The 44826-nt window shown below is 35.0% G+C and carries 23 protein-coding genes and 1 pseudogene; 17 read left to right on the top strand and 7 right to left on the bottom strand.

Annotated features, from left to right (window positions below; genetic code table 11):
• The 3 genes from IC221_RS25005 to IC221_RS24995 all read right to left on the bottom strand — a co-directional run.
• Nucleotides 1-3710 (bottom strand): fibronectin type III domain-containing protein (locus IC221_RS25005; RefSeq protein ID WP_188171569.1); only part of this gene is annotated, 3710 nt, incomplete at its 3' end.
• A gap of 656 nt (nucleotides 3711-4366) precedes the next feature.
• Nucleotides 4367-5449 carry an ankyrin repeat domain-containing protein gene (locus tag IC221_RS25000; protein WP_188171568.1) on the bottom strand — a complete coding sequence of 361 codons (1083 nt, stop codon included), beginning with the start codon at nucleotides 5447-5449 and terminating at the stop codon, nucleotides 4367-4369.
• Nucleotides 5450-5959: 510 nt separating this feature from the next.
• Nucleotides 5960-8293 carry a TonB-dependent receptor gene (locus tag IC221_RS24995; RefSeq protein ID WP_188171567.1) on the bottom strand — a complete coding sequence of 778 codons (2334 nt, stop codon included), beginning with the start codon at nucleotides 8291-8293 and terminating at the stop codon, nucleotides 5960-5962.
• 140 nt (nucleotides 8294-8433) lie between these two features.
• Between IC221_RS24995 and IC221_RS24990 the strand changes: the two genes are divergently transcribed.
• From IC221_RS24990 to IC221_RS24965, 6 genes and pseudogenes are all read left to right on the top strand, one after another.
• Nucleotides 8434-9126: a LuxR C-terminal-related transcriptional regulator gene (locus IC221_RS24990; RefSeq protein ID WP_188171566.1), complete on the top strand. Its 693-nt coding sequence runs from the start codon at nucleotides 8434-8436 to the stop codon at nucleotides 9124-9126.
• 274 nt (nucleotides 9127-9400) lie between these two features.
• Nucleotides 9401-9622 carry a hypothetical protein gene (locus tag IC221_RS24985; protein ID WP_188171565.1) on the top strand — a complete coding sequence of 74 codons (222 nt, stop codon included), beginning with the start codon at nucleotides 9401-9403 and terminating at the stop codon, nucleotides 9620-9622.
• A gap of 139 nt (nucleotides 9623-9761) precedes the next feature.
• Nucleotides 9762-10337: pseudogene (locus tag IC221_RS24980) on the top strand (glycosyl hydrolase 53 family protein); the annotation flags it as partial.
• Entirely contained in the window at nucleotides 10292-10708 is a 417-nt protein-coding gene (locus tag IC221_RS24975) for a hypothetical protein (RefSeq protein ID WP_188171564.1), read from the top strand. The pseudogene IC221_RS24980 and the gene IC221_RS24975, both read left to right, overlap by 46 nt.
• A gap of 20 nt (nucleotides 10709-10728) precedes the next feature.
• Nucleotides 10729-11166, top strand: coding sequence for a hypothetical protein (locus IC221_RS24970; RefSeq protein WP_188171563.1), 438 nt, complete (start codon nucleotides 10729-10731; stop codon nucleotides 11164-11166).
• A gap of 12 nt (nucleotides 11167-11178) precedes the next feature.
• Nucleotides 11179-11643: an alpha-L-rhamnosidase N-terminal domain-containing protein gene (locus IC221_RS24965; protein WP_188171562.1), complete on the top strand. Its 465-nt coding sequence runs from the start codon at nucleotides 11179-11181 to the stop codon at nucleotides 11641-11643.
• A gap of 306 nt (nucleotides 11644-11949) precedes the next feature.
• On the opposite strand, the gene IC221_RS29950 is transcribed toward IC221_RS24965, so the two are convergent.
• Both IC221_RS29950 and IC221_RS24955 read right to left on the bottom strand, forming a co-directional pair.
• On the bottom strand, nucleotides 11950-12690 hold the full coding sequence (locus IC221_RS29950) for a helix-turn-helix domain-containing protein (protein WP_367397786.1): 741 nt from the start codon (nucleotides 12688-12690) through the stop codon (nucleotides 11950-11952).
• Between the two features lie 45 nt (nucleotides 12691-12735).
• Nucleotides 12736-15852: a two-component regulator propeller domain-containing protein gene (locus IC221_RS24955; RefSeq protein WP_188171560.1), complete on the bottom strand. Its 3117-nt coding sequence runs from the start codon at nucleotides 15850-15852 to the stop codon at nucleotides 12736-12738.
• Nucleotides 15853-16204: 352 nt separating this feature from the next.
• Between IC221_RS24955 and IC221_RS24950 the strand changes: the two genes are divergently transcribed.
• From IC221_RS24950 to IC221_RS24930, 5 genes are all read left to right on the top strand, one after another.
• The gene (locus tag IC221_RS24950) at nucleotides 16205-17689 is read left to right on the top strand and encodes a SusF/SusE family outer membrane protein (protein WP_188171559.1); all 1485 of its coding nucleotides are present in this window, start codon (nucleotides 16205-16207) and stop codon (nucleotides 17687-17689) included.
• Between the two features lie 74 nt (nucleotides 17690-17763).
• On the top strand, nucleotides 17764-20769 hold the full coding sequence (locus IC221_RS24945) for a TonB-dependent receptor (protein ID WP_188171558.1): 3006 nt from the start codon (nucleotides 17764-17766) through the stop codon (nucleotides 20767-20769).
• A gap of 24 nt (nucleotides 20770-20793) precedes the next feature.
• Nucleotides 20794-22374 carry a RagB/SusD family nutrient uptake outer membrane protein gene (locus IC221_RS24940; protein WP_188171557.1) on the top strand — a complete coding sequence of 527 codons (1581 nt, stop codon included), beginning with the start codon at nucleotides 20794-20796 and terminating at the stop codon, nucleotides 22372-22374.
• Between the two features lie 169 nt (nucleotides 22375-22543).
• Nucleotides 22544-25696, top strand: a complete 3153-nt coding sequence (locus IC221_RS24935; RefSeq protein WP_188171556.1) for a glycoside hydrolase family 2 TIM barrel-domain containing protein — start codon at nucleotides 22544-22546, stop codon at nucleotides 25694-25696.
• Nucleotides 25697-25774: 78 nt separating this feature from the next.
• Nucleotides 25775-27349: a glycoside hydrolase gene (locus tag IC221_RS24930; protein ID WP_188171555.1), complete on the top strand. Its 1575-nt coding sequence runs from the start codon at nucleotides 25775-25777 to the stop codon at nucleotides 27347-27349.
• Nucleotides 27350-27369: 20 nt separating this feature from the next.
• On the opposite strand, the gene IC221_RS24925 is transcribed toward IC221_RS24930, so the two are convergent.
• Both IC221_RS24925 and IC221_RS24920 read right to left on the bottom strand, forming a co-directional pair.
• A complete protein-coding gene (locus IC221_RS24925) occupies nucleotides 27370-27630 on the bottom strand; it encodes an AraC family transcriptional regulator (RefSeq protein WP_188171554.1) in 261 nt (86 codons plus the stop codon).
• A 24-nt stretch (nucleotides 27631-27654) separates the two neighbouring features.
• Nucleotides 27655-27873 (bottom strand): hypothetical protein, encoded by a 219-nt coding sequence (locus IC221_RS24920; protein ID WP_188171553.1) that lies wholly within the window; start codon nucleotides 27871-27873, stop codon nucleotides 27655-27657.
• A gap of 247 nt (nucleotides 27874-28120) precedes the next feature.
• Here IC221_RS24920 and IC221_RS24915 point away from each other — a divergent pair, with 247 nt between their 5' ends.
• The 6 genes from IC221_RS24915 to IC221_RS24890 all read left to right on the top strand — a co-directional run bounded on the left by IC221_RS24915 (nucleotide 28121) and on the right by IC221_RS24890 (nucleotide 44390).
• Complete coding sequence (locus IC221_RS24915) at nucleotides 28121-28387, top strand: sulfatase/phosphatase domain-containing protein (protein WP_188171552.1); 267 nt, start codon at nucleotides 28121-28123, stop codon at nucleotides 28385-28387.
• 388 nt (nucleotides 28388-28775) lie between these two features.
• Nucleotides 28776-31946 carry a TonB-dependent receptor gene (locus IC221_RS24910; protein ID WP_188171551.1) on the top strand — a complete coding sequence of 1057 codons (3171 nt, stop codon included), beginning with the start codon at nucleotides 28776-28778 and terminating at the stop codon, nucleotides 31944-31946.
• A gap of 34 nt (nucleotides 31947-31980) precedes the next feature.
• Nucleotides 31981-33651, top strand: coding sequence for a RagB/SusD family nutrient uptake outer membrane protein (locus tag IC221_RS24905; RefSeq protein WP_223241484.1), 1671 nt, complete (start codon nucleotides 31981-31983; stop codon nucleotides 33649-33651).
• A gap of 494 nt (nucleotides 33652-34145) precedes the next feature.
• A complete protein-coding gene (locus IC221_RS24900; RefSeq protein ID WP_188171549.1) occupies nucleotides 34146-37505 on the top strand; it encodes an FG-GAP-like repeat-containing protein in 3360 nt (1119 codons plus the stop codon).
• A 61-nt stretch (nucleotides 37506-37566) separates the two neighbouring features.
• Nucleotides 37567-41568 (top strand): two-component regulator propeller domain-containing protein, encoded by a 4002-nt coding sequence (locus tag IC221_RS24895; RefSeq protein WP_188171548.1) that lies wholly within the window; start codon nucleotides 37567-37569, stop codon nucleotides 41566-41568.
• Between the two features lie 413 nt (nucleotides 41569-41981).
• Entirely contained in the window at nucleotides 41982-44390 is a 2409-nt protein-coding gene (locus tag IC221_RS24890; RefSeq protein ID WP_188171547.1) for a glycoside hydrolase family 2 TIM barrel-domain containing protein, read from the top strand.
• Nucleotides 44391-44826: the final 436 nt, after the last annotated feature.

Genomic DNA, 44826 nt, shown 5'->3' with positions numbered 1-44826 from the left:
TCACGATCTGTACTTAAGGCATACTCATAACTAGTTGCGTCTTGTACTTTCTCCCAAGTAAAAGTCAATTGTGTAGTAGTTGGATTCGAAACGACTAAGTTGGCAGGTATATCCAATGTTGGAATAGCCGTTGTTGTGCCTTCAACGATATCCGAAAAAGCACTTTCGGTAGTGGCGTTTTTTGCTTTTACTCTGAAGAAATAAGTAGAGGCAGGTGATAAGTTATCGAATTGAATAGTTTCTCCGCTTGAAATAGATCCATTAGTAAGAATGTTGTTATTAAAGTCATTACGATCTGTACTTAATTCATACTCATAACTAGTTGCGTCTTGTACTTTCTCCCAAGTGAATGTCAGTTGTGATGTAGTTGTATTGGAAACGACTATATTCAAAGGAACTTCTAGAGTAGTATTTGTTGCTGTTGTACCTTCAATAATGTTGGTGAATTCACTTTCCAAAAGTTTATTTACTGCTTTTACTCTAAAGTAATATTTAGTGGAAGGACTCAGTTTACTTATCTGAACAGTTTCTGCATTCATCACCATTCCTCTGTTGCTGATATTCGCCTCAAAGTGATCACGGTCTGTACTTAGTTCATACTCATAGCTTGTTGCATTTTGCACTTTATCCCAATTGAATGTCAATTGAGTAGTGGAAGTATTGGAAAGAACCAAATTTGTTGGTGGATTGATCTTTTCCATAATTCGAACATTATCAAAGCTAAAACCTTCTGCTGTATTTAAGTGATCAAAGGAGTTGAATGAAAATCTGAATACTACTTTTTTAAAATGATTTGTGGTTGAGAGATTTGAAACTGATCTGACAAAATCATTGGAATTACTTTCATCCAATGAAGAACCTGACCAATAAGAGACCGTACCAAAGAAAAATGGCCCGTGCGAATGATATACTTTATTATGCCAGTTTTCACTCTCCTCATTAGGGTGAAAATCTACCCAAGTGACACCTTGATCTATACTGTATTGAAAGACAACATTATCATTTCTGGCATTAATATAATCTCTTTCAAAAGTGATATTCCACCAAGAATCAAATGAAATGTCGATGTTACTAAGGTCGGATATATCAAAGAATGGACTGACGATGTATGATTTTTCTTCTTGATTATAATGGCCATCTAAGTTGGTGGCCCAGACGTTGCCCTGTTTTTGATCTGTTGCTACACCCCATTCCCATGAATTGTTTGTACCATAAGCAAACCAATCACCATTGTCATTTTCAAAATCTTCATTATATGGGAATTGAGAAACAATAGGCAATACCTGAATATCTTTTGAAAAAGTGTTATTGCTTTTGTCAAAGTCTTTATCGAGCACAATTTCAACGTCAACTGTATGTTCACCTACTGTCAGTGCTTCAACATCATCAAGAGTAATGATGCTTGATCTGTTAGGGGTAATTGAAGTTGTAATATTCTTTTCTACTACTTCACCACCATCAATTTGATAAGCAATTTTGAAGTTGTCTTGTGTTTTTCCACCTTCGTTTTTTACTTCAACTTTCAATTCAAAATTCCCATTAGCAGGAGCAAAGTCAGTGAGAATATTAGTCAATGCTAGGTTGTGGTTGGCAGATAAAATAGTGACATTATCAAAAGAAAATCCTTCATGATCTCTTGAAAATTGATTGCTGTCTTGCGCTTCTACACGGTATCTAAATACCACATGTTGTTGGTTCCCAATTTGATCATTTTCAACAGTATGTCTTTGGAATCCATTCGAATTTCCCGCCCACCAGTGATCTCGATGCAGTATAGGTCTGTATTGATTTAAATCATAACGGTGGTGATTGTACCAACCTAACCCTAACAAATGCCATGTTTTTCCTAAGTCTGTGCTGTATTCCATCAGTGCGCCACCACGACCATTTTGGATGTTATATTCAATGTCCATTGACAGTCGCATTTTAGCAATGTCTGTAAAATCAAATACAGGACTGACGATATAAGAAACTTCTTTTCTATTGAGATAATGGGATTCAATATCTGACTTCCAGACTTTTCCACCGTTGCCATTTACATATTCCCAAGAGCTTCTAAAACCCCCAGCTACCCAAGAACCGTCGTTGTTTTCTAGATTTTCATTGTAAGGAAGACCGCTAAGAATAGGAGAAATAGTAAAATCTTCAGTGATACTATTGTTCGAATTATCACCATCATTTGAAAGTCTCAATTCAAGTGGGAAAGTCCCATTTTCTTCTCCCACTATACCCGTTACCATTACTGTAGCGGTAGCCCCTGCAAGTACTCCTTGATCAAAATTAACGGAACCTCTAGGTTGCTCACCCAATTGATAGGAAATAGAAAATGCTCCCAATGCATTACTGCCAATATTTTCAACTTCAACTTCAAAAGGAACACTTTCAGCAATAACGATGGGCTTTTCGATCGAATTGATTTTTAAATCTGTCGCACTTTGAGGCAAGATTTCTAAGTTGAATTCATCATTGATGGTAAATACATCATTGGCTTGATCGACAAAGAATTGAATGGCTTGTTGACCACCTCTGTCAAAAACTAAATTATCAATAGTAATTGTTGTTTCAGCATTTGGCGCTAGCATAGTGTTGGAAGCTGTAATTGTAATTTCTCCAGCACCATTATATTGATGGGAGACATTAAAATTATTCAGTGCTTTTGTTCCATAATTTTTCACTGTCACTTCTGCAGAAAACGGAACACCGACTTGTACATTGTTATGTACAACGTTTACAGTTTCAATACCCAAGTCATAATCTACTTCTTGGAGAGAGAAATTATCAAACGCAAAACCTTCTGTTGGATTGTGACTAATTGAATGTAGGAAAAAGCGAAACATCACTTGTGATTCACCTCCTAGTTTTTCAGATTCCAAAAAGGCAGGGAAATAATCTTCATTTCCTTCTTCATACGCCCATCCAGCTCCATTAAAACTAGGAATATTACCTTCATTGTACCAGTTTTGGCTTCTACCTTCATTAGTGAGTGAATGCCAAGATTCACCCAAATCAGTACTGTATTCTAGTCTGACACCATCGCGAGGATCAACAAAGATAGATTCCGTTAATTCCCACCAAAGGTCAAATGAAATCTTTACTTTTTCGACAGCCGACAGATCAAAAAGAGGACTGATAAGGTAAGATTGTTCTTGCGGATTATAGTTGCCATCAAGATTTGTTTTCCAAGCCTTATCACTTCCGTTGGCTGCTTTATTAATGATCGTACTGTTAGGTGTGCCCCATTCCCATGAGCTGTTGTTGCCCATAGAGAACCATTGACCATTATTTCTTTCAAAGCCTTCTTGATACATTAACCGATCAATCGTACTGTTGATAAAAACTGTAAATGAAGCGGTAATGCTATTATTGACATTAATTCTGATCTGTGTGGCACCCACTTTATCATTTTGTGGCGTTAAAATCAGCTGATTGCCTTGTATTGTTGCAGTGACAAGGTCTTCATCATCACTTGTGATCATCACCGTATGATACTCATCATTAAGTGCTGTAATATCAATTTCATGTGTGTTGGTACCTAATTCAATAAAGACGTTGTTCTTGAATTGATTGAGGGTACTTTCATTAGAAGTTACTACTTGTGGAGAGAGCGCAAAGCTATGCTCTGCAATAAAAATGGAGGAAAAAATAGATAAAAAGGTGATTAGCTTCCAACCAGCTAATGTGGACAGTTTGTAATTATAAAGTTGAAACATTTACTATAATTTAGATTGAATGTATGTTGAGTTATATCATGAGCGGTCTCCTAAATAGTTGTCTATATTGACCTAAAAAAATGATCAATTCTATTACGCAGTAGAGAGAGTTTACTACTTATTCTAAAATGATTTAATAAAAAAGGATGATGATAAACTCAACGGATTAGTTCATTTTTATGGTTCTTAGTCTTGAAATTAAAGACGAAGAGTAAAGCAGGATATACCAAAGAACTGTCGGTTTTTTCTATAGGTATACCCGCTATTTATTTTGATTAATTAAGGGGTGACAATAAATTGTATACGATCAATGTTGCTGCAAGCTTTTGATGTTCTACTTCCAATCTTCCTTCTTCTTCATTTTTGTCTTGAAACAAAAACGAAGCAAAAAATTCAAGGCTTAGAAGTCAAAAGCTAAATTCCATTCCTTTCGCCTGAATGATTTTAAACTCGCTTTGCTCAAACAAAAAATCATTTTAACCGGCTCACTTCATGAAATTCTTAACGCTTTTCCCTTCAAGGCCAGGTTTTTTACTGCTAAACAGATTGAGTAGAATGCTCACTGGCGCGAATGTTAAGCGATAGCGTCATTCGTGTCTTTTGATCTTTAGAAATCTCCTGATTTCTTACACTAAGTTTTAAGTGTATATTATGTTTTATTGTTTATTTTCGATATACTTTACGATGTCGTTGTAATTATACCTTTTAGCAAGGTCAAGAGGAGTATCCCCTTCATAGGTCTTAAGGTCCAATCGGGCACCGGCATCAATTAAAACTTTAGCCGCTTCAGTATTACCATGCCATATTGCATCATGCAATGGCGTATAACCATTATTTAAACCTTGATCATTGATGTATTTGTCGGCATCACTATGTTGTACCAACATTTTCATAATCTCAGTATTGCCCATATAACCTGCTTTATGAAAAGCAATTGCATTCATCAAATAACCTCTCTGACCAATGTCAGCGCCTGCTTCCAGAAGTATTTTTGTAGTGAGAGGATAATTATTTCTTGTAGCCACCAATAGGGGAGAGTGACGGTCATTTCCATCACCAGTGACAAAAGATTCTGTATTTACACTCTGATTTTCATCAATCAATGATTGAACAAGGTCGGCTTTCTCTTCATCAGAAAGCGTGTTATCATTTACTGTTTGATAGATTTTTTGAGCCTCAACTTTTTCCTCTAATTGTTTTTCATAAGCATTGAAAATAGCAATTAAAGCAGCATTTCTCTTTTGTTCATCTTCAGTTTGATGCTGATCAAATCCGCCAATAAAGTCCTTAGCTATTCGTCCTCCAAAAGGCGATTTAGCATAAATATTAATATCAGTTGCTGTCAATAACGCCTTGATATTTTCAGGTTTGCTGTACCAAGTAGCCACCATCAATGGAGTGTGACCAGCATGAGGTGTATGCAAATTGACAAAAGCACCGGCTTCAATCAGATGTAAAATGAGATTGGGATTGTCTCCTTGTGATGCAATGTGTAAAGGAGTATTACCCATTTTAGAATCTAACTGATTAACATCTGCACCTGCTTTGATGAGTTCTAAAACTCTTTTTTCATCATTATCAATGATAGCTTGATGCAGTGTTGGTAATCCCGTTGCTGTTTCTTTATATTCTTGTTCAACGACTACACTTTCTTTTGGTTGATCTTTAGGTTGTTGGCAGCTTTGTGCCAAAATGAAAAGTGATAACAAAAGGGATAATCCGGTTGTTGTTCTCATCATGATTTAGTTAGGAATTAATAATAATTAGAATGATCAGACAATGATTAAACTTGTACTTCTACAAGTAAATAGAGAGTTGTTCTTTCTTCATTTAAATATTTACGACCACAAGCTAATAAAATTGATTGTACATACAATTATCTCAAATGAATATTTAAAAATATTCACATAACGTGAAATATACAATTATATATGTCATATTATACGAAAAAGGGAGTTTAATATTTGGTAAACAAAGTATAAGTGCAATTATTGTTGGGTTGGTTCTGTTTTTAATGAAATACTGTTTGAGCATTGTTAAATACATTGTAAACTTAATAATTCGAATATTTTTAATACTTAGAAACTCCACTGGCGCGAATGTTAAGCGATAGCGTCATTCGTGTCCTAAAGATCAGCAGAAATCTCCTGATTTCTAAATACTTTAAATATTCGAAAACTTAGAAATCGGTAGTTCTGCTGATGATGGTTCGTGAACCACATCACGAACCATCATAAAAAACACTTAATCTAAAACATCACCTTATAAGCAATATTAGGAAGAACCAGTACATCAGTATCATCTGTAATAGTTCCTGTTTTTTGATTATAACTATACCCATAATATTCAGGAGCCCCCAAAGCATTGATGATTTGAATCGTCCATTGAGAAGTATACTTCGGTTTCATGATTTTGTAAAGCATACTCACACTCAGAATTTTGCTGGAAGGGAATTGCTCCGAATAAGCTCTTTCATAATCATAAATTACTTCGCCTTGCTCTATTGATTCTTGTTCTTTCAGCGGGTGTCTTCGGTCTCCTCCCATTATGGTAAATTTGCCATTAACGGATAAGGTCTTGTTTTTCTCTCGCCCGACAGTCCATTCTTTACCTCCTAAAATATTGACAACATACCTTTTATTGAATTGGGAATTTCTCTCCACACCATCTCCGCCCACATATTGAGAATCAAAAATCGAAGAGGTAATTGTATAATAATAACCTTTCTTCAGAAACTGCTCAAAAGTAAGATCTAGACCAACATTTCTACCTGTTCCCTTATTGACTAAAGGAGCATCGACAAACCATTGATGTGTAAGGTTCAGCATTGAAAAATAGCTGCCTTCTATCACTGGAATATTGAAAAGATCTTGATAGAAAACTTCTGATTTAAACCTCAAATTATTATTGATATTCCAATTATAGCCTAATACATAATGATGAGCTTTGGAGAAGTCCAATGATTGGTTCGGGTATGTTTCCACTCCCTCAACTGTTTGAGGCATTAAATAATAATGCAACGCTTCCATTTGACTATGTAATCCATAACTGAAAGAAACCGAATGCCATGGATTGATTTGATATTTTACAGCCGCCCTTGGTTCAATGGACAAGGCATTGGTTCCCTCAAAATACTGGCCATAAACGCCCACATTCATAGACCATTTTTGAGAAAGTTGAAATTTGGATTGAGTGTAGGCTTGAACAAACATACTACTTCCATTGCCTACAGCAAAAGTCTCTAAAGGGTCACCAATTTGCTCTGCTTGTTGCATATTAATGTCATAATGTTTTTGAGTGATGGTTAAACCCGTTCGGTTGGTGTGTTTTTTTCCAAATTTATAATGTAAATACGTTTTGTAGGAGAAATCATATTGCACATTATTAAAATCATCCAAAGTGTGATCAACCATTTGATTGTCTAATTCAGAGGAAGACCAATACGTGGAATTTCCCGTAAAGCCGATAATATTTTTCCAATACCCTTTTTTATTGACCGGCATTTGATAAGAAACTCCAGTACCACCAAAAAGTATATTGGTAGAGAAGGTTTGGTTGGCATCATCAAATGTCCATTCTGTTGAATCTCTTGATGCATCTCTATATTGTCTATCGGCACCTCCAACAGCCCAAACATTCCATTCACCACCATTTTTAGTTGGGATATTAATTTTAAATGATAAATCTTGATACCCCAAGAACCCCATTTCCTCTGGTAGGATAGGTGCCAACAAAGCAAAAGTAGAATAACGGTAATTAAATAAGTACGTTGCATCACTTCCTTTCTTGAAAGGGCCTTCTGCCCCAAAATCAATACCATTTACTCCTAGTTGAGCTTGGTAAGATCTCTTTTCTGAATTACCCGTTCTTAATGACAAATCAAAAACACCCGCCATTGCATTACCATAATCTGACGTAAATGCACCAGTATAAAAATCTGAATTATCCATCACATACGTACTTAATGCCGTGACACTTCCTCCACCAAAAGCAACAATGTTAGACAAGTGACTAGGGTCAGGAATGGGTAAGTCCTCCACTTGCCATAACACTCCTTTTGGAGCATTACCACGGATGACCATTCCATTGGAACCCGTAGATCCAGCTACTCCAGCAAAGGCTGTCGCTAATCTCGCCGGATCATCAAAACCACCAGCATAACGGCTACTTTCTTCCACGGTAAACTGTCTACCTGAAGCTATGGCCATTGTATTTTGAGGTTCATCTTTGGAGGATTTATAGACTACTTCTACTTCATTTAGCACGGTTTCATCTTCTTGAAGTGAAACACTGATGTTGTTTCCATAAGCATTGGGGACTGCCACTTCCTCTTGAACAAAAGACTGATACCCCAACATTTGAAACTGAAGATTATACCTACCCATTGGTAATTTTAATTCAAATTGACCATCAATATTGGTGGTGTTGGAGAGAGTTTGATCGTTATAATGTGTGAAAACTAATACACCAATAAGGGGTTGTTGGGTGTCTTTATCAATGACTTTTCCGGAAACCGTGTGCATTAAATTTTGAGCTTGTATATTAGTAACGCAAAAGAATAGTAGCAAAAGGATATTTTTCATGTTTTGATCTCTTTTTAAAATGATGATGATTGTATTTTTCCTTTTACAAAGAGAGTGCATTTTAACTACTGATTCAATACTGAAAAATAATGATTTTTTGAATACTCATCAATTAACTTCAACTATTAAATAACATACTTATGGAACAGCAAGAGGCACTAAATCAACATCTTAATACAGTAAAACAAATTGAAAAATTAGGGAGTTGTGTCACTATTTTTGATTATGAAAATAAGTATCACCCTTACATCTCCAGAAACTATGAAAAGATCTTTGGATGGGATTTCAAGAATGATGAAGACCTTCAGAAAGGCTTTATGGATAAAGAAGTACACCCCGAAGATATCCAACATCTCAACTATATGAGTGGGTATTTTTTGAATTTTATGGGAGAAGGCGATATTGATTTATTTAATCTACAGTATGTTACCGAATACAGAATCAGAAGTGCAAAAGGGGACTATGTATGGGTGATCGAGAAACATTTGGTACTCGAAATGACCGAAGATCAACAAAACCTAAAATACACATTAGGAATCTTAGACCAATCCATGCAGCCCAACCTACCGAAAGTTTGTACCGCCCAACTTATCAATACCGAGACTGGAGATGTGAAGGTTTTCCCAAGAGAACAAAAAAACTACGATCTATCAAAACGAGAAATCCAAGTGCTCAAGGAGATTGGTGGTGGTTTATTAAGCAAGCAAATTTCAGATAAATTAAATATCTCCGTCAATACTGTAAATACCCATCGTCAGAATATCATCTCAAAAATGGATGTGGGCAATACAACAGAGGCGGTGCAGGTAGCATTATCGATGCAGTTGATTTGATTTAGTTCTAGACTATAAAATGTAATATAAAGTCTTAAGGCTTAGTTTACGATATATTGAACTGATAAGACTTTATAAGTGATAGAACTACTTTGAATATAGATATATGTATTGCAAATATTAACTACTAGTCAAGAGATTAGGGTTAGGTTGAGTTTACTTTTGGACATTAAATAAAATGGAAAGAATATTGAAGTAAGTAAATTATGCTTGTTTTGACAGATTTTTTGCAAGTTATATCAGTTAGTACTTATCGCTATTAAAACAATAACTCATGAAGACATTAAAATTTTTTGGGAAAATATTTTTAATCTTTTTAGGATGTATCGGAGGGTATATAATAGGGTATGAGATTGGAGAATTACAAGGGAACACAGGTTCTGCATCGTTAGGGGCATTTATTATTGGTTTACTTGGGATACCGATTGGAGGACTCATAGTTTATTTTATTATTCGTTTAGTCTCAAAGACAAAACAACAAAGTGATGTGCAATAAACATTAAATACTTGAATAATACTCAAGATCTCTATTTCTCATTAAGCTTATCTTCAAATATTTTAATTTCAATATTTTTAAAGTCAATAGGATAGCCTTCATATTGTAATAGAATTTTACCTTTTGTAACAAGTGGGACTTTTACTTAAAATCAGTAACGCAATTTTTAATAAAAACTTATGGAGAGGAGAAAATTAAAGATATTCAGTTTGGAATAGGAAGAGAGATTGGTACAGTGGGGCATTGGAAAGGTACAAAAGAACTATTCTTTGAATTCTATAAAGTATCAACAGAAGCTATTCTTGAAGTATTACCTGATGCCAAAGTGGGAACTCATTTTCTATGGGCGACCTCCAAAAAGTCATGGGCAGTTGATCTTGTGAAATGGAGTCATATCAATGGGGTTCATTACGATTTTTTGGGGGTTTCTTATTATCCATATTACAATAGAACCAACTTCGAAGAAGTGTATCAAAACGATTTTGGGGCGATTAAAGATATTCCAGAATGGAACTCTAAAGAGGTATTTGAAATTCATGAATTTGCACTTATCAAAACCATGAATAAAAAAGGGAACGGATACGAAAGTACCGAAGCAAAATATCAAAATTCTTTTTTGGTTGGGATTATGAAAATGTTTTATGAAAACGACATTACGAATTTATTCCAATGGGAAAGGGGAATCAATACCAACCTGCCAACCAAGAGGTTCTGAAATTGAAAGGACACACGTACTATTCAAATACAAAGAATGGAGAATCACAATATACTAAGAACTATGTGGATGCAATTTTCTCAAAGGAGAAATCACTGAACAGGTATTCCATCATAGCGTATAATTACAGTTCTAATCCTGCTTCGATAAATAGTAAGAGAGTGGTATACAAATCAATACTTAATGTTCAATCAGGTACGAAAGTTCAATATTGTTCGGCGATTTACAATGAATCAACAAATGACATGCAATGGTCTGATTGGAAATGGACTACTTCAGCAGGCAATAAGAAGGATCAATCCGTAATTCCCTTTGAAGATGAATTACCTGCATTTTCTTTTATGATATATGAATTTAAAATCAAGGAATAAAGATGCTAACTAACAATACAATGAAGGATACAATAAGCAAACTACTTTTACTCTTCCTGTTCATAATGGTTGTTTTTGCGACCAATGCATATACTCAGGTGAAGGTAAACGAATTAAGGTGCGAGTACAGAGAAAACCCTTTGGGAATCTATAATATTCATCCTCGATTGAGTTGGAAATTAATCGATCAAAAAGGAATTAGAGGACAAATACAAACTGCTTGTCAGGTTTTAGTGGCAAGTACTTTAAAGCACCTCAATAAAAATATAGGAGATGTTTGGGATTCTGAAAAAGTGATATCTAATCAGGCTGTCAATACAATCTACAGTGGAAAAGCATTGACTTCTAATCAAAACTGTTATTGGAAAGTGAGAGTTTGGGATGTAAACGGAAAAGTATCAAAGTGGAGTGTGTCGGATCTGTTTACAAGGGGGGTATTGCAGTCTTCTGATTGGTAAGGGAAATGGATCATGAAGGAAGATCAGGCAAAAACAGATCATAATTGGTACCGTAAAAATCTGACATTAAAGAATAAGGCAGAGTCTGCTATGGTGTATGTGGGGTCTTTTGGTTACCATGAACTTTATGTCAATGGTCAAAAAGTGACGGATCAAGTGATGAATCCTGTTACTTCTTATATGAAAAAAAGAATTCCTTATTTGACGTATGACATTAAGGATTATCTAAGAAAGGGAGAGAATGTAATAGCAGTTTGGCATGCAGCAGGTTGGGCACGATGGAGGCGTATCAGAGAGTATAGAAATATTCCTTTTGTTTTAACACAAGTAGAAATTACAACAGCTGAAGGTGCATTAAGTATTGGGACAGATGAAACTTGGAAGTGTAAGAAGATTCATAGTGCCTACTATGGGGATTGGGATATTCTACGTTTTGGAGGTGAAATTGTAGACGACAGCAAGAAAGAAGACAGTTAGAATCAGGCTCATTATAATGATAGTAATTGGGCAAATGCGGTGGCTTACAATAAGGATATTTTAAATGCGAAATTACCTGAAGGTGATAATATTAGCATTGCCATTAATAGCAGAAAAAATAAAACTTCAACGATTACTTCAGATCAAAATCTGATGTAGAATAGAAACCCAGACATCACGGGTTTAAAGACATCAGTGCAATGTATTGTAGTGAACACTATGCTTTCAACATCAATAAATCAACAACTAAAATACACATTTTAAAATGCTACTAAGAAAACACTTTTATAATATATTCATTGACACCTAACTCATTTTTCGATATTGGGAAGGAGTGGTACCAAACTTATTTTTGAATACGGTTCTAAAGTATTTTACATCTAAAAATCCTACTTTTAGCATTACTTCAGCAACAGGAAGTGAACTTTTCTTTAAAAGCTGTGCTGCATATTTTAGACGTATATCCCTTAAAAATTCAGTCGATGATTTACCCGTTTGTTGTTTGATTTTTTTGTAAAGCGACGATTGGCTCATTCCAATTTCTTTTTGAATGCTTTGAACATTAAATTCAGGATCTGAGATGCTTTCTTCAATTAATGTTGTTATTTTCTTGATTAATAATTCATCTTCATTCAGTGGGATTACTTTTTTGGTTTCAGTGAGAATTTCATTTCTGTACATATTTTTGAAATACAGTCTACTACTGATTAGGTTTTGTACATGTGTTTTTAAAATTGAGATGTGAAAAGGTTTTGAGATACAAAGGTCAGCACCCGCTTGAAGACCGTTGACTTTTATTTTTTCAGTGAGGTTTGAAGCGACAAGAATACTAGGAATGATCGCTAATTTTGCATCTTTTTTTAATTTCTTGATCACTTCAATTCCACTTGTTTCATCAAGTGTTTGATCTATAATAAGCAAGTCAATATGGTTTTTATTGAGATACCTAAACAGTTCTTTTGGATGACGAAAGGTATGAAGATGATATTCCCTCAATATAGTAGAAAGAAAAGCAATCGCATCTTTATTATCATCTAGTAGAGCAATATGTTGATCAACTTTAGAAGTGTTTTCTATTTGATAATCATGGAGTTATGTATTGATGAAATGAATTCTACTTTCTTCCATGTCCATTTTAATTTCTGAAGTCTCATAGCTTTCTTTATCTATTGGAAACTGTAATTGGATATAATCTTGTTCTTGATAAGGTAAAGAAAGTAGGCCTTTATGTTTTTCTAAATAGACCTTACTCATAGGAATTCCAATCAGAGTAGTTTTTCTTTTCTGTAGATTAATTTTTTTACTCTTTGAACCTTGATCAAGAAGGTGTATATCAATTTGACAAACCTTTTTTACATCTCTGTTAAAAGCATGAAGAATAATCATTATACTATCTCCTTCCGCATCATTTTGAATGACGGAGAGGAATAAAAAGTGCATTACAGTTTCAATTTTTTCGATATCAAACCAACCAGAGATATTTTCTTCTGGTACTTTTAGCTCAAATTTTATATTTCGTTGTTGTATTTGAAGTTGGAAAGATTCCTGAAAGTTCTGCAAAAAAGTACAGAGGTTGTATTGGTATACTTCAAGACTTAGATCTTTCTCTTCTTGAGTCTTATTCGAGAGTATAAATCGAAGTATATTGTGTATTTTGGAAGCATTAAAATAAAGCATTTGCAGTTGCCTCTTCAATTTGATGCTTGTATTACTTTTATCATGAATCATGTTTTCTAAAGGCATTAATAATTGATTGATGGGGGTGTTTAATTCATGAATTATATCTTGATAAACCTCTATGTTTTCTTGGTGCATTTTGGCTTTTTGTACTTGAAGAGAGAGTTCTGATTTGCTTTTTGCTCTGTTGTCGATAAATCGTTTCCATATGAAAAAAGCAAAGCACAAAATGGAAATATAAATCAATTTTGCCCACCATGTATTCCATATTGGAGGTGAAATAGTGATGGAAATGACATGTGGAGTACTCCATGGACCTCCAGTTACTTTTGTTGATATCAATAAATTATATTCTCCCGGAGCGAGATTACTGAAACTGGCAACATTATTTTTTCCTACATTATTCCACTCTTTATCCCACCCATTGAGGTAATATTTGTACATTAAAGCTTCAGGGTGTTTATAATCTACGCCTTGATACTTGATTGAAAATTGGTTTTGATTGAACTTTAAAACAAGCTCATCTGTTTCTGAAATGCTCTCTACCAATACCCCATGTTTATCATTTGGGACTACCCTTTCATTAAGTATATTAAGTTCTGTAATTATAATGTTAGGAGAGTAGGTTTGAGGTGTTATATCCGAGGGTGAAAAGAAATTCAAACCACTTGCTCCTCCAAAAAAGATAGTACCATCTTTACTTATTGCCTTAGATCTATCCATATAATCCGAAGGCTGAATACCCTCTTCTATTGAATGTTGATTTACAATATTATGCTGGTGATCAAAAGCAATAATTCCATGATTAGAAGTAAGCCATAATTTACCGCTTAAGTCTTGCTGAATAGCATGAATAATATTAGAATGTAGATCTTTATGCTGTTTAAACTCTTCTAGTCTTTGTTCTTTGAAGTGATATGCAAGAAGTCCTTTATCGTAAGTTCCTATCCATAAAATGTCTTCTTTTTGATCAAAAACGAGGTCAAATATTATTTCAATATTAATTGGTAAAGTGAACTTTTCGAGTTGACGATGAATAACATCATAGGTGTAAATTCCCCCATCATCAAAAGTACCTAACCAAAGAAGATTATTCCTAGAGGCAATACTTCTAATATCCATGGTCTTTGTTGCATCGATGGATATCATTGCTTCTTGATTTTCATCAAAATAATGTAAACCTCCTCTGTTGGTGCCTACCCATATTGTACCATTTTTATCTTCATGAAAACAGCGTACATCGTTTACAATTAACCCTCTATTTTGATCCATTCGAAAAAATGAATCCGTGTCTTTCTGATAAAGATTAACCCCTCCATCATAAGTGCCAAACCAATAACGCCCTTTACTATCTTTCAATGCAGAGAGTATGCTATTATCAGAAAGAGAAGTTGGATCTGAGGGTTGATGCTGATATTGTTTAGTGGTTTTGTTATCTAAATTATAAACCGTGATTCCTGCTCCATCCGTTCCAGCCCATACTTTTTGACCATCAATAAGAATTCCCCAGACAATATCACTTTTTAATTGTTCTTTGTTGAGAAGTTGGAATGTATGATATTGACTTTTCAATAAGAATAGACCATTTCTCTGACTTCCAATCCATATATTTTGTTGATGATCTTCATAAATGGCTCGTACTGATATATTTCTATCGGAAATATGGACTGGTTCTAAAACAGTATTTTTTCCTTCCTTCATCTTCCACAGACCATTTAATTCTGTACCAATCCAGAGGTTATCTTCTTGGTCAACATGCACAGAAAGAATTGATGTATTTGAAATTACATCTAGGTCGATTCTACTAATAGTTTTCTGCTTGAAATCATATTTACAAAGTCCCTTTTTCGTACCTACCCAAACATCTCCATTTTTACTCTGAGTAAAATTGTAGACCCTTTGAGAGGGAATTTGATTCAGCCCAATACCAATTGGAAATGAAGTCGTATAATGATTGGAAAGGTTGATCAAGTCAATACCGGCATCTTTGGTCCCGACCCAAATCAAACCAGACTTTTTATCGATAAAAATAGTTTCTATCAAATTGGAGGATAATGGATAGTTTTCGCTTGCTTTATGCCAATGTTCACTTACCTGATAATTTTCATTTATAATGTATAATCCAAAACCATTTACAGAAACTAAGAATTGACCGTTGACTAAACTTTTAATGTCAGAGATACTTTTATTTTCTAACTCTTTTATAGGGCTTTCCAAGAGATGTAATTTTTGATTCATCCTCCTTAAACCTTTAGTAGTTCCAATCCATAATTTATCGGTATGGTCTTTTGTTACACAGGTTACAAAATGTGAAGGTAATTGATCTCTGTAAGTGGATAATGTGGTGTTGAAATGCTGCCCATCAAAATTACTTAAACCACTTTCTGTACCCATCCAAATCAACCCATTTTTGTCTTGCGTGATTTCATAAATGGTGTTGTGAGAAAGGCCATCGATAGTAGTATAGTTTAAAACTTTATGCTGTGCTTGAATATCACATATTATTCTTGAAAATAAGATAAAATAGAGCATTAAAAATCTGTAGTAAATTAGGTTCATGGAAGGTAATAATAAGCTTAATGGACAAAATAGTTTCTCGATATGTAAAAATAACACTTAATTTATCATTAAAGGGGGGAGGGGTAAATTAGTAAAACTGTATTTTTAATTAATAAGTTGTAAATCAGTATTTTAATTTATTTTCACACCCTTTTTAAGTTGATTTGACCATTGAAATACAACTTTCAATTCAAAAGGTGAATGATCAGACCCCTTTATAAAATTACTAATTAGACCCTACTTGTGGTAGGTTATGTTTCATATTTGTTATCGGAAAGATTAAAGAGCTCTTTACTGTTTGTTTAACTAAAAGTATGAAATAATAATGATTACTAGACTGTACTATTACTTACTAGGATTGATGATATTATTATCAGTACAATCTTGTAAGGAAGATGAAATTAACGACCCTACAAAACCTAATATTCAATTAGAAGAGCAAGTTGAAGCCTTTAGAGGAGAAGGGGTGCAAATTCAAGCTAATATTACTCATGAATTAGGAATTAAATCTATTCGTATTCATCAACCTAATTGGAGCCTTGATAAAATAATTATTCTAGAGGAAGAGGGGTCACCTACAGCGTTTGATTTAAACTACCGTTTTGTTGTACCAATGGAATCGGAAGAATCTGTAACTATTGAAATCACGGCTACGAGTATAGGTGGAAACACCACTACTTCTCAACAGAAAGTAGTGACAAAAGCCTCAGGAAATCCAACAATACCTGGTGCCGGTGAGATGTACATTGTAGGACATGGTTATCCTCAATATTCCCAAAATTGGAATCCTTCAGATGGTATTGAGATGACAGCGGTTGAAGCAGGAGTTTATATCAAGAAAAACATTCAGATCAATGCAGATGCTGAAATGAAGTTTGTAGGGCAAAAAGGTTGGTCACCCGATAATTTTGGTTGGGTTACGAAAGGTACTGACCCTTCTGTTACAATGAAAAATGGAGATGACTCTCAACCATTAGTTTTTGCTGAAACAGGATATTACGATATAGAATTTGATAAAAATCAACTGATTTGTACAGTAACAAAAGTAGGAGATGTTGCTCCACCTGCTATAGAATTACCTGAGCACCTTTACCTCATTTCTAGGGGTATTGAAGGGTTAAATGACCTAGCTTGGTATGAACCTTCAGCAGAAACAATTTCAGAGTCCAATAAATTGTCCAATGAAGGAAACGGAGTTTTTAAGGGCACATTTAACTTAAAAAACGATGACGGAAATGGACAAGGGGTGCATTTTAAGTTTGTAGGTCAAGAAGAAGGGTATAATCCGCTTAACTACGGTTTAGAAGGTGTAAACGATCCAACCGGTGAAGATGTATGGGCATTGACTCCCCCTGTTAATATCAATTCAGCTGATGATTATTATGCGGTAGACAATACTCCTTATGCGACTTATGTAGACGGTGCCGGTGAGTATGTGATTGAAGTAGATTTCTATGCTGAAACTGTCAAGGTGACGAAACAGGTGGTAGCTGAGATGTATATCGTAGGAAGTGGTTTTACGGATTATGATCAAAATTGGAATCCTTCAAATGGTATTCCTATGCAAACAATAGAGGATGGGGTGTACAGATATGACAATCTTCAAATTGAAGAAGGGGCTGAAATGAAATTCGTAGGGCAAAAAGGTTGGTCACCCGATAACTTTGGTTGGGAATCAAAAGGTGCGGATCCATCTGTCGTTATGCTTAATGGAGATAGCTCTCAACCCCTGGTCTTTGAAAATGCGGGTACTTACACCATCACATTCAATAAAAATAACCTCACTTGTACTGTAACCGAAGTACAATAAGAAAATGAATATTTAGTAGATGGAGAATCAGCCTGCTTCTTCATCTATATTTTCAACTCTCAATCGTTTTTGAAATGAAATTTTATTTATTATTTATCAGTCTGTTCTTGAGCATCTCTCTATTTGCACAAGAAAAACAAATTTCAGGAGTAGTATCTTCTGGTGGAGAACCGTTAATAGGTGTAACGGTATTAATAAAAGGTACCACGCTAGGTACAACTACAGATTTTAGTGGAGAGTTTACCCTCATGGCGAAAGAAGGGGATGTGGTTCAATTCTCATATATTGGATATATTTCTCAGGAAATAGTAATTACGAATCAAACTACCTTAAATATAGATTTATCTGAAGATGCAGAACAGTTAGAAGAGATTGTAGTTGTGGGTTATGGTACTCAGAAGAAGAGTGAACTAACTGCCGCTATTTCCTCTGCTGACGGCGAAGAACTCAGAAAAATATCAACAGGTGATGTTGTAACCTCATTACAAGGTAGAATAAGTGGTGTGCAAGTATCTCAATCAGGAGCAGCCCCGGGCCAATCACCAACAATCAATATCCGTGGTATTTCAACATTAAATGGAAACACACCTTTGTATGTTGTGGATGGTGCTCCTGTTTCAGATATAACCTTCTTGTCTCCAAAAGATATTGCTGACATTCAAGTCTTAAAAGATGCCTCAGCTGCATCAATTTATGGTTCAAGAGGTTCTAATGGTGTTATTATCATCACAACTATCAAAGGAACTGAGGGAACAATGAAAGTGAGCTTAGATGTTTCTGCAGGTATTCAAAATATAGCAAGAAGACCTCAAATAGCAGATGCAGAAGAGTATCAAGCGGCAAGAGCATTGATTTCTCCTTCTTACCAATATGTTGATAATGTATCCAATACCAATTGGTTTAAGGAAATTGAAAATGAAGCGGCTCCTATTCAGGATTATAGTATAAATATTACTGGTGGTTCAGAGAAAGTTAGATATAACGTAAGTGGTAACTATTTTTCGCAAGAAGGTGTATTAAAAGGATATGACTATGAACGTTTTACGGGCCGATTTGGTGTTGATATTAAATTAAACGATAAAATTACAATAGGCCAAAGTGCATCATTTACTCCTTCAACATCAGTGAGCGGACCTGGTTCAATGCCGTTTGATGCCGCAAGATTAAGACCAACAGATGCAGTTTATAAGCCTGAAGATGAAAGAGCAGGTTTAAATGAGTACAGTATTTTTGCTCCTTCTTCAAATGATATCTCAAATATTGCAGGTAGGATTGCAAGAAATGATTATTCAGAGACTCAAAATAAAATTTTCTCGAATACTTATTTAAACTATGATATCCTAAGAGGTTTAACATTCAAGACGCAACTAGGCTATTATTATACTACATGGAGAATGGATCGTTTTTCCCCAACGTATAATATAGGGCCAAATGATCAAAATAATGTAACTGAGGCGGTTCGTGAGCAAAATATCAGAAGTAATTATGTTTGGAATAACACTTTGACGTATCAGAAAGTCATCAACAGACATAGCTTCTCGATGATGCTTGGTGGAGCATTGGAAAGAAGTGTTCATCAAACTTTAGGTGCCTCAGGTAGAAATATACCAAGTAATGCTCAACATTTGAGATACCCTGAAGCAGCTCAAGATGGTTATTTAGGTTGGGGTACAAAAGAATGGAATTCATTAGCTTCTGGTTTTGGTCGTTTCACTTATGCCTATGATGATCGTTATTATATGACAGCCAACTTCCGTATGGATGGTTCTTCAAGGTTTCCTGATAATAACAGATGGGCTACTTTTCCCTCAATTTCTGCAGGTTGGAATATCTCAAATGAGCAGTTTATGGAGTCCGTTACTTGGTTAAGTAACTTAAAAATTAGAGGAGGATGGGGTACAATTGGTAACCAAGCTATTAATGATGGAGCTTTTACAACAACGCTTAAAAACTACGATTATGTATACGGTGCTGAAGGTTTAAGAGCACCAGGATTAGCCCCAGAAGTAATTGGTAATAGCAACTTAGTATGGGAAACAGTAGAAGATAAAAATATAGGTGTTGACTTTGGGGTACTTAATGGGAAAGTAACGGGGTCATTTGATGTCTTTGAACGTAATACAGAAGACATGTTGATGAGAAAAAATGTACCTCCACATTTAGGTTATCCTGGTCACCCAGGTCAAATCTGGGCGAATGTTGGGAGTATCAGAACAAGAGGTTGGGATGCTACCGTAGCTTACAACCTTCAGAAAACAGACTGGTATTTTAGTGCAACATTAAACTTATCACAAGCAAGGTCTACAGTTACTAAGTTAGCCAATGATGGAGAAGCACTTTGGGGAGGTAATTCACAACGTGTCAACAATCTCACAAAAACAGAAGTGGGAAGTACTGTAGGCGGGTTCTTTGGCTATGTACATGATGGTATCTTCCAAAATCAAACAGACATCAATAGCCATACAACAAATGAAGGGCAGTTAATTCAACCGAATGCTAGACCAGGTGATATTCGTTTTCGTGACGTCAATGGAGATGGTCAGATTACGGAGGCTGATAGAGTTTATATTGGCAATCCAGAACCGGACTTGGTGTATGGTCTAACACTCAATGGAGGCTATAAGGGTTTTGATATTTCCATGACATTGCAAGGAACTTACGGTAATGATATCATTGATGGTATGGCACCTTTCACTTATTCTGGTGATTTAGGAAATACAAATGTACAAGCAGGTGTAGTAGGCAGGTCATGGTCAGGAGAAGGTTCTACTAATTTTTATCCGAGACTGGATGGTGCTAGTCAAACGGCCAATTTTCATCGCCTTTCGAGTTTATATGTACAAGATGGATCTTATTTAAGATTACAAAATATTCAGATTGGATATTCTTTCAATAACATCAAATCAGTAGAGAAACTAAGAATTTTTGCTTCTGCTCAGAACTTGTTTACAATCACAGGGTACGATGGTATGGACCCCGATGTAAGTGGTAGTAGAAATGGTTTATTACAAAGAGGAATAGATTGGGGGCAATACCCAACACCTAGAACTTACATGATGGGACTCAACTTCACATTCTAATCTCAACCTAGAAAAATTTAAGACATGAAAAATTTAGCAACATATATATTAGCAGGAGCACTATCTTTTGGGGCCTTAAGTTGTACAGATTTCCTAGATAATCCTCGTCAAGGTGTTCAAAACTTAGATAATTTTTATAATAACGAGACTGAAATTACGCAGGGCTTGATGTCCTCTTATTATTGGTTGAGTGGAGACGATTGGTGGTATAAAGATTTCTTCCGTTTTGTGGGAGACATTTGCTCCGACGATGCCTTTGATGGTTATACTGACCAATTAGATTTTACATTGCTTTCAAAGTTTGATATTACCCCTCAAAATGAGTGGCTTGGACAAGAATGGATTTACAGTTATAAGGGTATTTTTCATGCAAATATCGTCATAGAAAAAACTACAAACTCACCCTATGATGATGAGAATTTTAAAAATCAAGCCATTGCGGAAGCCAAAGTACTAAGAGCATATCAATATTTTGGTTTGGTAAGAAATTTTGGAGGTGTAATTCTATTGGATAAGCCGGCCTTAACAGGAGAGATATCAGATGAGCAAGCACTTTTAGGAAGAAGTACAGAGGCCGAGTCTTGGGCCTTCATTGAGCAAGACTTAGTTGAGGCAATAGATCATTTGCCAACAAGAGGAGCACAAGATGGACGTGAGTTAGGAAGAATAACAAAAGGGACAGCTCAGGCATTATTGGCGAAGGCCTATTTATATCAAGGTAAATATCAAGAGGCTTTAACTCAAGCCAATGCTGTTATTGGGAGTGGTGATTATTCACTTGTTCCAGACTTAGAATTGTTATGGGATAATTCGGTGAGAAATAGCACGGAATCAATTTTTGAGATTCAATCTTCAGGAGATGTTACGTTTCGTTTAGGTACTTCATTTCCAACTGTTTCGGGTTCAAGATCAAATAAAAATGATCCTGAATTTTTTGGAGGTGTGGTAAATGGATGGGGTTTTAATAGTCCTTCTTCTCATTTGGACAATGCTTTTGAAAACGGGGATAAAAGACGTGGTATGACAATCATCAAGCATTTGGATAAAATTGATAAAGATGGAAATCCTGACAGTGATGGTTTTGCATATCACACGTTTGCAGGGGATGAAAATGATGGTTCTAATGCATCAGGTCGTATGAATAGAAAGATGTTTTTAAAGCCTTCTGTTCGAGGTGATTGGCATGGTATCAATCCTTATCAGTACAAAATAATTCGTTACGCAGATGTTCTTTTAATGGCCGCTGAATGTGAAGTGAGAGTGGGAAGTGCAGCTACTGCTACTCATTATGTCAACCAACTTCGAGAAAGAGCATTTGGTGATAATTCTCACAACATTGCTACAGTCACTCTGGATGACGTATTGCATGAACGTCGTTTGGAATTAGCAATGGAAGGGGAGCGTTTTTATGACTTGAAACGTACAGGTAGAATGACGCAAGCCATGAATGATTTTGTAAACTACAACCTCAACAACAATTCTGATTATGATGCCGGAAATGATAAAGGCTCTTTGTGGGATGAAAGTAAGCACATGTACTTTCCTATTCCTCAAACGCAAATTGACTTATCAAACGGAATTGTAAAACAGAACCCTGGATACTAATGAATAAGGGATAAGTGAAGAGTGATGGGTAAGGAAAATGGTATATACAATGAATTAACACTTACTCATTACTCTGATCTATCCTTTTATAGCTGAAAACCCATCTAAAAATGTACTTATCGAAATAGTAGTACATCTGTTTTGAATTTGGATAGAGAATAAAAATAAAATGAAAAAACTCATCACAGCAGGTGCAATATTACTCTCATCTTTAGGAGTAACTGCCCAACAAGTTAATGACTGGGAGAATCCTAAAATGATAGGATTAAATAAGGAAGATGTAAGGGCTACCTTTACCTTGTACAACTCAGAAACAGAAGCACTCACTAATCATAAAAGTGTTTCAGAAAATCGATTCTCGTTGAATGGAATTTGGAAGTTCAATTGGGTACTTAAACCAGTAGACAGGCCTGTCCATTTTTTTGAGGTTGATTATAATACAACAAACTGGTCTGATATTGAAGTGCCTTCCAATTGGGAACTTCAAGGTTTTGGTACACCTATTTACACCAATGTAGAATACCCATTTACACCGAATCCTCCACACATTCCTCATCATGATAATCCAGTGGGTTCTTATAAAAGAACATTCGAATTGCCTTCCAATTTTGAAGGAAAGGAAGTTTATGTTCATTTTGCAGGTGTACGTTCGGCGATGTATGTATGGGTCAATGGGCAGAAAGTAGGTTATTCTCAAGGCTCAAAAACACCTGCCGAATTCAATATTTCAAAATATGTTCACCAAGGGGAAAACCAAATTGCAGTAGAGGTATATCGCTGGTCAGATGGTTCTTATTTAGAGGATCAGGATATGTGGCGTCTGAGTGGCATTGATCGTGAAGTATTTCTCTATGCAACTCCTAAGACTCATATCAAAGATTTTGAAATAAAGGCTGAATTGGATAAGTCTTATCGTCATGGTGTATTCAATTTGGAGGTTGAAATTGAGAATAAAGAAACAACAATAGCTAAAGGAATAATAGAAGCTTCATTATATGATAAAAACCTGAAAAAAGTCTTGTCAAGAAAAACAGGTATTGCACTTGGAGCATCCTCCTCTAGAGCTTTTCAGTTATTTGGGAAAGTTTCAAATGTGAACCAATGGAGCGCAGAAAATCCATACCTCTATACTTTAGTTTTAACACAAAAGGATCATAAAGGGAAAGTTGTAAATTCTACTTCATCAAAAGTAGGTTTCAGAACAGTAGAAATTAAAAATGCCCAACTTCATGTCAATGGAATGCCTGTATTGGTCAAAGGGGTGAATTTACATGAACACCACCCAACGAGAGGTCACACAAATACTGTAGAAATGATGTTGAAAGACATTGAGGTGATGAAACAAAATAATATCAACGCAGTGCGTCTGAGCCATTATCCTAATGATACAAGATGGTACGACTTAGCAGATGAATACGGTTTATACTTGGTCGATGAGGCCAATATCGAAGCACATGGTTTAGGTGCTGAACACCAAGGTTACTTTGACACTTTACGACACACCGCTTACAATCCAGACTGGTATGAAGCACATTTTGATAGAGTGAAATCTATGGTTGAGAGAGATAAAAACCACCCTTCTATTATTATTTGGTCTATGGGAAATGAGTGTGGGAATGGAGAAACTTTCTTTAAAATTTATGATTGGTTGAAAGAAAGAGATAAAACACGTCCAGTACAGTTTGAGCAAGCGGGAGAATTGAGAAACACGGATATTGTATGCCCTATGTATCCATGGGTAGGACACATGAAAAAATATGCAGAGGCTACAGATAAAACAAGGCCTTTCATTATGTGTGAGTATTCTCATGCAATGGGTAATTCTAATGGCAATTTCAAAGATCTATGGGACATTGTAAGAAGTAAACCTCATATGCAGGGAGGTTTTATCTGGGATTGGGTAGATCAAGGACTTCAAACTTATGACGGAAATGGAAATATGTATTGGGCATATGGAGGTGATTTTAATGCTCAGATGTATCCTAATCAAGAAAACTTCTGCTTGAACGGTTTAGTAGACCCAGACAGAAAACCTCATCCTGGATTATATGAGGTCAAATATGTACATCAAAATGCTCAATTCCATGCCATGGATTTAAGCAAAGGTATAATTTCAGTGACCAATGAATTTGACTTTACGAATCTTTCAAAATACAAACTGACTTATGACGTATTGAAAAATGGAGAAGTGATTAAAAAAGGAGAGTTAGCCTTGAATGTAGCGCCACATCAAACCAAAGATATAGTTGTCCCGTTACCAGAAATGCCTCAGCAAGAAGGAGTAGAATACTTTTTGAATTTGGATGTTCTAACGAAAGAAGCAACGAAAATGATTCCTAAAGGGCATTCTATTGCCCATGAACAATTTATGTTAGGTGAGGGGCAGTTTTTTGTAAAAAAATTAGAAAATTCAACTTCCCCAACTTTGCAAAAAAGTGGAAAGAGGATAGGTGTGAAGGGAAAAGATTTTGAAGTTTGGGTTTCACCATCAGGAGAAATAGCAAAGTGGCTTTACAAGGAGAAATCGTTAATTAAGGAAACTCCTCAACCAAGTTTTTGGAGAGCTCCTGTAGATAATGATTTTGGTAATCATATGCAGAAGGAATCGAATATTTGGCGATTGGCCCACCGTCACAAAACAGTAAAATCTCTTGATGTAAAAGAAGAAAGTAATACAGTCATTGTAGATGTAGTGTATCATTTAAGGGATGTTGACGCTGAATATAAACTATCCTATATAATTGATGGAAAAGGTGCCATTTCAGTTCATATAGATATGGATTTATCGGATAAAAAAGAATTGCCAGAATTACCTCGTTTTGGAATGAACATGATTCTCTCGGATGAATTTGATCAGTTTACCTATTATGGTAGAGGGCCAGTGGAAAACTATCAAGACAGAAACAATGCCACCAGAGTGGGGATCTATGAAAGTACGGTGGCAGATCAATATCATGCTTATTTACGACCTCAAGAAAACGGAAATAAGACAGATGTGCGATGGCTGTCTTTATTGAATAAGAATGGATTTGGATTGAAAGTAGTGGGTACACAACCTTTGAGTGTAACGGCTTTACATCAACGTATAACAGATTTTGATCCGGGTGAAGAAAAGAAGCAACGTCATATTAATGACATCTATAAACGAAAACTAGTTTCATTAAATATCGACTATAAGCAACGTGGTGTAGGAGGCGATAATAGTTGGGGATATTTACCACATGATGAATATAGGTTGCTTCCTACGCACTTCCACTATGGTTTTACCATGATGCCTTTCCAAAGGAGCATTACAAATAAGGATAAAGACTTAGGAAAATAAATTTAATGACGTTGTGCCTCCATCAAAGCACAATGTCAAGCATTAATAGAATTACTAACAGCATAATTACATACCATTATGAAATGGATTTCAATAGTATTATTGATTGCTTTTGCAACAACATCTTGCAACGAAGAGCAGACCACAGGAAATGAAGATACCACATTGAAAGATACAGTCTTGACCATTGATCTTTCCCAACAATATCAAGTAATGGAGGGGTTTGGTGCATCAGATGCGTGGTCTACACAATATGTGGGCAACTGGGGAAATGAGAAAGTGAAAAATGAGATTGCGGATTTATTATTTTCTCAACAATTGGGTGAAAATGGAGACCCTGAAGGAATTGGTCTAAATATTTGGCGTTTCAATATTGGTGCAGGTTCGAAAGCACAAGGAACAGCAAGTAACATTCATGATCCTTGGAGAAGAACAGAGGGCTTTTTACAAAACGATGGAACTTATGATTGGACGAAGCAATCTGGTCAACGTTGGTTTTTACAAGCGGCAAAACAACGTGGTGTTGAGAAATTTATTGGTTTTTCGAACAGTGCTCCAGTTCAAATGACCAAAAATGGAAAAGCAAATACATCTTCTGCACGCCAGACTAATTTGTCACCAGATAAGTTTGAAGATTTTGCGGAATTCTTAACTGAAGTAGCAAAAAACCTTGAAGCCAATGATGGTATCAAATTAAATGATATTAGTCCAGTCAATGAAACACAATGGGATTGGGATCAAAGTTCAGGACAGGAAGGTTGCCCATTTACAAATACAGAAATGGCTCAATTGGTCAGAATTTTAGACCAGAAAATTACTGATAAGGGGCTTTCTACAAAAATTGAATTAACTGAAGCCGGCCAATTGGATTATTTGTACAAGAGTAATACAAACAGACCAGGAAAAGATAATCAAATTCAAGAGTTTTATGGTAATGGTAATAATGCTGTTGGTGAATTGAAGAACATGTCTGATTACGTAGCGGGTCATAGTTATTGGACAACTGAACCTTCAAAGTTAGCACCAATGCGAAAAGCACTTTGGAATAAAATACAAGAGGTTGATCCAACATTAAAATACAATATGTCAGAATATTGCATTATGGGTGATAATGAAGAGGGAATTGTAGGAAATGGTAAAGATTTGAGTATTGATATGGGGCTTTATCTTGCAAAAGTACTACACTATGATTTAACAGAAGCGAATGCATCTTCATGGCAATGGTGGATTGCAATCAGCCCTTACAATTATAAAGACGGTTTAATTTACATTGATAAGTCTGAGGTTGATGGTGGTTATCAGACTTCAAAAATGCTCTATGCATTAGGTAATTATAGCCGATTCATTAAAAAAGGAATGACTAGAGTTCATACGAATCAATTATTTGGAAGAGCTAATGATGATCCTTTTACTCAAAAGAGAATTATGGCTTCGGCTTATGCCAACAACGATGAGATCGTTTTAGTCTTAGTAAATTACAATAACTACGAATATACCATTCAGTTGGATTTTGATGGTCAATTGACTGGAAACCAAATGAAGATGTATAGAACTTCAAAAGCTGAAAACTTAAAGTATATTGGAAATCAGGAAGTAGGAGAAGAGGTCGTTGTTGCTCCTCAATCTGTAACAACATATGTGATTTCCAGATAATCTCATCTTCAGGAGTGTCATTAAGAAGCTTCACCGCTATTTAATGACACTTCTTTGTTTTTAGCTCGATATTCAGAAGAGGAAATATGATGCACTTTCTTAAAACTCGTTCTGAAGTATTTCAAATCATTATACCCCACTTGATATGCGATATCAGAGATACTTTTATTGGTTTTCAATAATAAGTAGCTCGATTTTTTAATTCGAATATTTCTGATGTATGTAGTAATTGTTAAACTGGTGAGTGCTTTTAATTTCCTGTAGAAGGTTGACTGACTCATTGGGAAACTTTCTTCTATTTGTTTTTATATTAAATCAGAATCAATGATATTTTCTTCAATGATACGCTGTAATTCATACAAGAATTCTTCATTTTCATCTTTAAGGTCTTCTTCTGGAATGGAAACGATAAACTCGTTACTATAATACTTTTTGAGCTTATCTCTTTTCTCGAAACAATTGTTGATTTTTGTCTTTAAGATTTGAGCATTGAATGGTTTCTTAATATAATCATCGGCACCCAATTTTAGACTTTGTAGATATAGATATCCATCACAAGTTGAAGGTATAAGCTTTGTAGATTATTTAACGGATCGGAATGAAAAGCATTTAAGAAAAAATGTAATTGCCGAATATGGCCTTCCTGGAAATAATATTCATTCATTTGAAGATTTAGAAAAACAAGTACCGAGTTTTCCTGAAAGACCTTTCCAATTTTCCAAAGGAGTTCCATGGGAAGCGAATCCAGTTGCTTTAGCAGGTCGTTTTCGTATGCTAAGAACAGAAAAGTTGAAACTTGTTTATGATAATGATAAGAATTCAGAATTATATGATTTAGAAAACGATCCTAATGAACTTCATAATTTATATTTTGATGCCAGTTATTCAAAGGTTAAAAATAAGCTTATTAAAGAGTTGAGGAAAGAAGTGAAAAAATATAACCTTGATCAATTTGATGCTCAACCAATTTCAACGGAGAATATTGAGAAGTATAATGAGTACATTAGTAAAGATTTGAATGTGATGAAAATGTATTAATCATAGCGTTCACCCCATCAAATATTGGTCATTAAGATCGATGACCATTTTTTTAAGTGATATTTCATGTTTTTAGACTGAGGTATCATTTTTTTATTTTGTAAAGCAAAGTTGAACACAAGTTTTACGTTATTTTCTGATAAGAGTACAGTGCTAATAATGTTGTAATAATAGAAGTGAAAATCTTTTAAAAGTCTACAGATTATAAGTAAATAATACAAATAAATGTTAAAAGTGTATTAAATACATTAATTTTGTAATAGTGGAATAATGGACCCCCTCAATTTGATTCATAAAACCCTCATTGAAACCACTCTCATGGTCTAATTTGCAAATGTTTTATAAAACAGAATGAAAATTTTTTGAATTATTAACTTACAATTACATTATGAAAAAACTGTATTGTATTCTCTTTAGCTTGCTATTCAGTCTGTACTCGACAGTCGCTGTAGCTCAAGAAGGTATCACTGTGAGTGGTACTATTAAGACTTCCGATATGGCAGACGGATTACCAGGAGCGTATGTACTGGTAAAAGGATCAACTAAAGGAACCGTTACAGATATGGATGGTAGATACTCTTTGGTAGATATAGACCCCCAGGCTACTTTAGTATACTCTTACTTAGGGTATATAACACAAGAGGTTCTTGTGAATGGAAGAACTTCTATTGACATCACACTAAGTCCAGATATGGAAGCTTTGGATGAAGTAGTTGTCGTTGGTTATGGTACACAGAAAAAGGAAACTTTAGTAAGTTCTGTTTCAACGACCAAGGGAGAAGATCTTGTAAAGAGTCCACAAGCTAACTTAACAAACTCATTGACAGGTAGATTATCAGGTGTAATGGGAACTACAGCATCGGGAGAACCTGGTTTTGATGGTACTCAGCTACTTATCAGAGGTAAAAGCTCAAATGGTGATAACAGTCCATTGATTGTTGTCGATGGCGTAGCCAGTCAATTAGGTGGTTTAGATCGTTTAGATCCTAATAACATTGAGAGCATTTCAGTCTTAAAGGATGCATCAGCGTCTATTTATGGTTCAAGAGCAGCGAACGGTGTAATTATCGTTACGACTAAAAAAGGGGTTGTGAGTCCTCCTTCTGTTACATTCTCGTATAACCAAGGTTTTATACAGGCAACAAGAATTCCAAAAATGGCAAACTCTCAACAATATGCAACGATTCTGAATGAGATTCAATATTATGCAAATCCTGATGGAGGAATGAATCAAGTCTATTCTGCAGAGGAATTAGATAAGTTTGCAAATGGTTCTGATCCATTGAACTACCCTAACACAAATTGGTTAGATGAAGTGATTACGCCTTTATCTACTCAACATCAACTAAGTTTGTCATTAAACGGTGGAGGACCTAAGGTACAGTATTACCTGGCATTTGGTAACAGAAAACAAGAAAGCATTTACAATAAGGGTATAACTGAATATGCTCAAACGAATGTGAGAACAAACGTTGATGTGAAACTAACAGACAATCTAAAATTAGGAGCAAACATCAACGTTAGAAATGAGGAAGGGCTATATCCAACGGCTTCTGCTGGAAACATTTTCAGAGAAGCATATAGAGGTAAGCCAACAGAAGTGGCTTATTATCCTGCAAACGGAACTCCTGGCGATCCTAATTATTTCCCAGGTGGTTACGGTGTTGATGCAGAAGGGGCAGCTAACAACCCATTAGCATTAGTGACAGACATTGCAGGTACTAACACTCAACCTAAGAGAACAGTCAATACTGTTTTTAATTTAGATTACAAATTACCATTTGCAGAATTCTTATCTGTAAAAGCGTTTGCGGCATTAGATTACTCAACAAAGGAAACAAAGGTTTTTCAAAAGCCATTTGTTACCTATACTCCTGTAAGTCCTAGAAATTTACCTTCAAATTATGTATTGTCAGATTTCAACCAAGTTGGAAATAGTGTTATGGATCCTCAATTGAGACAAAGACAAGAAAATGAAGATTTAGCAACATACCATGCAGCATTACATTTCAATAAACAATTTGGAAAACACTATGTCACTGCTTTTGCGGCTTATGAGCAAAGTAAATTCGAAACAAATTATCTTACTGCTTTTAGAAGAGGTTTTGCTACTGATGTGGTAGAAGAATTGGATCAAGGACCAGTAGGTATTGATGAGAACGATGCTGTATATGCAACAAACGGAGGAAATAGTTTTGTAGAGACACGTAGAAACTATTTTGGTAGAGTGACTTATGATTACGAATCGAAGTATTTATTTGAAGCACAATTAAGGTATGATGGTTCTTCAAAATTCCCTAAAGGAAATGAGTATGGATTATTCTGGAATGTTTCAGGAGGTTGGAGAATTTCGGAGGAACCTTTCTTTAATGTAGACGCCATCAATAACTTAAAGTTGAGAGCTTCTTATGGTATTATTGGTAACGATAGAATTCCTGATTTTCAATTCTTAAACAGGTATCAAAACATTGGAGCAGGATATGTTACGGATGGTTTTTCAAGAACAAGGTATGTACCGGCTCAAATCGCTAACTCGGAAATTACTTGGGAGGAATCTCAAAAACTAGATATTGGCCTTGAGCTAACAGTATTCAAAAATATCTCATTGGAGGCCTCTTACTTCTCGGAAAGAAGAAACGGTTTATTGATTACGCCAAATGATTATCCTTGGGTTTCAGGTATTGTAAACGAATGGGGAGCGACCAATAATCCAAATGATAATACACCGGCTATCATTCCTCAAACCAACTCAGGAGAGACTTTAAATGAAGGTTTTGAAGTACAGTTGACTTACAATAAGACTATAAATAATGTTGATTTCTTTATAAGCGGTAATGCAACTTATGCTAAAAATAAAGTGATCAGTCTTAACGATCCAGAGACTATTGATTACAAAAAGGTAGAAGGTAAACCTTTAGGGGCACAGTTGTATTATCAATCGATCGGTATTTTCAGAACACCTGAAGATTTAGAAAACAACCCTTCATTGCCGGGTAACCAATTAGGTGACTTGATGTATGCTGATGTAGATGGTGACGGTGAAATCACTCCTAATGATCAGGTGAGAGCCGATAAGACCAATATTCCACGTCTAGTTTATGGTATTACAGGTGGTGTAAAGTGGAAAGGTTTTGATTTTAATTTCTTATTACAAGGCCAAGGAGGTACTCAGCAATACTTCTTACCTGAATCTGGATCAATTGGTAACTTAACGAAGACTTGGGCTGATAACAGATATTCTCCATCCAATACTCAAGGTTCTTATCCTAGAGCAGTTTCAAGAACATCATCTTCGTTAAGTGGTGGTAATGCTACAAGAAATACGTTTTGGTTGACAAATACAGCATTCTTGAGAATCAAAAATATAGAGCTTGGATATAATATCCCTACGCAAGTCCTAAATAGAGTGAGATTAAAGTCGGCAAGAATTTATGTTAATGCATTGAACCTAGCAACTTTCACTTCATCAGATGATTTTGATCCAGAGGTAACAAATACTCAAGGCCATGGATATCCTCAACACAAAATTTACAACATCGGTACCACAATTTCCTTCTAAGATTATGACTAATAAATTCTATATAGCAATATGCATGATGACTACCATCTTTGCGTGGTCATGTAATGATAACTTTCTACAGACTCCTTCCACGGATTTAACAGAAGACGTGATTTGGGGAGATCCTGCAATTGCAGAAACTTATATTCTAAACTTATACACAAGTATAAAGTTGGCTGATAAGGAACCCTCAAAAGGAGAAGGTTCACAAGGCTTAACAAGAGGTCATCACTGGGCCATGTTTTCATCAATAGCCGATGAGACGGTATATTCTAACGATGATCAAACTTATTTGGTACAAACAGGTCAACTTAGTCCGGGTAACTTTGGATTCACCAGTTCGGCTTGGGGACGAAACTATGTAGGTATCAGAGAATGTAATGATGCGTTGACAAGAATCCCAAATCTTGATTTGAGCGATCAAAAAATTAAAGAGCTGATGGCAGAAGTAAGGTTTATTAGAGCTGTAAGGTATTTTGAATTACTAAGAAGCTTTGGTGGTGCAGTATTGATTGGGGACCGTATTACTACTTTAGATGATGATTTCTCAGACCTTTATAATAGATCAACTATTAACGAAACAGTAGATTATATTATTAGTGAGTTGGAAGCTGCGGCTACAGATCTTCCAGATAGAACTGTACAACAAACAGGAAGAGCCACGTCAGAAGCAGCATTAGGGTATATCTCTAGAACTTTATTGTATGCGGCAAGTCCATTGTATACACAAACAGGGGCTCAAGCCAACGACGGTTTAAATGGTGGATCAACAAGAACTTGGCAGGAAGCTGCTGATGCGGCAAAAGCAGTGATGAACTTAGGGTTTACATTGGTAGATGATCTTAGTGATGATCCTTCTGAAAACTACAGATTACTATTCATCAGTGACCCTGATACGAGAGAGGATATTTTCTACAGAGATTATAACTCAGTATCAACTACTTTTAGTGGAATGGAAATAATGAACACGCCCAAAAGTAGAGGTGGATGGGCCGGTAATGGTCCAATGCAGAATTTTGTAGATGATTTTGAAATGCAAGATACAGGCCTGCCAATTACTGACGCAGGTTCAGGTTATGACCCTAATAATCCATATGAAGGTAGAGATCCACGATTCTATGGGTCAGTTATTTACCATGGTCTTGAGTATAGAGGAGCACCTTTGGATATCAATGTTGATGCAGGTCCTAACCAAAACCAATCAAGAACGGGTTACTTCTTACGTAAATTTGTAGACGAAAGTGTAACGGATTGGTGGACACAAGGGCGTCAATCTCCATGGAGATATATGCGATATGCTGAAATACTCTTGAATTATGCGGAAGCTCAAAATGAGGCATTTGGACCAGATGCTAGTGTTTATAATGCTGTAAATACTGTAAGAGCTAGAGCAAATATGCCAAACTTACCAAATGGCTTAACGCAAGATTCGATGAGAGAAAGAATCAGAAATGAAAGGAGAGTAGAACTGTCTTTTGAAGAACATAGATATTATGATGTAAGAAGATGGTTGATTGCCAATGATATTGAAAACAGACCTGCAAGAAAAGTTACTTATGATGAAGCGACAGGAACATATGATATGACAAAACAAGCAGATAATATGGGTGCAAAATCATTTTCTGTTGAACATTATTGGTTTCCTATTCCTCAAGATGAGATTACCATCTCTAAAGGAGCTTTGCAGCAAAATTATATGTATTAATACTTATTACATTGTAAACTAAATTATCTTCAACTTTTAATCGACCTTTCTGCAAGCATTTATAAGGTCAACTTTCAAGCTTCTTTACTCTTCGTTTTTGTCTTGAAACAAAAAGAAGCAAAAAGTTCAAGGCTTAGAAGTCAAAAGCTAAATTCCATTGCTCTCGCCTAAATGATTTTAAACTCGATGCACTCAAACAGCAAAATCATTTTTAACGGCTCAATACATGGAATTCTGAACGCTTTTCACTTCAAGGCCGAGGGAGATACTACTAAATGATTGTCTGATTACATGTCAAAAGACAAAGGTTTTAGAAGAAGAGGAAGTTTGAAAGTATATCCTATAAATGCTCGTAGAAAGGGCGATTGAAAGTTGACAGAAACTTAATTTACAATGTGTTATAAACCATGATGCCAAGTTTCTACTTGAGTATTCATTTAAAATAAGAATGGGGATGTTTCCAAGAAGAGATGTCCTCATTTAACTAACTTCACATGAAATATTATTACTTATCATTCTTATTCATATTCTTTATTGGGGCTTGCAAGCCTCAGATTAAAGAGGAAACCAAACTGTCTACTACATTATTTGAACGCATATCCCCCAATGAATCAGGGATTGATTTTGTCAACACCATTAGAGAAAATGAAAACTTAAATGGTATTCTATATGAATACTTATACAATGGAGGAGGAGTAGCAGCAGGCGATTTTAATGGGGATCAATATCCAGACCTTTACTTTGTCTCTAATTTAGATGATGACCAACTTTATTTAAATAACGGAAACTTAACTTTCAGAAATAGTACGGAGAGGTCTGGGATTATACAAGAGAAAAAAGGTTTTTGTACAGGTGTTTCAGTTGTTGATATAAATAGTGATGGATTGTTGGACATTTATGTATGTAAATCTGGTAAATATTCTAATCCTGATAGCAGAAGAAATTTATTGTTTATTAATCAAGGAATAGATAAAGAAGGGGTGCCCACTTTCAAGAATCAAGCAAAACAGTATGGTTTGGACCTGCCTCATTATTCTACTCAGGCTACTTTTTTAGATTATGATAAAGATGGAGACTTAGATGTTTTTATCATTAATCATTGGCCAAAAATATATGAGGATAGATTGATTATCAATTTAAAAGAAAAAGAATCGGCCTTGCAATCAGAAGTATTACTCAGAAATGATAATGGTAAATTTACAGATGTAAGTAAAGGGGCAGGGCTGATCAATAATGGATTGAGTTATGGCTTAGGTGTGGCTGTTGCAGACTTTAATAATGATACATGGCCTGATCTTTTGGTGAGTCATGATTTTTCACAAAAGGATCATCTATATTTAAATAACCAAGACGGTACTTTCCAAGAATCAATAAAAAGATCGACAAAACACATCTCTTTTTACTCAATGGGTAATGATGCCGCAGATATTAATAATGATGGCCTCGTAGACTTTATGACAGTGGATATGGTAGGAGAGAGTAGTTATGATATCAAAACATCGATGAGTGGTATGAATCCAAAACAGTTTTTCTTTTTGGTTGATCATGGCTTTCATCATCAATATATGTTCAATGCTTTACAACTAAACCAAGGTACTGTAAATGGCGTACCTCAATTTTCTGATATTGCTCAATTTTCAGGTGTATCAAATACAGATTGGAGTTGGGCACCTTTGTTTTTTGATGTAGACAATGATGGTTACAAAGATTTGTTTGTAAGTAATGGAGTAAAGAAAGATTTTAGAAATAACGATTTCAATAGCTATAAAAACCAGCAGTTTAACCAATTTTTTGAAACTCATACAAAGCGTAACAAAGTAAACAAAGAGAAAGCGAGAAGTCTGACAATGGATATTGTACGGAAAATGCCGGAAAGAAAGAAACCAAACCGAATCTATAAAAATTTGGATGGAACATCTTTTGAAAAAAAGTTAGATTGGATGGAGGGAATACCCAATGCTTCCAATGGAGCTGTTTATGTAGATTTGGATTTAGATGGCGACTTAGACCTAGTATTAAACAATACTGATGATCCTTCTCCAATTTATGAAAATACATCAAGGAGCAATAATAATTACCTAAATGTTGTACTCAGAGGAGATATTAAGAATACTCATGCTTTAGGTGCTAAGGTCTATGTGAGCAGTAATACATCAAATCAGTTGGTAGAAAATTATACTTCAAGAGGATTCCAATCTTCGTGTATTTCTTCATTACATTTTGGATTAGGAGACCAAGACAGCGTAAATATTAAAGTCATTTGGCCAGAGGGTGAAGTATCTATATTAGAGAAAGTGAAGGCGAATAAAAATATTTTAATTGAAAAGAGTAAAACACCTGTCCTATCAGGTGTAGAAAATCAAAATAACAAAGTACAGGATTGGGAAGAAGATCAAGGACTGATCCCTTTTGAACATCGAGAAAATGACTATTTTGATTTTGATAGAGAAGGACTTCTTCCACATCGTATGTCACGCTTTGGTCCAGCATTGGCCATCGGTGATGTGAATGGAGATGGATGGCAGGATGTGTTTGTAGGAGGAGCCTTGGGACAGGCTGCTGTTCTTTTTATACAAAACGAAAAAGGTGAATTTATAAAGCAAAAAGAGTTTATTGAATCAGAAAAAAGTGAAGATGTTGACGCAAAGTTTGTAGATTTAGATGGAGATGGTGATTTGGATCTATATGTAGCTACAGGAGGAAATGAATATGAAATTGGACATAAATGTTTGAATGATAGAATCTATGAAAACAAAAATGGACGGTTAACACTTTGTCATTGGCAAACACCATTGAATGGAAGTGCGGGGAGATTGAGGATAATTGATTTTGATAAAGATGGAGATGCTGATATTTTAGTTACTGGAAGACAAATTCCTGGTAAGTACCCTAGCCCTGCAAATACTTATTTACTTGAAAACCAATCTCAGGGAACTATTGACTTGAAGGTCAATTATGTATTTGAAAATATTGGAATGGTAACCGATGTAGAGTGGGTAGATATTGATAACGACAGTTGGGAAGACGTAGTGATGGTTGGAGAGTGGATGGCACCTATTGCTTTTAAAAATTCAAAAGGGAAATTTTTAAAGGAGTTTGATCTGGGTTTATCTGATCAAACAGGTTGGTATTTTACGGTGGCAAAAGGAGATTTTAATGAAGATGGAATGATAGATTTAGTAGTTGGAAATAATGGATTGAATTATAAGTACAAGGCCTCGTCTCAAAGCCCTTTTAAAATTTATACAAACGATTTCGATGAAAATGGAGATGCTGATATTGTTTTATCTTATGATGATAATGGAAAGCAAGTACCTGTAAGGGGAAGACAATGTTCATCTCAGGAAATGCCTTATATCAAAAAGAATTTTAAAAGTTACGATAAGTTCGCATCTGCAGACATTGAAGAGATTTATGGGGAAGAGAAGTTAGAAAATGCTTTAAAATACCAAGTCAATACCTTTGCATCTGCACTTTTGATGAATAAAGGAAATGGAACTTTTGAGTTTCATAACTTACCTTCAGAAGCACAGTATTCTGCCATCAACTCTATCATTGTTCATGATCAGAATAATGATAGTCATTTAGACCTTTTGGTAGCAGGCAATTGGTATGTTTCAGAAGTTGAAACAACAAGAAATGATGCAAGTTACGGATTACTAATGCTTGGAGATGGGCAAGGTAATTTTGATGTTTTAACTCCAAAAACAACTGGCCTGTACATGGATGGAGACGTTAGAGACATGAAGATGTTTGTAACTGCAAATGGTAATGATGTTATCCTCCTTTCAAGAAATAATGATAGCTTAAAAGCATTTGTCAAGAAACAGAACAGTTATTACAGTATGAAATAACTAATACAATTACCACACAAGAAATAACAATAACAACACACATAATATAGATTAAAGTGATATGATAAGGTCATTTTTAGTTCTTCTTTTTATATCGTATACCTACACTTTAGCTACTGCTGATAGTTTGTTTGTACAACACCGTTTTCATAGATTAAATGAGGAAATGGGATTGGAGAATAGTGTTATCAATGATATAGTAGAAGATAAATTTGGGCAAATTTGGGTGGCAACTGAATTTGGATTGTTTAGATACAACGGTTTTACTTTTGAATCTTTTTTTAAGGAACGAGATAACCCCAATTCTTTACCTCATAATTACGTGAGTAAATTATATGTGAGTGAAGACAATCAGATATGGATCATGACAGAATCGGGTATTGGCCTCTATGATTATACGAAAGATGAAATAGTCCGATACAAGCCTGATAAAATTCAAGGTGCCATCACTTCTATGGGTATAGGTAATGATGGGAATTTTTATTTTGGAAGTTTTCAAGGGGTTATTTATAAGTGTGATGGAGAAGAGGTGAAAACTAATCAAATGGTATTGGATCATGATATGTTGATGGGTGTATCAAAAATAACCATTGTAGATGACGTTCTTTGGGCTGTACGATTGCATGATGGTATTGTGAAATATGATCTTAAAACAGCAAAGTTAAAACACTACTCTTCTCAAGAACTAATGGGAGTAGATCGTGCTTTTTTTTATGATATCTATAGTGATGATTTAGGGGAGGTTTGGTTTCCTTCAGACCACGGATTATTTAAAGCAACAAAAGTTGGAGAAGAGTTTAAAATAGTGCAGCTCAAATCGGATGAACTGCCTAAAGACGATTACTTAACGGTGTTTAGAGATGAATCGAATAAAGTTTGGCTTGGAACAAGACAAAATGGATTTTATTCTTTTTTTAACCCTGACAGTACTAAAATCACGGACCTAAATCATTTCTCTCCTGGGTACAAATCAACAAAGGTTTCTCATAGAACGATCAGCAAGATTTTCCAAGATAAAAAAGGGTTATTATGGCTGGGTACACATAATGGAGGGATTAATATTTTTAATCCTTCTGGAGAAAAGGTTAGAAGATTAACCTACTACAATGATGGTGATCAAAGTTTAAGTAATAAAAGTGCTTGGGGAATATATGAATCTTATACCGGAGACCTCTGGGTGGGTACGGATGGAGGAGGATTGAATGTTTTGAATCCATTTACAGGAAAAATTAGCTTAGCAAAATGGCCCCTATTGAAAAAGATGGCAATACTTTCTGTTTATGAAGACCCTGACCAAAACCTTTGGTTGGGAACCTATGAAAATGGACTGATAAAGATTGATTTAAACTCTGATAACATTAAGCAATATAAGCTTGGAGGGAATAATAATGATTTTATTGTCAATGATATTAGAGCAATACATAGGACTGATAATGGCAATTTTTTCATAGGAACGAATAGAGGTGGATTATATCAATATTCTCAAAAAGAAGACTACTTTCACAAGGTGATAGCTTCACATGAAATGGATATCAGGTCAATCGTATCGATTGATGATCGAAATTTAATGTTAGGTACTTATCGCTTTGGATTAATCAACTTGAATTATGAAACGAATATCATAAAAAGCTATCCATCTGATGCGGAGAAAATAGCACAAGATGTTATTTTCAGTATGACTTATCATAATGATCGTTTGTGGATTTGTACAAGGGAATCTGGTCTGTTGATTTTTAACACCAAAACCAAACAGTATGAAACAGAACCAGCTTTAGATAATTTAGTAGGAAAACCAATCTCAGCAGTAGGGTTTGATATGAACAATAATGCTTGGGTGACCACTTTTGAGGGTATTTCTTGTTATTCCACCGAAAAAAAAGAACTGTATTTATTTAATGAAGATGATGGTATTCAGAAGGGACGGTTTAATATGGGGTCGTTAGTTGCATCGAAGAACAATTACATTGCAGTAGGTGGAATTTACGGTTTAAACCTTTTTAACCCCAACGACTTATTAATCGCAGAACCAAGTGAGAAAGTGGTTTTGAATTCCTTTAAAATTTTTGATCAGGTAATGACGCCAGAGAACTCTTCAATTTACCCTAAAGAAAAAAGTATTTTCTTGACGGATAGAGTAAACCTTAGTCATTCGGATAATGTATTTAGTATTGTGTTTTCGAAACCAGGGTTCAATTATGGTAAAAGAGAGGGCTATGCTTATATTTTAGAAAACTATGAGGAAAATTGGGTGACAGGAAGTTATTCAAATGATGTAACGTACAGAAATGTTACTCCTGGTAATTATAAGTTTAAGGTAAAAGAAATTTCAAGTTGTGAGGTGATTAAAGAACTTGATATAGTGATAAGCCCTCCATTTTGGTTATCATGGCCCGCTTATTTATTTTATTTTGTGGTGGTCACTTTATCATTGAGAAAGTATAATTCCTTCAAAAATAGTCGAATTGCATTGAAAAAGGATTTAGAATTTGAACAGGCTATGAGAGAAAAAGATAAACTTTCGATGCAGGAAAAACTACGTTTCTACACTAATTTTTCTCATGAACTCAAAACTCCTTTAACCTTAATTCAGGGTCCCGTAAATGATTTGTTGAAAAAAGAGAAAGATGATGAAGATGTGAAGCATCTTATCATGATTAAAAAGAATACTTCCATCTTATTGAAGTTCATTAGTAGAATGCTAGAGTTTAGAAAACTGGAGCAGAATAAGTCAATCTTAAATGTAGCCTCTTATGACTTGAATATAGTGGGGCAGGAAATTGCAGAGAGTTTTACACACTTAGCCAAAGAGAAGGGTGTATTGTTTGGGTATTATTCAGAAAATGATCTCAATGTATGGGTTGATATTGAAAAGGTACAGATTGCAATCAGTAATCTATTATCCAATGCTATTAAGTTTTCAGAGGCTGATCAAAAAGTGAAGTTTAGTTTATTTCATAAAGAGGATGATGTAATTATTGAAGTGAAAGACGAAGGTGAAGGAATCAAAAAAAGTGAGCTAGAACATATATTTTCTCCTTTCTATCAAGCAAGTAATTCAGTGGGTTCGGGTGGTACAGGAATAGGTCTGGCTTTAAGTAAAAATTTCATTGAATTACATGGGGGTAAAATCGAAGTAAATAGTGCAGTAGGAAAAGGTTCTACTTTTAGAATCACATTGAGAAAAGGAAAAACACATTTAGAAGAGATTGATGTGGTGAGGTACTTGGAAGTAAAACCTGAGGAAGACACTTTTAAAATACCATCAGGGAACAATGATGAGAAGCAAGAAGTGATAAACGATTCTAATAAGATCATTTTGGTTGTGGATGACAATAAAGACATTGCGGATTATGTATCTAATATATTCTCTTCTGAGAGTCAGGTAATAAAATGCTATAACGGACAGGATGCATTAGAAAAGGCAAAAACACTTCTCCCTACCATTATTATATCAGATATGATGATGCCCTCTATGGATGGTCTTGAGTTTTGTAAATTAATAAAAGAGAACATCGCGACAAGCCATATACCTATCATATTGTTGACTGCAAAAAATTCTGACAATTCTAAGATGAAAGGGTTTGAGGTAGGAGCCGATGATTATATCACTAAGCCATTTAATTCTGATTTATTGAAAGTAAGGGTTAATAATTTAATCAAGAATAGAAAACTCTTGGAAGTAGGTTATTCCGCTTCAGAATTGGTAGATATCAAAACGGCAAAATCAACAAGAGAGGCAGAATTTATTATTGATTTGGAATCGAAAATTGTTGAAATGGTAGACAATGGTAATTTTAATGTACAAGAACTTTGTACTGAATTAGGTTTTAGCCAAACTACGCTTTATCGAAAGGTAAAATCATTGACAGGAGATTCAATACAGCTTTTTGCTAAGAAAATTAAAATTAAAAAAGCAGCTCAAATGATGCTTCAGGAAGATATGACAATTACTGAAATTGCATTTTCTCTAGACTTTTCAGACATGAAATATTTTAGAAAATGTTTCAAGGAACAGTACAAGATGACTCCAACGGAATACAAGAAAAATAACATGGTGATTTAGTTTTCTTAAAAAGTAGATAAACAACTTTAAAAACTGCAAAAAGGACGTTTTTGAATAATTAGACCGTCACTTTTGATGGTTGCACCCCCTACTGATGTAAACAAAATTAGATTTATTTGTAATTAGGTAGATAATAAATAGTGGCCTCACACATACATTTTTTTTAGAATGTGTGAGGCACAGTTTGTATTAACTCGATGTTATGGTTTTACATTTATATTGAGTGATAATAACATTGAGCAATTAAGGTAATACGTTAATGATAGAAGATTGTTTTTATGAATTAACACTATCCTTTATTCCATTTTTTTGAAATAAATAGCCTTAATGAAATTTTCAAATGACTAATTACTATTCTTTGTCACATACCCATTAAACCCTAAATAAAACATTGAAATAATCTAAATTTTGAAATGAATTTTTTTGCAAAGATCTATTGTATTGCATTATTTTTTATTCTACAGATACATTACAGTACATGTGGACAAAACTTTGGTAATTCGGTATCAATTGACAATTGGCATTTCCACCTTGGTGATGTTCATTTGGGAGGCCGAGAATTTTTAGATCATACTGATTGGGATCAAGTGACAGTCCCGCATGATTGGTCTGTTCAACAACCTGCTAGTCCAGGTTTAGCAAGTTGTACTGGTTATTTACCCGGAGGGGTGGCATGGTATCGAACATCATTGGATTTGGAATTATTGGAAGAAAATGAAGAGCGATATTATCTATATTTTGAAGGTGTATATAAGAATAGTGAAGTTTTTTTTAATGGTAAATGGCTTGGCAAAAGACCTAATGGCTATGTCCCATTTATCTATGAAATTACTGATTATGTAAAATCAGGAAATAATGTAATTGCTGTAAAAGTAAATCATAATGATGATGCAGATTCGAGGTGGTATACTGGATCAGGGATTTACAGAAAAGTACATTTAGTAAAGTCAAAGGAAACACATTTTTCTGCTTGGTCAACATTCTATCAATCAACAGGCAATGCTGAAAAAGCGGAAATTGAACTGACAACTGAAATTGATAATTTTAAATCACAAACCTTTGAGGTGAGTCATGAACTTATAGACTTAAAGGGTAATCTAGTAGCTAAGGCAAATACAGGTCTTCTCTCTGACCAAAATACAAAAGCTTCTATTGTGGTCAATCAACCTCATTTGTGGAGTGTCGATGATCCTTATTTGTATAAACTGAAAACGAAACTAATTAAAGATGGACAGGTATGGGATCAGAATGAAATCACTGTTGGTATAAGGTATTTAAATTATGATCCCAATAAAGGTTTTGCACTTAATGGAACTTCTATGAAAATAAAAGGAGTCTGTTTACATCATGATGCAGGGGTACTTGGTGCTGCAGTTCCAAAATCAATTTGGAGAGAAAGACTTCTAAGGCTTAAAGAGATAGGGGTAAATGGTATCCGTATGAGTCATAATCCTCAAGCTACTGATTTATATGATCTATGTGATGAACTTGGTTTTCTTGTGATGGATGAGGCGTTTGACGAATGGGAATATCCTAAAAAGAAATGGATTAAAGGTTGGAATGTTGGCGAACCAGGGTTTCAAGGTGCAGCAGATTATTTTAGAGAGTGGTGGAAAGTAGATTTAGAAGCAATGGTACTTAGAGATAGAAATCACCCTTCTATTATTATGTGGAGTATAGGAAATGAGGTGGATTATCCTAATGACCCGTACAGTCACCCGATTATGTCTAATGCAGCTATTTCCCAAATTTTTGTCAAAGGATATTTAAAGGATAATCCACATGCAGACAGGTTAGGTGATATCGCAAAAGAGTTATCATCCACCGTTAGACAGTTGGATAAAAGTAGACCAGTGACAGCAGCATTGGCGGGGGTAATTATGTCCAATGAAACAGCATATCCTGGAGCTTTGGATATTGTGGGTTACAATTACACTGAAAGTAGGTACGATTTAGATCACAAGCTTTACCCTAATCGGGTGATTTATGGTAGTGAGACAAGACATGATTTGGAGGCTTGGAAAGCAGTAAGGGATAACGAATTTATATTTGGTCAGTTTATCTGGACAGGTTTGGATTATTTAGGGGAATCAGGTAAATGGCCTTCTAGAGGCTTTACAACTGGTATGATTGATTTAGCCAACAATATCAAACCGAGAGGTTACTTTAGAAAATCGTTATGGTCCAATGAACCAATGGTATATGTAGGTAGTTACATTGCTAAAAACGAAGAACACTTATCAATTGATGCTCCAAATAATTGGAATTATAAAACAGGTCAAAAAGTAAGAGTGGTGGCCTATACTAATACAGATAGAGTAGCTCTTTTTTTAAATGGTCAGAAAATCGGGAAAACAAAAAAATACGATGAAGCCACTGGAGTTATCTATTGGGATGTTCCTTTTGATGCAGGAGAGTTAAAAGCTGTTGCCTATGAAGGTAAAACAGTAGTTGCAAAGAGTAAGATCATGACAGCTGAAAGTCCTGTTAAAATAGAAATCGAAAGAATAGATACAGAAAAATTAGAGGCAGGAAATGTATTAATATTTGCTGTTGAGGCGAAAGATGAAAAAGGAAAGCTAAGCAAATTAGCAAGCAATGAAATTATAGTTCAATTGGAGGGTGATGCAAAACTCTTGGGAATTGAAAATGCAACCAATAATGTTGCTGAGGTCATGACAAGCCATCAACGTAATTTAAAAAATGGTAGGGCTACAGTGTATGTTCAAGTCACTACTTCAGAAGGCTTTACAATAGATATTTCATCCCCTTACCTTCAAGGTGTCTCAAAAAAAATAAGTAGTGGAGATCCTTTAAATTAGGCATAAAAAGATATGATAATGCAAAACAGCATAATCATCCAAGAATCATATACTTCATTTAAGATTAATTCTTTATCCAGACGGTAGTAAACTTTTAATATAGACCATTTTGAGAGTCACGACAGCCAATTAATTAATTTAGAATAAGAATGATTAATTTACGACAACAACTGAGTAGTATAGTATTTTCTATACTACTCTTTTAGCTATTTAAAAAGTAGTGGGTTAACTCATTAAAATGAATGATCTAATTCATAAATCTCTAAATACTTTTGGCTTAGTACTTATGATAAAAGAAAAAAAGGTAATTTAAAGTGTATTTACTAGTCTTCTTGCTTGATTGATAAACAAACTTTTACTGAAGTCATTTAAAAATTAAAGTTAACTTTTAATCGGTTTCTCAAAAACATACTCATAAATGCTATGTAGTGTGATT

The sequence above is a fragment of the Flammeovirga sp. EKP202 genome (assembly GCF_014534745.1).
In the GTDB taxonomy this organism is placed as follows: domain Bacteria; phylum Bacteroidota; class Bacteroidia; order Cytophagales; family Flammeovirgaceae; genus Flammeovirga.
The sequence above is the reverse complement of the archived record's forward strand: the minus strand, read 5'-3'. Positions and strand labels throughout refer to the sequence as shown.

Bases quoted from the DNA above. Each gene is read 5' to 3' on its own strand.
- IC221_RS25000 (WP_188171568.1), bottom strand. From the start codon at position 5,449: ATGATGAGAACAACAACCGGATTATCCCTTTTGTTATCACTTTTCATT.
- IC221_RS24995 (WP_188171567.1), bottom strand. From the start codon at position 8,293: ATGAAAAATATCCTTTTGCTACTATTCTTTTGCGTTACTAATATACAA.
- IC221_RS24990 (WP_188171566.1), top strand. From the start codon at position 8,434: ATGGAACAGCAAGAGGCACTAAATCAACATCTTAATACAGTAAAACAA.
- IC221_RS24985 (WP_188171565.1), top strand. From the start codon at position 9,401: ATGAAGACATTAAAATTTTTTGGGAAAATATTTTTAATCTTTTTAGGA.
- IC221_RS24975 (WP_188171564.1), top strand. From the start codon at position 10,292: ATGGGAAAGGGGAATCAATACCAACCTGCCAACCAAGAGGTTCTGAAA.
- IC221_RS24970 (WP_188171563.1), top strand. From the start codon at position 10,729: ATGAAGGATACAATAAGCAAACTACTTTTACTCTTCCTGTTCATAATG.
- IC221_RS24965 (WP_188171562.1), top strand. From the start codon at position 11,179: ATGAAGGAAGATCAGGCAAAAACAGATCATAATTGGTACCGTAAAAAT.
- IC221_RS24955 (WP_188171560.1), bottom strand. From the start codon at position 15,852: ATGCTCTATTTTATCTTATTTTCAAGAATAATATGTGATATTCAAGCA.
- IC221_RS24950 (WP_188171559.1), top strand. From the start codon at position 16,205: ATGATTACTAGACTGTACTATTACTTACTAGGATTGATGATATTATTA.
- IC221_RS24945 (WP_188171558.1), top strand. From the start codon at position 17,764: ATGAAATTTTATTTATTATTTATCAGTCTGTTCTTGAGCATCTCTCTA.
- IC221_RS24940 (WP_188171557.1), top strand. From the start codon at position 20,794: ATGAAAAATTTAGCAACATATATATTAGCAGGAGCACTATCTTTTGGG.
- IC221_RS24935 (WP_188171556.1), top strand. From the start codon at position 22,544: ATGAAAAAACTCATCACAGCAGGTGCAATATTACTCTCATCTTTAGGA.
- IC221_RS24930 (WP_188171555.1), top strand. From the start codon at position 25,775: ATGAAATGGATTTCAATAGTATTATTGATTGCTTTTGCAACAACATCT.
- IC221_RS24925 (WP_188171554.1), bottom strand. From the start codon at position 27,630: ATGAGTCAGTCAACCTTCTACAGGAAATTAAAAGCACTCACCAGTTTA.
- IC221_RS24915 (WP_188171552.1), top strand. From the start codon at position 28,121: ATGCTAAGAACAGAAAAGTTGAAACTTGTTTATGATAATGATAAGAAT.
- IC221_RS24910 (WP_188171551.1), top strand. From the start codon at position 28,776: ATGAAAAAACTGTATTGTATTCTCTTTAGCTTGCTATTCAGTCTGTAC.
- IC221_RS24905 (WP_223241484.1), top strand. From the start codon at position 31,981: ATGATGACTACCATCTTTGCGTGGTCATGTAATGATAACTTTCTACAG.
- IC221_RS24900 (WP_188171549.1), top strand. From the start codon at position 34,146: ATGAAATATTATTACTTATCATTCTTATTCATATTCTTTATTGGGGCT.
- IC221_RS24895 (WP_188171548.1), top strand. From the start codon at position 37,567: ATGATAAGGTCATTTTTAGTTCTTCTTTTTATATCGTATACCTACACT.
- IC221_RS24890 (WP_188171547.1), top strand. From the start codon at position 41,982: ATGAATTTTTTTGCAAAGATCTATTGTATTGCATTATTTTTTATTCTA.